Annotated in this window: 48 protein-coding genes and 21 pseudogenes; 36 read left to right on the plus strand and 33 right to left on the minus strand. The window is 71.4% G+C overall.

Annotated elements, in window-relative coordinates; all coding sequences use genetic code 11:
* The 3 genes from ACSU6Z_RS00005 to ACSU6Z_RS00015 form a co-directional block, all read left to right on the plus strand.
* Positions 1-299 (plus strand): hypothetical protein (locus tag ACSU6Z_RS00005; protein WP_437041610.1); only part of this gene is annotated, 299 nt, incomplete at its 5' end.
* 320 nt (positions 300-619) lie between these two features.
* Positions 620-940: a hypothetical protein gene (locus ACSU6Z_RS00010; RefSeq protein ID WP_437041612.1), complete on the plus strand. Its 321-nt coding sequence runs from the start codon at positions 620-622 to the stop codon at positions 938-940.
* Positions 941-1093: 153 nt separating this feature from the next.
* Complete coding sequence (locus tag ACSU6Z_RS00015) at positions 1094-1318, plus strand: hypothetical protein (RefSeq protein ID WP_437041615.1); 225 nt, start codon at positions 1094-1096, stop codon at positions 1316-1318.
* Here the strand turns inward: ACSU6Z_RS00015 and ACSU6Z_RS00020 are convergent.
* Positions 1290-1595: a hypothetical protein gene (locus tag ACSU6Z_RS00020; protein ID WP_437041617.1), complete on the minus strand. Its 306-nt coding sequence runs from the start codon at positions 1593-1595 to the stop codon at positions 1290-1292. The two genes, ACSU6Z_RS00015 and ACSU6Z_RS00020, sit on opposite strands and share 29 nt — an antisense overlap.
* On the opposite strand from ACSU6Z_RS00020, the gene ACSU6Z_RS00025 reads away from it, so the two are divergent.
* The gene (locus ACSU6Z_RS00025) at positions 1482-1850 is read left to right on the plus strand and encodes a hypothetical protein (RefSeq protein ID WP_437050528.1); all 369 of its coding nucleotides are present in this window, start codon (positions 1482-1484) and stop codon (positions 1848-1850) included. The genes ACSU6Z_RS00020 and ACSU6Z_RS00025 overlap by 114 nt on opposite strands.
* On the opposite strand, the gene ACSU6Z_RS00030 is transcribed toward ACSU6Z_RS00025, so the two are convergent.
* Positions 1785-2555: a class I SAM-dependent methyltransferase gene (locus tag ACSU6Z_RS00030; protein ID WP_437041619.1), complete on the minus strand. Its 771-nt coding sequence runs from the start codon at positions 2553-2555 to the stop codon at positions 1785-1787. The genes ACSU6Z_RS00025 and ACSU6Z_RS00030 overlap by 66 nt on opposite strands.
* A gap of 246 nt (positions 2556-2801) precedes the next feature.
* Here ACSU6Z_RS00030 and ACSU6Z_RS00035 point away from each other — a divergent pair.
* Positions 2802-3194: pseudogene (locus ACSU6Z_RS00035) on the plus strand (DDE-type integrase/transposase/recombinase); the annotation flags it as partial.
* A gap of 135 nt (positions 3195-3329) precedes the next feature.
* Here ACSU6Z_RS00035 and ACSU6Z_RS00040 read toward each other — a convergent pair.
* From ACSU6Z_RS00040 to ACSU6Z_RS00055, 4 genes and pseudogenes are all read right to left on the minus strand, one after another.
* The gene (locus ACSU6Z_RS00040; RefSeq protein WP_437050114.1) at positions 3330-4448 is read right to left on the minus strand and encodes an LLM class flavin-dependent oxidoreductase; all 1119 of its coding nucleotides are present in this window, start codon (positions 4446-4448) and stop codon (positions 3330-3332) included.
* A 48-nt stretch (positions 4449-4496) separates the two neighbouring features.
* A pseudogene (locus ACSU6Z_RS00045) lies at positions 4497-5038 on the minus strand (acyl-CoA dehydrogenase family protein); the annotation flags it as partial.
* A 429-nt stretch (positions 5039-5467) separates the two neighbouring features.
* Positions 5468-5683, minus strand: a complete 216-nt coding sequence (locus ACSU6Z_RS00050) for a hypothetical protein (protein ID WP_437041621.1) — start codon at positions 5681-5683, stop codon at positions 5468-5470.
* Positions 5684-5825: 142 nt separating this feature from the next.
* Positions 5826-6230: a winged helix-turn-helix transcriptional regulator gene (locus ACSU6Z_RS00055; RefSeq protein WP_437013236.1), complete on the minus strand. Its 405-nt coding sequence runs from the start codon at positions 6228-6230 to the stop codon at positions 5826-5828.
* A 139-nt stretch (positions 6231-6369) separates the two neighbouring features.
* Here ACSU6Z_RS00055 and ACSU6Z_RS00060 point away from each other — a divergent pair, with 139 nt between their 5' ends.
* Entirely contained in the window at positions 6370-7230 is an 861-nt protein-coding gene (locus ACSU6Z_RS00060; protein WP_437041623.1) for an SDR family oxidoreductase, read from the plus strand.
* A 7-nt stretch (positions 7231-7237) separates the two neighbouring features.
* On the opposite strand, the pseudogene ACSU6Z_RS00065 reads toward ACSU6Z_RS00060, so the two are convergent.
* Positions 7238-8065: pseudogene (locus tag ACSU6Z_RS00065) on the minus strand (acyl-CoA dehydrogenase family protein); the annotation flags it as partial.
* Between the two features lie 29 nt (positions 8066-8094).
* Positions 8095-9203, minus strand: a pseudogene (gene sfnG, locus ACSU6Z_RS00070) (dimethylsulfone monooxygenase SfnG).
* Positions 9204-9682: 479 nt separating this feature from the next.
* Here sfnG and ACSU6Z_RS00075 point away from each other — a divergent pair.
* Together ACSU6Z_RS00075 and ACSU6Z_RS00080 are read left to right on the plus strand one after the other, a co-directional pair.
* Positions 9683-9730 (plus strand): annotated as a pseudogene (locus ACSU6Z_RS00075) (hypothetical protein); the annotation flags it as partial.
* A 238-nt stretch (positions 9731-9968) separates the two neighbouring features.
* Positions 9969-10492 (plus strand): annotated as a pseudogene (locus ACSU6Z_RS00080) (LysR family transcriptional regulator substrate-binding protein).
* A gap of 327 nt (positions 10493-10819) precedes the next feature.
* Here the strand turns inward: ACSU6Z_RS00080 and ACSU6Z_RS00085 are convergent.
* Together ACSU6Z_RS00085 and ACSU6Z_RS00090 are read right to left on the minus strand one after the other, a co-directional pair.
* Positions 10820-13213: an Orn/Lys/Arg decarboxylase N-terminal domain-containing protein gene (locus ACSU6Z_RS00085; protein ID WP_437041626.1), complete on the minus strand. Its 2394-nt coding sequence runs from the start codon at positions 13211-13213 to the stop codon at positions 10820-10822.
* 291 nt (positions 13214-13504) lie between these two features.
* A pseudogene (locus ACSU6Z_RS00090) lies at positions 13505-13942 on the minus strand (transposase); the annotation flags it as partial.
* A 4-nt stretch (positions 13943-13946) separates the two neighbouring features.
* Between ACSU6Z_RS00090 and ACSU6Z_RS00095 the strand changes: the two are divergent.
* Positions 13947-14171, plus strand: a pseudogene (locus ACSU6Z_RS00095) (transposase); the annotation flags it as partial.
* Positions 14172-14203: 32 nt separating this feature from the next.
* Positions 14204-14785, plus strand: coding sequence for a hypothetical protein (locus ACSU6Z_RS00100; RefSeq protein WP_437041629.1), 582 nt, complete (start codon positions 14204-14206; stop codon positions 14783-14785).
* A gap of 396 nt (positions 14786-15181) precedes the next feature.
* Here ACSU6Z_RS00100 and ACSU6Z_RS00105 read toward each other — a convergent pair.
* Positions 15182-16135, minus strand: a pseudogene (locus tag ACSU6Z_RS00105) (CNNM domain-containing protein).
* 433 nt (positions 16136-16568) lie between these two features.
* Between ACSU6Z_RS00105 and ACSU6Z_RS00110 the strand changes: the two are divergent.
* From ACSU6Z_RS00110 to ACSU6Z_RS00125, 4 genes and pseudogenes are all read left to right on the plus strand, one after another.
* The gene (locus ACSU6Z_RS00110) at positions 16569-16787 is read left to right on the plus strand and encodes a hypothetical protein (RefSeq protein WP_437041631.1); all 219 of its coding nucleotides are present in this window, start codon (positions 16569-16571) and stop codon (positions 16785-16787) included.
* A 107-nt stretch (positions 16788-16894) separates the two neighbouring features.
* Positions 16895-17878, plus strand: a complete 984-nt coding sequence (locus tag ACSU6Z_RS00115) for a sporulation protein (protein ID WP_437041632.1) — start codon at positions 16895-16897, stop codon at positions 17876-17878.
* Between the two features lie 76 nt (positions 17879-17954).
* Positions 17955-18311 (plus strand): annotated as a pseudogene (locus ACSU6Z_RS00120) (TerB family tellurite resistance protein); the annotation flags it as partial.
* Positions 18306-18611 (plus strand): annotated as a pseudogene (locus tag ACSU6Z_RS00125) (IS6 family transposase); the annotation flags it as partial. The pseudogenes ACSU6Z_RS00120 and ACSU6Z_RS00125, both read left to right, overlap by 6 nt.
* An 83-nt stretch (positions 18612-18694) precedes the next feature.
* On the opposite strand, the gene ACSU6Z_RS00130 reads toward ACSU6Z_RS00125, so the two are convergent.
* Complete coding sequence (locus ACSU6Z_RS00130) at positions 18695-19030, minus strand: ArsR/SmtB family transcription factor (protein WP_437041634.1); 336 nt, start codon at positions 19028-19030, stop codon at positions 18695-18697.
* A gap of 170 nt (positions 19031-19200) precedes the next feature.
* On the opposite strand from ACSU6Z_RS00130, the gene ACSU6Z_RS00135 reads away from it, so the two are divergent.
* Positions 19201-20343 (plus strand): FAD-dependent monooxygenase, encoded by a 1143-nt coding sequence (locus ACSU6Z_RS00135; RefSeq protein ID WP_437041636.1) that lies wholly within the window; start codon positions 19201-19203, stop codon positions 20341-20343.
* 52 nt (positions 20344-20395) lie between these two features.
* On the opposite strand, the gene ACSU6Z_RS00140 is transcribed toward ACSU6Z_RS00135, so the two are convergent.
* Positions 20396-20626, minus strand: coding sequence for a hypothetical protein (locus ACSU6Z_RS00140; RefSeq protein WP_437041637.1), 231 nt, complete (start codon positions 20624-20626; stop codon positions 20396-20398).
* A gap of 597 nt (positions 20627-21223) precedes the next feature.
* On the opposite strand from ACSU6Z_RS00140, the gene ACSU6Z_RS00145 reads away from it, so the two are divergent.
* Positions 21224-21958, plus strand: coding sequence for a dienelactone hydrolase family protein (locus ACSU6Z_RS00145; RefSeq protein ID WP_437041639.1), 735 nt, complete (start codon positions 21224-21226; stop codon positions 21956-21958).
* 106 nt (positions 21959-22064) lie between these two features.
* Here ACSU6Z_RS00145 and ACSU6Z_RS00150 read toward each other — a convergent pair.
* From ACSU6Z_RS00150 to ACSU6Z_RS00195, 10 genes and pseudogenes are all read right to left on the minus strand, one after another.
* Positions 22065-22699 (minus strand): annotated as a pseudogene (locus ACSU6Z_RS00150) (IS3 family transposase); the annotation flags it as partial.
* Entirely contained in the window at positions 22675-22803 is a 129-nt protein-coding gene (locus tag ACSU6Z_RS00155) for a transposase (RefSeq protein WP_437050529.1), read from the minus strand. The gene ACSU6Z_RS00155 and the pseudogene ACSU6Z_RS00150, both read right to left, overlap by 25 nt.
* A 182-nt stretch (positions 22804-22985) precedes the next feature.
* Complete coding sequence (locus ACSU6Z_RS00160; protein WP_437041642.1) at positions 22986-23111, minus strand: hypothetical protein; 126 nt, start codon at positions 23109-23111, stop codon at positions 22986-22988.
* 200 nt (positions 23112-23311) lie between these two features.
* Positions 23312-23677, minus strand: a pseudogene (locus tag ACSU6Z_RS00165) (IS701 family transposase); the annotation flags it as partial.
* A gap of 183 nt (positions 23678-23860) precedes the next feature.
* On the minus strand, positions 23861-24754 hold the full coding sequence (locus ACSU6Z_RS00170; RefSeq protein WP_437041644.1) for a phytoene/squalene synthase family protein: 894 nt from the start codon (positions 24752-24754) through the stop codon (positions 23861-23863).
* Positions 24755-25069: 315 nt separating this feature from the next.
* Positions 25070-25861 carry a hypothetical protein gene (locus ACSU6Z_RS00175; RefSeq protein ID WP_437041645.1) on the minus strand — a complete coding sequence of 264 codons (792 nt, stop codon included), beginning with the start codon at positions 25859-25861 and terminating at the stop codon, positions 25070-25072.
* Between the two features lie 199 nt (positions 25862-26060).
* Positions 26061-26795 carry a tRNA-dependent cyclodipeptide synthase gene (locus ACSU6Z_RS00180; RefSeq protein ID WP_437041647.1) on the minus strand — a complete coding sequence of 245 codons (735 nt, stop codon included), beginning with the start codon at positions 26793-26795 and terminating at the stop codon, positions 26061-26063.
* A gap of 135 nt (positions 26796-26930) precedes the next feature.
* The gene (locus ACSU6Z_RS00185) at positions 26931-27260 is read right to left on the minus strand and encodes a DUF6092 family protein (protein ID WP_437041649.1); all 330 of its coding nucleotides are present in this window, start codon (positions 27258-27260) and stop codon (positions 26931-26933) included.
* A complete protein-coding gene (locus tag ACSU6Z_RS00190) occupies positions 27223-27861 on the minus strand; it encodes a nitroreductase family protein (RefSeq protein ID WP_437041651.1) in 639 nt (212 codons plus the stop codon). The genes ACSU6Z_RS00185 and ACSU6Z_RS00190 overlap by 38 nt, the downstream gene beginning before the upstream one ends.
* Before the next feature lie 8 nt (positions 27862-27869).
* Positions 27870-28601, minus strand: a complete 732-nt coding sequence (locus ACSU6Z_RS00195) for a class I SAM-dependent methyltransferase (protein WP_437041652.1) — start codon at positions 28599-28601, stop codon at positions 27870-27872.
* Between the two features lie 358 nt (positions 28602-28959).
* On the opposite strand from ACSU6Z_RS00195, the gene ACSU6Z_RS00200 reads away from it, so the two are divergent.
* The gene (locus ACSU6Z_RS00200; RefSeq protein ID WP_437050116.1) at positions 28960-29334 is read left to right on the plus strand and encodes a transposase; all 375 of its coding nucleotides are present in this window, start codon (positions 28960-28962) and stop codon (positions 29332-29334) included.
* Positions 29335-29569: 235 nt separating this feature from the next.
* On the opposite strand, the gene ACSU6Z_RS00205 is transcribed toward ACSU6Z_RS00200, so the two are convergent.
* Positions 29570-29848, minus strand: coding sequence for a hypothetical protein (locus ACSU6Z_RS00205; RefSeq protein ID WP_437041654.1), 279 nt, complete (start codon positions 29846-29848; stop codon positions 29570-29572).
* 341 nt (positions 29849-30189) lie between these two features.
* A protein-coding gene (locus ACSU6Z_RS00210) for an IS5 family transposase (RefSeq protein WP_437050118.1) occupies positions 30190-30986 on the minus strand; the annotation gives its coding sequence in 2 pieces (ribosomal slippage) (positions 30190-30827 and positions 30827-30986; 798 coding nt in all).
* A gap of 260 nt (positions 30987-31246) precedes the next feature.
* Between ACSU6Z_RS00210 and ACSU6Z_RS00215 the strand changes: the two genes are divergently transcribed.
* Positions 31247-32134 carry an MBL fold metallo-hydrolase gene (locus ACSU6Z_RS00215; protein ID WP_437041656.1) on the plus strand — a complete coding sequence of 296 codons (888 nt, stop codon included), beginning with the start codon at positions 31247-31249 and terminating at the stop codon, positions 32132-32134.
* A gap of 64 nt (positions 32135-32198) precedes the next feature.
* Positions 32199-32504, plus strand: coding sequence for a DUF7677 family protein (locus ACSU6Z_RS00220; RefSeq protein ID WP_437041658.1), 306 nt, complete (start codon positions 32199-32201; stop codon positions 32502-32504).
* A 25-nt stretch (positions 32505-32529) separates the two neighbouring features.
* On the opposite strand, the pseudogene ACSU6Z_RS00225 reads toward ACSU6Z_RS00220, so the two are convergent.
* A pseudogene (locus ACSU6Z_RS00225) lies at positions 32530-33310 on the minus strand (IS5 family transposase).
* Positions 33311-33465: 155 nt separating this feature from the next.
* Here ACSU6Z_RS00225 and ACSU6Z_RS00230 point away from each other — a divergent pair.
* Positions 33466-33723 carry a hypothetical protein gene (locus ACSU6Z_RS00230; RefSeq protein ID WP_437041660.1) on the plus strand — a complete coding sequence of 86 codons (258 nt, stop codon included), beginning with the start codon at positions 33466-33468 and terminating at the stop codon, positions 33721-33723.
* Positions 33724-33902: 179 nt separating this feature from the next.
* Positions 33903-34178: pseudogene (locus ACSU6Z_RS00235) on the plus strand (transposase family protein); the annotation flags it as partial.
* Here the strand turns inward: ACSU6Z_RS00235 and ACSU6Z_RS00240 are convergent.
* Positions 34154-34279, minus strand: a pseudogene (locus ACSU6Z_RS00240) (IS5/IS1182 family transposase); the annotation flags it as partial. The pseudogenes ACSU6Z_RS00235 and ACSU6Z_RS00240 sit on opposite strands and share 25 nt — an antisense overlap.
* A gap of 347 nt (positions 34280-34626) precedes the next feature.
* On the opposite strand from ACSU6Z_RS00240, the gene ACSU6Z_RS00245 reads away from it, so the two are divergent.
* Positions 34627-35169 (plus strand): hypothetical protein, encoded by a 543-nt coding sequence (locus tag ACSU6Z_RS00245; RefSeq protein WP_437041662.1) that lies wholly within the window; start codon positions 34627-34629, stop codon positions 35167-35169.
* Between the two features lie 201 nt (positions 35170-35370).
* Here the strand turns inward: ACSU6Z_RS00245 and ACSU6Z_RS00250 are convergent, their stop codons facing one another.
* The gene (locus ACSU6Z_RS00250) at positions 35371-35886 is read right to left on the minus strand and encodes a hypothetical protein (RefSeq protein ID WP_437041664.1); all 516 of its coding nucleotides are present in this window, start codon (positions 35884-35886) and stop codon (positions 35371-35373) included.
* Between ACSU6Z_RS00250 and ACSU6Z_RS00255 the strand changes: the two are divergent.
* A pseudogene (locus ACSU6Z_RS00255) lies at positions 35881-36759 on the plus strand (transposase); the annotation flags it as partial. The gene ACSU6Z_RS00250 and the pseudogene ACSU6Z_RS00255 sit on opposite strands and share 6 nt — an antisense overlap.
* Before the next feature lie 6 nt (positions 36760-36765).
* On the opposite strand, the pseudogene ACSU6Z_RS00260 reads toward ACSU6Z_RS00255, so the two are convergent.
* Both ACSU6Z_RS00260 and ACSU6Z_RS00265 read right to left on the minus strand, forming a co-directional pair.
* Positions 36766-37235, minus strand: a pseudogene (locus ACSU6Z_RS00260) (GNAT family N-acetyltransferase).
* 353 nt (positions 37236-37588) lie between these two features.
* Positions 37589-38193 (minus strand): annotated as a pseudogene (locus tag ACSU6Z_RS00265) (ScbR family autoregulator-binding transcription factor).
* Positions 38194-38578: 385 nt separating this feature from the next.
* Here ACSU6Z_RS00265 and ACSU6Z_RS00270 point away from each other — a divergent pair.
* Complete coding sequence (locus ACSU6Z_RS00270) at positions 38579-39280, plus strand: HAD family hydrolase (RefSeq protein WP_437041666.1); 702 nt, start codon at positions 38579-38581, stop codon at positions 39278-39280.
* An 80-nt stretch (positions 39281-39360) separates the two neighbouring features.
* Positions 39361-39999: pseudogene (locus ACSU6Z_RS00275) on the plus strand (transposase family protein); the annotation flags it as partial.
* A 71-nt stretch (positions 40000-40070) separates the two neighbouring features.
* On the opposite strand, the gene ACSU6Z_RS00280 reads toward ACSU6Z_RS00275, so the two are convergent.
* Both ACSU6Z_RS00280 and ACSU6Z_RS00285 read right to left on the minus strand, forming a co-directional pair.
* Entirely contained in the window at positions 40071-40619 is a 549-nt protein-coding gene (locus ACSU6Z_RS00280) for a GNAT family N-acetyltransferase (protein WP_437041668.1), read from the minus strand.
* Positions 40620-40686: 67 nt separating this feature from the next.
* A complete protein-coding gene (locus ACSU6Z_RS00285) occupies positions 40687-41700 on the minus strand; it encodes an alpha/beta hydrolase (protein ID WP_437041670.1) in 1014 nt (337 codons plus the stop codon).
* A gap of 158 nt (positions 41701-41858) precedes the next feature.
* Between ACSU6Z_RS00285 and ACSU6Z_RS00290 the strand changes: the two genes are divergently transcribed.
* From ACSU6Z_RS00290 to ACSU6Z_RS00340, 11 genes are all read left to right on the plus strand, one after another.
* The gene (locus ACSU6Z_RS00290) at positions 41859-43115 is read left to right on the plus strand and encodes an ATP-grasp domain-containing protein (protein WP_437041672.1); all 1257 of its coding nucleotides are present in this window, start codon (positions 41859-41861) and stop codon (positions 43113-43115) included.
* Positions 43112-43960 carry a Rossmann-like domain-containing protein gene (locus tag ACSU6Z_RS00295; RefSeq protein ID WP_437041673.1) on the plus strand — a complete coding sequence of 283 codons (849 nt, stop codon included), beginning with the start codon at positions 43112-43114 and terminating at the stop codon, positions 43958-43960. Before ACSU6Z_RS00290 ends, ACSU6Z_RS00295 begins: the two co-directional genes overlap by 4 nt.
* On the plus strand, positions 43957-45072 hold the full coding sequence (locus tag ACSU6Z_RS00300) for a PLP-dependent cysteine synthase family protein (protein WP_437041674.1): 1116 nt from the start codon (positions 43957-43959) through the stop codon (positions 45070-45072). The genes ACSU6Z_RS00295 and ACSU6Z_RS00300 overlap by 4 nt, the downstream gene beginning before the upstream one ends.
* Positions 45069-46130 carry an enolase C-terminal domain-like protein gene (locus ACSU6Z_RS00305; protein ID WP_437041676.1) on the plus strand — a complete coding sequence of 354 codons (1062 nt, stop codon included), beginning with the start codon at positions 45069-45071 and terminating at the stop codon, positions 46128-46130. Before ACSU6Z_RS00300 ends, ACSU6Z_RS00305 begins: the two co-directional genes overlap by 4 nt.
* Positions 46114-47376 carry an MFS transporter gene (locus tag ACSU6Z_RS00310; protein ID WP_437041677.1) on the plus strand — a complete coding sequence of 421 codons (1263 nt, stop codon included), beginning with the start codon at positions 46114-46116 and terminating at the stop codon, positions 47374-47376. Before ACSU6Z_RS00305 ends, ACSU6Z_RS00310 begins: the two co-directional genes overlap by 17 nt.
* 14 nt (positions 47377-47390) lie before the next feature.
* On the plus strand, positions 47391-48203 hold the full coding sequence (locus tag ACSU6Z_RS00315) for a class I SAM-dependent methyltransferase (RefSeq protein WP_437041679.1): 813 nt from the start codon (positions 47391-47393) through the stop codon (positions 48201-48203).
* Positions 48204-48292: 89 nt separating this feature from the next.
* A complete protein-coding gene (locus tag ACSU6Z_RS00320) occupies positions 48293-49894 on the plus strand; it encodes an ABC transporter substrate-binding protein (RefSeq protein WP_437041680.1) in 1602 nt (533 codons plus the stop codon).
* Positions 49891-50844: an ABC transporter permease gene (locus ACSU6Z_RS00325; RefSeq protein ID WP_437041682.1), complete on the plus strand. Its 954-nt coding sequence runs from the start codon at positions 49891-49893 to the stop codon at positions 50842-50844. The genes ACSU6Z_RS00320 and ACSU6Z_RS00325 overlap by 4 nt, the downstream gene beginning before the upstream one ends.
* On the plus strand, positions 50841-51662 hold the full coding sequence (locus ACSU6Z_RS00330; protein ID WP_437041684.1) for an ABC transporter permease: 822 nt from the start codon (positions 50841-50843) through the stop codon (positions 51660-51662). The genes ACSU6Z_RS00325 and ACSU6Z_RS00330 overlap by 4 nt, the downstream gene beginning before the upstream one ends.
* Positions 51659-53293 (plus strand): ABC transporter ATP-binding protein, encoded by a 1635-nt coding sequence (locus tag ACSU6Z_RS00335; RefSeq protein ID WP_437041686.1) that lies wholly within the window; start codon positions 51659-51661, stop codon positions 53291-53293. Before ACSU6Z_RS00330 ends, ACSU6Z_RS00335 begins: the two co-directional genes overlap by 4 nt.
* 226 nt (positions 53294-53519) lie before the next feature.
* Positions 53520-53723, plus strand: a complete 204-nt coding sequence (locus ACSU6Z_RS00340; protein WP_437041688.1) for a cold-shock protein — start codon at positions 53520-53522, stop codon at positions 53721-53723.
* A gap of 50 nt (positions 53724-53773) precedes the next feature.
* Here the strand turns inward: ACSU6Z_RS00340 and ACSU6Z_RS00345 are convergent.
* Positions 53774-54299, minus strand: a pseudogene (locus ACSU6Z_RS00345) (transposase); the annotation flags it as partial.
* Between the last annotated feature and the right edge of the window lie 619 nt (positions 54300-54918).

The following is a 54918-nucleotide window of genomic DNA, read 5'->3' on the forward strand; positions in this document are numbered from 1 at the left end:
AAGGGCCCATGTCCATGACGGTACACAGCGAAGGACAGCCCCTGGCCGCCGCCGACAGTGCGTTGACACACACCGCGGGCGCCTCGGGTGCCGCGCAGCCGGCGCAGGCCACAACAGTCAAGATCCTTGCCGTGCTGCTGGCGGTGATGACGGGCGTCGCCGCCGCCCTGGCCGCCTACATCACCGGCGCCCGCCTGACCAACAACGCAGCCGAACCCATCATCTGGGCAGCCGTCACCTTCGCGACAACCGTCGGCCTGGTCATCCTCCTCGAAGAGAAGATCGGCCTCATCGGATAGCTACCCATCTGCATAGCATCCCGCCCCAGGGGCCGTTACGCCGCTGTACGGCGCTCTGACGCCCTCGCGGACCCGTCCGCGAGGGGAGAGAGGTCACCGGGGGGGACGAAAGCCTGTGAGAGCGCCGTACAGCGCTCTCACAGGCGAGACGGGAGTGTGGCTCTGTCCATGAAGAGGGACAGCACTTCGACGTTGATTCGGGAGGCACCTGACCGCCAGAGTCAGACTGGATTGTTCACTAGTTCCGGCAGCACTGGACCTTCGTGCCGACACCAAGACCGGCCTTGCTCGGCCCGGTCACAGCAGCGGATCATTCGCAGATGAGACCTGAAGTCCAAGCCTTCGTTGCTGGCGGCCCACTACCCGGCTGGGACGCCGATGAGGACGAGATCGACCGACGCGTCAAGCAACTCGAAGTCATTTCCAAGCCCGTCACGGCCGACGAAGCGCAGGCCTTGGCCAGCTGCTTCGGCCCGGACGACTGCTATGGCGTCGCCTGGACGCTGCTGCACCTCATCGAGACCGGCCCCGGCCCGGTCCCTGTAGTACAGCCGCCTGGTCCGGACGCCGACGAATGGAACCACACACTTTGGAATCGGTGGGGAAGCCCAGAGATCCCCGACGATGGTTCGACGAGGTGAAGCCCTGGCCTGCAGGTGCGGCGGGTGTGATGAGGTGCTGTCCGTTCTCGTGGTTCTCGGCCTCGCCCCGATCCAAGTGCCTCCCGGGGTGATGGACAACCGCTGCCGAAACTCGTGAACAAAGCCAGGGGCGCGGGCCACGGTGTCGCTGATGTGCTCGTCCTGGTCGGCGAGACAGATCAGGGCGCGGAGGATCTCGGACTTGTCGACCGCGCGGCCGGTGCGGCGGCGCAGGGTAAGGGCGAGCTGGTCGAGGGTGAGGGCATCGTCCTGGTCCAGGAGCAGCGTGTACTTGCTGGGCTTGGACAGGGGCCAGTGATTCGTTACGATCTCTCGCTTTTGCGTCAGCTCACCACCAGGGCGAACATCGCCCCCTGACAGCAGACTCGCACCGCGCCCTCGTATCCATGACAGTGGGCCCTGCATCGAGAACAGTCACCGACCAGCACAAACGCGCGAACCCGTCACTGTCTCTCACGCTACTGTCACAAAACCGAGAGATCGCAACGTAGAGGTCGACGGTGTCGTCCTTGTCCCGGGCGTGCAGGTCTTCGACGCTGGTGGCGGCGCCGGTGGTGCCCTTGACCTCGACGTGGCGTTCCTCGGTGCCGCGGGTGCAGCGCAGGTCGTAGGGCTTGCCGAGCTTCTCGACCATCCAGCCCTGCTGCTCGTAGTGGGCGGTGGCGAGCCGTTCGGCGTGCTGCTCGATGGCCTTGCGCTTCTTGAGGTCGGAGATGCAGCCGGCACCGCGGCGTCGGCACCGGGGCTTCTTCCTGCCCGCGGCCTGTGGCGCCTGACGTCATCTCACCTGGGCGACCTCGACGTCCCCAGCGGCCTCGATTCGCTACTCCGGATCAGCGGCCGATGGCAGCGCCTCGACGACGAAGAACAGGAAGCAGGGCTTGGTTGAAAGGTCGTCGAAGCCGTCGGGGAACAGTGCTCGGGCGGCTGGGTTAGGCTGCGGCTCGCTGATGACGGACAAGCCGAACCCCGCGGTGGTGAAAGCGTCGATCATTGCGTGCAACGGCTTTCGCCAGAGGCGCATCGGGGTGGACTGCCCGCCGAGCCACCAGTCGAAGGTGTAGCTCGTGGTCGCGAAGTAGTCGGGCCGAGGGTCTCGGAACGTGTACGCATTGACTGGGTGGTCCACGGACACGATCAGCCGGCCGCCGGGCCTGAGCACTCGCCGAAACTCGGTCAGCGTCGGCTCCCAGTTCTCCAGGTAGTGCAGGACCAGCGACGCGACCACGTCGTCGAACGCGCCGTCCTTGAACGGCAGGCGCTCGCCCAGGTCGGCCACGTGCAGGGCTACGTCATCACCGAGCCTCTGCCTGGCCAGTGCGAGCATCCTGACGCTGGCGTCGATCCCGGTGACGATCGCGCCGCGGTCGCGCAGTGCGGCGGTCAGTGGGCCCGAGCCGCAGCCGGCGTCCAGAACTCGGTGGCCAGCCACGTCTCCGGCGAGGGCTGACATCGCAGGTCGTTCGTAGTACGCGTTCACGAGGTTGTTCTCGTTCTCCGCCGTGTATGCCTCGGCGAAACTGTCGTAGTCGTTCACCCGGGCCGGTTCCGCAGCTTCGGCGAAGCTCTCGGGTACGTGGGTTGCGCGTTCCATCGTCGCAGCCTAGAGCCACGCGGGCCCGCCGCACTGAATAGTGCAAGGTCGGAACACTGCCTCCTCACCAGTAGGACGGCGGCGTGGAGGCGGCGAAGTACCGGGTGTGGGTCCGCGCGCCCGACCATGTGCGGCCGGGTCGACAGCGTCGACTACGACCAAGTCGCCACCGAGCGACTGGAGCCGTCGCCCCAGTCGCTCGGTGGCGAGGTGCTTGGGAGCGCCGGCCTTCGGGGTGAGTGCTGGCGAAGTCGGCGGGACACCGCTGCGGCCAGGCGCTTCCTCCGTGAACCACTCAAAAGGACTTGCTCGGTGCCCCGGGTGATCGTCACCGACAAGCTGCGCTCCTACGAAGCGGCCCACAGCGAGGTCATGCCCTCGGTCGAGCACCGCTCGCACAAGGGCCTGAACAACCGGGCCGAGAACAGCCACCAGCCCACCCGGCAACGCGAACGCGCCATGAAAGGCTTCCGCAGCGTCGGCGGAACCCAGCGGTCCCTGGCCGCGTTCAGCGGCATCCCACCCCACTTCCGACCCCACCGCCACCTGAGGACCCACGGCTACCGAGCCGAGATGACCATCCGCTTCGACATCTGGGACCAGATCACCCGCGCCGTCGGTCAGCCCGCCAATGCCTGAACACCAGCCCGGAACCCGGCCCCTCCCCCCACCCCGATACGCGGCCAGACACCCAGGCACCCAATAATGTGACAGCGCCGCCCGGAGCACCTCGGCGCACCGGCCAGTCGGCGGCGCCCAGCCGTCCCCGCTCCGCTAACTCGCGAACGGCACCTGGGCCGGAGGAGCGGGCTCCGTGGTGAACGGGTGCCGCCACAGCCCCTGCGTCGCCAGCCGCGGCAGCACGCCCTCGCCGAACCAGTACGCCTCCTCCAGGTGCGGGTAGCCAGAGAGGACGAGCTCCTCGACCCCGAGGGCGTGGTACTCCTTGATCCGCTCGGCGACCTCGTCGCGGCTGCCGACCAGCGCGGTGCCCGCGCCGCCGCGCACCAGGCCGATGCCGGCCCACAGGTTGGGGTGGATCTCCAGGCGTTCGCGGCTGCCGCCGTGCAGGGCCAGCATGCGCCGCTGCCCCTCGGACTCGCTGCGGGCGAGCTCGGCTTGCACGGACCGCACGGTCTGCGGGTCGAAGCCGTCCAAGAGGCGTTTCGCCTTGGTCCAGGCCTGCCCGGCGGTGTCGCGGGTGATGGCGTGCAGCCGGACGCCGAAGCGGAGCGTGCGACCCTGCTCCGCCGCCAGCGACCGGATCCAGGTGATCTTCTCGGCGCCCTGCGCGGGCGGCCCGCCCCAGGTGAGGTACACGTCGACGTGGCGGGCGGCGATCTCGCCCGCGATGGGCGAGGAGCCGCCGAAGTACACCTCGGGGACCGGGTCGGGCACCCGAGCCAGCGCGGTGTCCTCGACCCGCAGGTGCTTGCCGGCCAGGTCGACGGTCCCCCCCTCCCACAGGCCCCGCACGATCTCCAGGAACTCCCCGGTGCGGCGGTAGCGGGCGTCCTTGTCGAGGAAGTCGCCGTAGGCGCGCTGCTCGTGGCTCTCGCCGCCCGTGACGACGTTGAGCAGCAGCCGTCCGCCGGTCCGGCGCTGGAAGGTGGCGGCCATCTGCGCGGCGAGCGTGGGCGAGACGAAGCCGGGGCGGAAGGCGACCAGGAACTTCAGGCGTTCGGCGTGCCGGCTGACCATGGCGGTGGTCAGCCGGGCGTCCTCGCACCAGGCTCCGGTCGGTGCGAGCGCGCCGACGAAGCCCAGGCCCTCGGCGGCGCGGGCGATCTGGCCCAGGTAGGCGACCGTGGGTGGCCGGTCCCGTCCGGAGGCGGTGACCGCAGTGCCGTGGCCGGCGCCGACGACGTGGCGGCTGTCGCCGTTGGTGGGCAGGAACCAGTGGAAGGTGAGGGACGCGGGGACCTCCGATCGGTGCGTCCGTTACAGCAGGCCGTACCGGGGCGGCCGGGTGCCGTGCAGCACGTGGCGGCCGAGGTGCTGGATCTTCCAGCGGGCCGGATCGTGCAGGGTGTGGGTGCGGGCGTCGCGCCAGTGGCGGTGCAGGTTGAAGGAGCCGAGCGCCGAGCGGGTGCCGGAAACCCCGAAGAGGGCGCCGGCGACCTCGACGGCGGTCGCCGCGGCGTGCGCCTTCGCGGCGGCGACCGCGAGGGAGTCCTCGGCGGCCGAGTCGTCGGTCAGGCGGGCCGCGGAGGCGTCCACCGTGCGGGCGGCCTCTCGCAGCAGCGCCTCGGACGCGCGTACGCTCAGGTCCAGTTCGCCGAACCGCTGGATCAGCAGTGGGTCCTCCCCGGCCGTCTCGAACCCGCTCTCGAACCAGGGCCGGCTCCTGGTCCGGACGAACCCGGCGGCCTCGGCCAGCGCCCCCCCCGGGCGATCCCGGCGTCGATGGCGGCGTGCAGCAGCTGGGCGACCGCGCCGTGCAACTGCGGCCCTCCGAAGGTGAGGTGATGCGGATGTCCGCGCTCGGGGTGTACGGGTCGATCGGCGCGGGCACAGGGGTGGCGGGCCGCCAGGGCTGTCCGGGTCCGCGGTCGGCCGGGGTCGGCACGCGCAAGAGCTTGGCGAGGCGGGGTACCTTCGTGAAGCGGCTGGTGTGGTAGATGCCGGCGACCGCCCCGGAACGCGAGCGACAGGGTGAGCCTGGCTGTGCGTGACAGCGCGGGCAGGGGCGACGCTCGACGTCATCCGCGTCGCTCACCTGTGCGGTTTGAGGGTCCGTCGTGACCCCGGATCGTGTCACAAACCATTCCCAAAACGTGCCGTGTTTCACTTTTGAGTGAGAACGAGTTCTGACGGTGAATCGGCGGTCCGGGCCGCTTCCGGCGACCGTTGTTGATCTTGCTCCGGTAAGGGTTCGTTTGTGAGAGCGGGTAGGCCTGGTGATCAGCCCGTCACCACGCCCGCCGCGATGACAGTTCGACGACGCGGTCGAGGCCGGTCATGGCGCGGGTCAGGTCTTGGGCCCGTTCGGCGATGAGGTCCCGTTCGGTGGCGAGCCGATCCAACGTGGCGGGGGTGGTGACGCCGGCGCTCGCGCACGGCGGAAGGTCGGCGATGGTGCGGCCGGAGTGGCTGGCGGCGAAAATTCTCTCGCGCTCTCTGGCCACTGCCGACGCCGGCGCCGCCCTGCCCGCGTCCCGGGCCGGCCGCGCTCCCGGTCTCGGGCCGGGGCCGCGGTGGCCGCTTCCTGCGGCCAGGCGTCGCAGAACCAGGCTCCGGCGTGCGGGCGATCCGGCTATGAGGCGGGAGTCAGGCCGGGCCGAGGGCGGTGTGCTGCTCCTGGGAGGCGAGGACTGCGGGCATGTTGGCTTCGATGTGGCCGATGAAGGCCATGAGGTGGTCGGCGGTGCTCTCGCCCAGGGGGGTGAGGGAGTAGTTGACACTGGGGGGCATTGCGGTGAGGACCTCGCGGCTGACGAAGCCGTCGCGCTCCAGGGTCTGGAGGGTTTGGGCGAGCATCTTCTCGCTGACCCCGTCGATACGCCGGCGCAGGGCGTTGAACCGGGCGGGGCCCTTGCGCAGGCCCGCCAGGACCAGGACGCCCCAGCGGCCCGTGAGGTGGTCCAGGACCTGCCGGGAGGGGCAGTGCTTGGCGAAGACGTCGAACTCCAGCGCGGCCGCCTGGCGCTCGTCCTCGGTGGACATCTCGTTCATGAATGGCTCCTTCGTCTCCCTCACGTTACCCCCACCACAGTACTGCGTAAAAGTTGGCACTAACTTTTGGTTAGTGTACGGTCGGTGGAGCCGGCGGGACACCCCCCGGCTCCCCGCCCAGTACCCGAAGGAATCCGTCATGATCGTTGTCACCGGGGCCACCGGACAGTTCGGCCGCCAGGTCATCGAGCACCTCCTTGAGCGCGGTGTGCCCGCCGGGCAGATCGCCGCCGCGGTGCGCACCCCTGCCAAGGCGGCAGACCTGGCCGCCCGGGGCGTCGAGGTCCGCCTCGCCGACTACGAGCGGCCCGAGACCCTCCTGAGCGCCTTCGACGGGGCCGACAAGCTGCTGCTCGTCTCGTCGACCGGTCCGGACGACGCCCGTATCGTCCAGCACCGTGCGGCCATCGAGGCCGCGGCCAAGACGGGTGTGGGCCTGATCGCCTACACCTCGGTCACCGCAGCCCCCACCAGTCCGCTGGGTCTGGCGCGCGTGCATCGCGACACCGAGCAGGCCATCGCCGAGTCCGGCCTGCCCGCGGTGCTGCTGCGCAACGGCTGGTACACCGAGAACTACACCGCGACCCTCCCCGAGGCCGTCGCACGCGGTGCCATCGCGGGCAGCGCGGGCCAGGGCAGGATCGCCTCCGCCACCCGCGCCGACTTCGCCGAGGCCGCCGCCGTGGTCCTCACCCGCGACGAGCAGGCCGGCAAGGTCTACGAGCTCACCGGCGACACCGCCTGGTCGCTGCCGGAGCTGGCCGCCGAGACCGCCGCGCAGTCCGGCAAGCCCGTGACCTACACGGACCTGCCCGCGAAGCAATACCGGCAGATCCTCACCGATGCCGGTCTGCCCGGCTTCGTCATCGACCTGATCGTCGACGCCGACGTGCAGGTCTCCCGCGGCGCACTGGCCCACGTCACCACCGACCTGAGCGCCCTCCTGGGCCGGCCCACCACCCCGCTGTCCACCGCCGTCACCCAGGCCCTCACGGCCTGACCCCTCCCCCGCCGTGCAGCCAGGGCTGCGTCTTGGCGCGGGTGTAGGCGGCCGCCGTCTCCAGCGCGCCGGCGGCGATGCCGAGGTAGAGGTTGACGAAGACCAGCTGGATGGCGGGGACGTCGAAGGTGTTGTAGACGCGCGGCTGGAACTCCTTGTCGACGTAGCCGGCCGCCGAGGACCACGGGGTGCGGACGCCGTCGATGGTGACGCTGCCGCCCTCGGTGAGCCGCTGGCCGATGTTGTCCCAGTCGTCGTGGAAGGTCAGGCCCCCGCTGTCGGAGGGCACGATGGCGAAGACGTGCCGGTCGGTGCCCTCGAAGACGCCCTCCAGGACGGTGACGTCGGAGACCTTGCTACCGGTGGAGAAAGACTTGCGGCCGGTGAAGACCAGGTCGTCGCCGTCCTCGGTGACGGTCACGTCCTGGTCGCGCGGGTTGACCGCGCCACCGAAGAACCAGCGGTTGCGGGCGGCCTCGGCCTCGACGTGCTCCCACTGCTCGCGGGTGCCGACCAGGCGGGTGGCCCAGTTCCACAGGTAGTGGTAGCCGAGGAGCTGACCGATGGAGCCGTCGGCCTTGGCGACCTCGCGCACGATGCGGTAGGCGGTGGGCCAGTCCTGGCCCGCGCCGCCGTGCTCGACGGGGCCGAGCAGGGTGACGAGCCCGGAGTCCTTCAGCAGCCGCACCTCGGCGTACGAGGTGGCGCCGCCCCGGTCGCGCTCGGCAGCGTCGGTGGCGAGGACGGCGGCGACCTCGACGGCGCGGGCGATCCACTCCTCGGCGGTCCTCAGGGTGGGGCGGGTCCGCCAGTCGGCGGGCTTGGCGGTGCTCATGGACGTCGGCTTCTCTGTGTGCGGTGCGGTCAGGCGTGGGCGGGGACGGAATCGGCGGCGGGGGCGGCGGACGGGCCGGCCTCCAGCTCGCGGACGAGCGGCAGGACGCGGCGACCGAAGTACTCGACCTCTTCGTGATAGGGGAGGAAACCGAGGAGGAACAGGTCGACACCGAGCCTTTTGTAGGCGCCGATCCGCTCGGCGATCTGTTCCGGGGTGCCGACCAGGCCGGTGCGGAAACCGTCGTTGTACTGCACCAGATCCTGGAAGGCGGAGTCCTGCCACATGCCCTTGCCGTCGGCGGTGGACCGGCCTGCCTGCCGGACGGCCGCACCGAAGCTCTCACGGCCTCGGTGTCGGCCCGGGCGACGATCTTCCGCAGCGTCTCGCGGGCCTCGGCCTTGGTGTCGCGGGCGATGAGGAAGGCGTTGAGGCCGAATCTCGGGGGTGTGCGGCCGGCCCGGGCGGCGGAGGCGCGGATGTGGGCGAGTTGCTCGACGACGCCGTCGAAGTCCCTGCCGTTGGAGAAGTACCAGTCGGAGACGCGGCCGGCCATGGCGCGGGCGGCGGTGGAGTTGCCGCCCTGGAAGATCTCCGGGTGCGGCCGCCCGGGGGTGTTCAGGGGCTTGGGTTTGAGGGAGAAGTCCCGCAACCGGTAGAAGCCGCCGGCGAATTCGGCGTGATCCTCGGTCCAGATCCTGCGCAGAGCGCGGATGAACTCCTCGGACCGGCGGTAGCGTTCGTCGTGCTCCAGCCAGGGCTCACCGAGGGCGGTGAACTCGCCCTTGAACCAACCGCTGACGACGTTGACGGCGAAGCGGCCGTTCGACAGGTGGTCGGCGGTGGCACCGAACTCGGCGAGGAAGCCCGGGTGGACGGCGGCGATGACCTTCAGCCGCTGGGTGGCGAGCAGCAGCGCCAGTCGGAAGCCGGTCGACTCGTGCTGGTACTCGGCGCCGTAGCCGGCCATGTAGCGGACCTGGCTGAGCGCGTACTCGAAGCCGTTGTTCTCGGCGAGGACGGCGAGCTCGCGGTTGTACTCGTGCCCCCAGTCGGTACGTTGCTCGGTCCTGCTGGTGATCAGGCCGCCGCTGACGTTGGGAACCCAGTAGGCGAATTTCACGGGCTGCGCGGACATGCTGAACTCCTGTTGCATGCCTGCCGGAAAAAGACAGAAAGAAGGCAGGGAAAGAGCCCGTACGTCGAATTCACCGCGCGCGACGGCGCACGGAATTCAGGCGATGCGGTGGAAGAACGGCGCACGACTGCCCGGGGAAAGGCGGGTGCGACGGTGCGGGGAAGCGGCGGATCGGCGGGGATCAGGCCGCGTGGCAACAGGAGGCGCTGGAGACGCGCGCGAGGTCGACATGGCGTCGCCGCGTGGGGCCGAGTCACATCTTCATGCCGTCGCTCGTGACAACCGTCGGTGAGGACAGTCAAGGAAAACCCGGCCGGTCTCGTATCCCGGACCATTGATTTTCACGAACGCGTGACAGGAGACCCTTGCACGCGCCGGAAATCCGCCCGCATTCCGCTGCCGTGCGGACCGAGCAACCGGAATACATCGCTGCGGTGACCCGGCTGGGCTCCCTGCGCCGCGCGGCCGAGGAACTGCACGTGTCGCAGCCCGCATTGAGCGAGACGGTGCGGAGCCTGGAGCGGGAGCTGGGAGTCGACCTGCTGGAGAGCAAGCGTTCCGGGCTGACGATGAGCGCGGTGGGCCGGGAACTGCTGCCGCACATCGCCGACGTCCTGGACGCGGTGGACCGGCTGCGGGCGGCGGGGGGCGAACAGCACCGCGTCAGCCGCATGGTGCGCGTCGGCACGGTGAAGCGGCGACCGTGCCGCTGCTCGTCCCGACCGTGCGGGAGTTCGCAGCACGCATCCGCTCACCCAGGTCGAGGTGGTCGCCGCGCAGCAGGCGGTCATTCACCGGGCGCTGCTGGAGGGCGGTTTCGACCTCGGGCTGGTCAACCACCTGGAGGACGACGACATGCCCGCGGAGTTCGAGTCCACCGAACTGCTGCGCGGCCGGCCGGTGGTGTGCATGCGGCCGGACAGCCGCTCGCGGCCCGGGCCGCGGTGACGGTGGACAAGTTACTGGCCGAGCCGCTGGTCGCCACGAGGTCCGGTTATGTGATGCACCGCTATGTGCACCGCCTGCTGGACGGGCGCCTGCTGGACGGGCGCCTGCCGTCCTTCGCCTACTCGACGGACGGCGCCGAGATGGGCAAGCTGATGGTCGCCGCGGGACTGGGGGCGACGGTGCTGCCCGACTTCAGTGTCGCCAGCGACCCCTTGGAGCGGTGCGGGGCGATCACGTACCGGCCGCTCGCCGATGACTCGCCCCGGATCCTGCTGATGCTGCGGCGCCGCCGGGCGAGTCCGTACCGCGGGCGGCGCGCGACCTGCACGAGGTGTTCGTGAGCAGGGCTCGACTGCTGGGCGGCGCACCGCCCCGGTCGGCGTGACCCTGCCCGGGGGCCCGCTCCGCGGCTGCTTCTCGCCGTGGTCCGGAACCACCAGGAGGAAGGCGTCCGGCTTCGGGCACCCGGACCGGATCACCAGCGCCGCCGACCGGCCCACCACAGTCCGAACACACACCCGGACCCGGACCGCGCGACCACCGCGCTCTGGCACATCGTCAAGCAGTCACTCCCCCAACGACGTGACAACGCCCCTGCAGCTGCCGGTAGCCGTCGGGTGTACGGGGAGAGGGGCGCGAGGCGGCGCTACGCTCTCGCGCCCCGGTTGTCAGGGCTGCCGGGCGTCCGCCGACTGCGGGGCGTGGCGCTGAGCCGGGGGTGCGGCCCGGTGCCCGCCCCGGTCCGGGCGGAGGCACTCGATCTGGTAGTCGCCGGTGTCCGCGTCGATCGTCACTCCGTGCGTCTCGCTGCGGAAGCCGGGAAAGCGGCGGTCGAAGGATTCCAGCGCGGTGAGGTAGCGCAGGAGCGGTCCGTCGGGGGCGCCGACGCTCTCACCCGGCATCAGCACCGGGATGCCCGGTGGCGTGACGGTGACCATCGCCGCCGCGATCCGGTCGGCCGCCTCCGCGATGCGCACCTGCTCGGTACCGCCCCGCACCAGACGCTGGTAGCAGTGCTGCGGCGGGTGGACCGGTTCCGGCAGCTGCTGGAACGCGGTGTCCAGCAGCTCCACCAGCCGTACCGAGCGCAACTGGTCGTGCATCTGCCGGCACAGCTCGCGCAGGGTCAGCCCTCCGTACCGCTTCGGGTGGGCGGCGACGGCCTGCGGCAGCGCCCGCTCCAGTGGCGCGTCGCCGTCGTACAGGGCCTTGAAGTCCATCAGGGCGTCCAGCAGCGTGCCCCACTTGCCCTTGGTGATGCCCATGGAGAACAGGACCAGCGTGGTGTAGCTGTCGGTCTTCTCCACCACGATGTTCCGGGTCGCCAGGTATGCCGTCAGCACGCGCGCCGGGATGCCCTCCTGCGCCATCTCCCCGGTGGAGGTGATGCCGGGGCAGGTCAGAGTGACCTTCACCGGGTCCAGCATGCAGTGGCCGTCGGTCAGCCCCGGGAAGCCGTGCCAGTCGGCGCCGGGGTCGAGCGTCCAGCAGGACGGCTCGGTGCGCAGCAGTTCCGGCGGGGCCTCGTCGAAGGGGAACTCCGCGCCGGTCGTGGGGTCGGTGACCGTCTCCGGCTGCCACACGCCGAAGAACCAGGGTGAGCGGTCCCCCGCGGCCCCGATCCGGCGCTGCAGCCGGACCATCTCCTGACGGAACCGGACCGCCTCGGTCACCGCCTCGTCGACCAGCCACTCGCCCTGCGGCCCGTCCATCATCGCGGTCGCCACGTCCAGCGACGCGATCATCGGGTAGAGCGGCGAGGTGGTGCCGTGCATCATCAGCGCCTCGTTGAACCGCTCGTGCTCCACCGGCGCCCGCGGCGCGGGCCTCACATGCACCATCGCCGACTGCGACAGCGCCGCGAGCAGCTTGTGCGTCGACTGGGTCGCGAACACGGTCGGCCGGTCGGGCCCGGGGAACGACGACTCGTGCACCGCCATGCCGTAGCGGCCCGCGTACAGCGGGTGGAAGCGGGCGTAGGCGAACCACGCCTCGTCGAAGTGCACCCGCGGGGTGCTCGCCGAGAGCGCACGCGCCGTCGGGACCGCGTCATAACACAGGCCGTCGTAGGTGGAGTTGGTGAACACCGCGTACTGAGGATCCGCCGAGAGCGCCCCCGCGGCCAGCGGGTGCGCGGCGATCCGGGCCGCGATCGTCTCAGGCGCCAGCTCGGCCGGTGGCAGAGGTCCGGCCAGACCGTAGCCGTTGCGGGTGGGAACCAGGTAGACGGGACGGGCCCCGGACATCACCAGACCGTGCAGCACCGACTTGTGGCAGTTGCGGTCCACCAGCGCCAGCTCGTCCCGCGTGACGCTGAAGTGGCCCACCAGGCGGTTGCAGGTGGAGTCCCCGTGCAGCACGAAGTATGTCAGGGCGGCACCGAAGACGCGGGCCGCGTTGCGTTCCGCCGCTCCGATCGGACCGGTGTGCTCGAACAGCGAGCCCAGTTCCTCCACCGAGATGGACAGGTCGCTGCGCAGCAGCCGCTCGCCGAAGTACTCGTGGAAGGCGCGGCCCGCCGGTGTTTTCAGGAACGCCACGCCGCCCGCGTGCGCCGGGGTGTGCCAGGAGTACTCATGGGTGTCGTCGAAGCGGCGCAGTGCCCGGAAGAACGGCGGCAGCACCGCCTCCCGGTAGGCGCGGGCCGCCGTGGCGATCCGGCCGGCGATGAAGCCCGGAGTGTCCTCCAGCGGCCAGACATAGCCGACGACCGTCTCCGACACCCACAGCGGCAGGTCCCGCACGCCCTCGTCCGCCATCACCAGGAACACCGGAAGGTCCTGGAAGCGCCGGCCGATGTGCCGCAGCACCGAGGCCCCGCCGCTCCGGTCCCCGTCCGGCGGGTCCGCGGTCCCGTGGTCCGGCAGGTCCCAGGCGACCAGGGCCGCCGCCAGTCCGGCCTCGGTGCGCAGTACCGCTTGTGCGTCCTGGGCGGTCACGGCCCAGCGGACCTCGAGGCTCTCCGTCTCGAGCGCCGCACGGATCGCGCGCAGCTGTTCGGCCGCGGCCCCGTCCGTGCTGGGGTGCTCCCGCACCGCGATCAAAATCCTGCCGTCGGGCATGCGGCCCCCTTCCGGCGGCTCCGTGCCGCCCCGGCCAGTTTCCGAGGCGGTCCACGGCCGATACCGGTGCCGTGAACGGCAAACCACCTGGACGACGGAAACATAGGGTCACCGGGTTGACCGGCGGCCGCGGCGGCCTTCGCAGCCGGCAACCGATGCGGGGAGAACGGGGAGAAGTCGTATCCGGAGGTGGACTGGCCGACGGTGCCGCAGTGCCCGGCGGTGGCGAAGCCCTGGGTGGTGCCGCGGGTCACCGGGAAACGGGCCTTGACCCGGAATTTTGGACACGGGCTATGCGGCTTGGGCCAGGGTAGTTGATGTTGTGTCGAGTGCTGTCGCGTAGACGATGGGACTGCGTTGTCCGAGGTGGGACTGACGGCGTCGGGTGTTGTAGCGGTGCAGCCGGCGGAACGCGTCGAGGCGGGCCTCGCGCTCGCTGGACCAGCACTTTCGGCCATGGAGCGTCTCGCGTTTGAAGGTAGCGCTGAAGGACTCGGCGAGTGCGTTGTCCGCCGAGCTGCCGATCGCGCCCATGGACTGGCGGACGCCGGCCTGGCGGCAGGCGTCGGCGAAGGCCCGACTGGTGTACTGGGCCCCGTGATCGGTGTGCATGACCGCCCCGGCGAAGCTGCCGCGGGTCTGTTCGGCGGCAGACAGGGCGTCGGTGACGAGGTCGGTGCGCATGTGGCCCGCGATCGCCCAGCCGGCCAGGCGGCGTGAGGCGAGGTCGGGACTGCCGCAGTGGCTCGACGCTGTCCGTCAGGACGACTTGCCCAGCCTCCACACTCTCGCGGCCGGCATCGACCGAGACCGCGACGCGGTCATCGCCGGACTCACCCTGCCCTGGAACTCCGGAGTCGTCGAAGGCCACGTCAACCGGATCAAGATGCTCAAGCGCCAGATGTTCGGCCGGGCCGGATTCGCACTGCTCCGCAAGCGAGTCCTGTTGGCTCACTGATCGATGTCAGATGCGCGCGATAGCTTCCCGACATGGGTGTCTATCTGGTGAGCGTTGGCACGGAGGAATGGTTCGGTGACGAGGAGGACGGATGGGGTGAAGTTGCTTCGGCGCTCAATGCTGAACTCAGGCGGCGGGGCATGCCGCCCTACGAGGACGTCCCCGCAGAGACGGACTTCGCCCCTGGCTCGGGGCAAGCTTTCGAGGAAAAGCTGACCCCCGATATGACGGGGCTCCTCGCCTTGTGTCAGACGCATCTGGCACGGGAGGAATCGGAGATCCTCTGCGGCTGGACCGTGCTCGTGCCCTTCTCGCTCGATGAGGAGATCTGGTTGCCCATCGAGTCCGACGATCACGAGTCCATGGTGGCCGGCGCTCCCCAGGTACTATCGCTCGCCGAGAAGCTGGCGGCAGCCATCGATCTGCCAGCCGAAACCCCGGCGACATGCGACAACCTCGACCTGAGCACGTGGTTCAGGCACCAAGCAAAGGAACTGGCCACTACTCGCACAGGACCTTGGACCAAGGACCTGGACACAACCTTCTACGTCGCACTGTTCCTGCGCGCTGCACAGCACTCGATCCGACGCGGCTGCCCCATCGTCTGCACCTGAGGCCCGCCTTCGGTCCCACTGGTCTCCCAGCGAACATCACCCACCGTGCACGCGTCACGGAAAGCGAGCCAGAACCACAACTCGTGCACAAAGCCAGTACTGGTTTCGCACAGTGCAGTACACATCGCCTTGCGTGTGGGGGTCTCGCTACCACTCGCAGCGGTGAGGCAGTCGGCGCGCGGCCAGGGTGCCGGCTTCGCGTACCCGCTCGGCGACATGGGGAACAGAACCGCCTGTTACTGCAGGCCCGGAAGCCTGGCCGGATGTGGGCCGTCACCCTCCCCACCCGGCGTCCGGAACGGATGGCGTGAGGGCTTGGCCGTGGAATCCCCCGGACGGCAACGCTCGCCGTTCACTGTGCTGGGACGCCGGGCCGGGCTGTCGCCGTTTGGTGTTTCAGGCGGCGGGGCCGACGAGTTCTGACAAGACGTCTTCCATAGTGACGAAATCGATCACGGTGCCCTTGTCGCCGGTGACGGCCGCGAGGTGGGTGCCGCCAACCCGCATCGCGGTAAGGGCGTCGTCGAGCGGAGTGTCGATCTGCACACGGATCACCGTGCAGGGCGGTGCGGGGGAAGTGCTTATGCCGCTCAGGCACGCCGATGGCGTCCTTGATGCGCAGGTAGCCCATGACCGTGCCGCCGGGGCCCACCACGGGCATCCGGGAGTAGCCAGCGCTTGTCGTGGCCCTCTCCATCTGGGCGGGATGACGCGGTGGTCGACCATGCTCATCTTCGCCAGCAGCACCAAGACCTCGCCGACCGGGCGGGTGCCGAGTTCCAGGGCGTCGCGCAGCCGCTCACCGTCGGCGGGGGCGAGCAGGCCGGCCTGGCTGGAGTCGGTGACGAGGCGGGCGAGTTCGTCGTCGGTGAGGACGGCGGAGACCTCGTCCTTGGACTCGACCTTCAGCAGGCGCAACAGGGTGTTGGCAAGGGCATTGACGGAGAAGACGACGGGGCGCAGGGCGCGGGTGAGCGCGATCAGCGGCGGTTTGAGGAACAGCGCGGTGGGCACCGGAGCGGCCAGAGCGATGCTCTTGGGGATCATCTCGCCGAAGAGCATGTGCAGGTACGTCGCCACCGTCAGGGCGATGACAAGGGCGATCGGGTGGATGAGCCCCTCGGGCACGCCGATGGCCTGGAAGGGCGGCTCCAGCAGGTGGGCAATGGCCGGCTCGGCCACAGCACCGAGCACGAGGGAGGAAACGGTGATGCCGAGCTGGGCGCCGACAGCCTCGGCGGCACGCTCGAGATCGGCGCGCTCGACGGTGGTGAGGGAGAACTCGGCCGCGACGAACACCGCGCACGCGAGAGTCAGCGCCAAGGCGAGCAGGAGCAGCAACTCGGTCACCGTGCCACCCCGATTCGCCACTCACTGTCGGGAGGGGTATGGCACGGCTCGTATTGGGAGGTTCACCCATTGCGGGTCTGCTGCTGCTTCATCACTCCACCACCCCCGCCGGTACCGGGGGCGGAACGTCTTCGTCGGGGAGAGGAAGTCTCCCTCACCCTACGGCTAGGGTAAAGGACTGGTAAAGCCACCTTGTGGGGGACGACATCAGGGTGCGTTTTCGGACTTTTGACGCCTCCATGGCCCTGCAGTGTCTCGCGATCCGCCGACCCGACCTACGCTTCTACAGTAGTGTAGAAAACGCGAGGGACGGCTGGTTATTCCCGGCCACCCCCTGGGCGCACACACGCAACCGTCGCTTTCGGGCAGCGATTGCGTGGCCGTGCGGCCGCGCACCGCTGGTTTGACTCGCTGTTGGCCTGGGAGGGCATACGTGGCTTCGATCGATCTGGACAAGGTGCTGGACAAGGCATGGGCGGACAAGCCGCTGACCGAAATCCTCGCCGCCCCGGTCTCGGCGCTGAAGGGGGTGTCCGACCGTGACGGTGAGCTGCTGAAGGAAGCGTTCGGTGTCACCACCGTCGCCGACCTGGCCGAGCTGAAGTACGTCCGCTGGGCCCAGGCGCTGGCCGCGCTGGATGCGGTGAAGTAGTCATCATCCTCTGGCCGCGCGGTGCCATGGGTCGAGTTGAGGTCCCGTGGCGCCGCGTCGGCAGATCTAGCGCATAAAGGAGTGAACGCCGCGATGGTGTTCAGAAGTTGCTCGGCGCGCTCGGCGTGGGCGGCCCCACCGTGGACACGGTCCTGGACCCGGGCCCGGTCCGGCCCGGCGGCAGTCTGACGGGGCAGGTGCACCTGAAGGGCGGCAGCGCCGACTTCGACATCGAGCAGATCACCCTGGAGCTGGTGGCCCGGGTGGAGGCCGAGCACAACGGCGGCGAGACCGAGGGTGTGGCGGTCTTCGGCCGGTTCACCGTCGCCGGCGGCTTCCGTCTGATGGAGGGTGAGCAGCGCAGTGTGCCGTTCGCGGTGGCGCTGCCGTGGGAGACGCCGATCACGGAGTTGTACGGGCAGGCGCTGGGCATCGTGCTCGGGGTGCGCACCGAGCTGGCGGTGGCCGGTGCGAAGGACAAGGGCGACCTCGACCCGCTCGCCGTTGCCCCGCTGCCGGTGCAGGAGGCGGTCCTCGAAGCCCTCGGCCGGCTCGGCTTCGGCCTCAGGACGGCCGACCTCGAATACGGGCATATCCGCGGCACCGGGCAGCAGCTGCCGTTCTACCAGGAGATCGAACTCGCCCCCGCCCCGCAGTACGCCCACGTCATGCGGGAACTGGAGGTGACCTTCCTGACCAACCCCGGCGGCATGGAAGTCGTCCTGGAGGCCGACAAGCCCGGCGGGTTCTTCTCCTCCGGCCACGACGTCGTCAACCGGCACGTCGTCAGCCACGAAGGCGCCGCCCAGCGCGACTGGACCACCGTCGTCGACGCCTGGATCCGCCAGATGCTGGCCAGCCACGGCCACCACAGCGCCCCCGCCCCCTACGGGCACGCAGAGCCGCACGACGGCCACTACTCCCACGGCCATCACGACGACCACCGCTCCGGTCCTGGGATGGGCACCGCCGTCGCCGCGGGCGCGGCCGGCCTGGCGGTCGGTGTGGCAGGCGGTCTCGTCGCAGCCGAGGTCGTCGACGAGGTCGGCGACTTTTTCGAAGGCGGCGACGAGGGCAATGACGATGCCTGACCCCCCTGCCCCTGGCCCAGGTGCCCAGGTCGGGCAGCCGCTCGGCCCGGGCTGCCGCAAACGAAGGAGCTGACCCATGGCCCTGTGGGACCGCATCCGGGAATCGGCATCGACGATGCAGACCCAGCTGATGGCGAAGAAGAACGGCCTGAAGTCCGGCGCGTTCCGGGACGCCTCCATGGCGATGTGCGCGCTGGTGGCAGCCGCCGACGGCACCAGCGACCCCGCCGAGCGCCAGCGCGTGGCGCAGCTGATCGCCACCAGCGAGGTGCTGCACAACTTCGACGCCGCCGACCTGCGGCGCCGCTTCGAGGACAACCTGGCCAAGTTGACGGCCGACTTCGCCTTCGGCAAGGTCAGCGTGCTGCAGGAGATCGCCAAGGCCAAGAAGAAGCCCGCCGAGGCCCGCGCCGTCATCCAGATCGGCATCGTCACCGACAGGCTCCGTTCCCACCGAACGGCCCACCGCGAGGTCATCCCCGCCGTCGAGCACCGGCGGTCGAAGCACCTCAACAAGTGGGCGGGGAACGGCCACCAGCCCGCCCGGCAGCGGGAACACACGATGAAGGGCCTCCGCTCGACCGGCGGGGAGCGACGGTTCCTGTCCGCGTTCAGCGGCATCTCACCGCACGTCCGGCCTTGCCGTCACCTGATGACAGCCTCTGTCCACCGCGCCGAGACGACCCTCCGCTTCACCATCTGGGACCAGGTCACCGGCGCCGGCCGACCCACCACGGTTGAACGCAGGTCCACCACCCTCCGACGCACCGTCAGACAGTCACGCACCCAACAACGTGACAACGCCCTCACCTGTGCTCATCGAGGAGCGGTATCGCCCTGGGACTCTGCCTCCAGGAGCGCGAGCAGCCCGGGGAATCTTTTCTCGATGTCCGCGCGTCGCAGTCGGATGCCCTTGCGGTTGCCGTAGTCGATCTCGTCGATGAGACCTGCCTCGCGCAGGACGCGGAAGTGGTGGGTCTGGGTCTGCTTCGAGATCGGAAGATCGAACGAGTTGCAGCCCCGCTCGTTGTCGCCGCGGTCGGCGGCCAGCTGTGTCACCACCGAACGACGGTGCTCGTCGGCGAGGGCGCGGAACACCGCCCCCAGATCGAGCGCGTCGGCCTCCGGGCCGACCAGGTTCTTCCCGGCCACGCGGCACCCCCTTCAGGTACGACTTGAATCGTACCTGAAGGATGTGCTCCACTGAGGTACGAAACTCCTCGTACCTTTGTTCCGGTTGCGCTGCCCCGTGCCACCGCTCCCCGGGACCCGGCCCGGTGCCTGCCGGGACCTGGCCATCGACACTCCGAGAGGTCATCGCCATGAAGAAGCCCGAGGTGCTGATAGTCGGTGCCGGAATCGCAGGGCCCGCACTCGCGTACTGGCTCTCCCGGAACGGATACCGGCCGACGGTCGTCGAACACGCCCGGCAGCTGCGCTCCGGTGGCAGTGCGATCGTTGTGAAGGGGCCCGCGATCCCGGTCGCCGACCGCATGGGCATCCTCCCGCAGCTCCGCGGGCTCGCCACCCGCAATCGGTCGCTGACCCTGCTCGACCCCGGAGGCAGGCGCATCCTGCAACTCCCGCTCGCCTCTGACGAGGCGCCGGTGGTCGAGGTGACCCGAGCCGACCTGTCCGAGGTGCTCCACCGGTCGGCGCAGGCCGGGGCCGAGTTCTTGTTCGACGACACGGTCACCGCTCTCGACCAGGACGGAGGTGGGGTCGACGTCACCTTCCGGCGGTCCGCGCCACGGCGCTTCGACTTGGTGGTCGGTGCCGACGGGATGCACTCCACCGTACGGCGCCTGGTATTCGGACCCGAGCGGCAGTTCGCGAGCGACCTGGGCCTGTACGGCGCGACCGTGCCGCTGGAACCCGACGCCATCGAGGACCCGAGTGAGATGACGATGCTGACCGTGCCGAACCGGATGCTGGTCGTCCACCCCTCGCGGACCACTCCGCTCGCGATCTTCACCTTCCGGGCCGAACAGCCGGCGCCCCACGACCGCAAGAACATCGCCCTTCACAAGCAGATCGTGGCCGACGCCTACGCCGACGTTCCGTGGCGGGCACCGGAACTCGTGGCGGCGTTCCTCGACCATCCGGCTCCGTTCTTCGACCCCCTGACCACCGTCCGGGTGCCCTCGTGGTCCCGCGGACGGGTCGTACTGCTCGGGGACGCGGCGGCGGCGACAGCCCTGCTGGGCGACGGGTCCAGCATGGCGATGGCGGGCGCGTACGCCCTCGCGGAAGAGCTCGCCGCCCATCCCGGTGATCACGTCCGCGCCTTCGCCGCCTACGAGTCGCGGATCCGCCGTGAGGTGGGTCCGCGGCAGCGACGCGTCGGTCTGCTCTCCAGGCTCATGGTGCCCCGAACCCGGCAGGGCCTCGCGGTGCGCAACGCGGTGGGCCGCGCGGTCGGTCGCACGTACCGGATCGCCTCTCGCGAAACCGCGAACCGGTAAACCGGATCCGCACCGACCGGTCACCGGTCGGTGCGCAGCTCCGGGATAGTTCTCAGCCGGGTCGGCGCCGCCAGCCGCGGTCGGTGTAGCCGAGCCGGCGGCCGTGAAGGTAGGCCGCGGCGTGCGGGGTGTCGGGGGGAACCAGGGCCACGGCGATCATCTCGGGGCCGTGGTCGTCGCCGGGGCGGGGGTGAGCGCGTTCCAGGAGGGGCCCGATCCGTACGGCGACGTCCTGTGCATGGCCGAGTGTCCAGGGCTGCGGGTCGCGTACGGCAGCAAGCATCGTGCGACACCGGTCGACGACGGCCTGGCCGCCGGGACTGAGAGTGCCGAGGACTTGGCCGCAGCGGCGGAAAAGACGGATCATCGGGCGGTCTGCTGCTCGAAAACGGGGCAGGTACTCGCCGGGCGCAGGGAGCGGGCGGCGGCGTTCACGAAGTCCGGTCTGCTGGCTGGCGTGCAGCAGCAGCCAGCCGGGGTCATCCAGAGTTGCAAAGGATCCTGGCAGGTCAAGGCGCTATGCCGACGGTAGGCACGTAAGTCACGTAGCGCTGTGGTACGCCGATGTGGCGGGGTACGAGATCGCGTGGACGACGGCCGATAGGGAGGGAAGACGCCGGCTCCTGGCCGGGGCCAGGGATGTCGCGCCGCACTGTGACTGGGGTGCTGGCGTCGCCTTCTGCCCGGTGGGCTACGCTGTCTGGCCATGACTACCGGGACGGCATTGCGCCACACACGGATCGGTGACCCGGCGCTCCTCTGAGCGCCGTGCGGGCCGGTGCGGGCCCGCTGTTCGATCGAGGATCTTGCGCTGCTGCGCGTGCTCCGCCTCCGTCGTGTTGATCAGAGCCTCGGCACATCAACCACGACAGGAGAATTCATGCCCACCAAGACGTTGCAGATTCCCACCACGGACGGCCGGGCCGATGCCTTCGCCGCCTTCCCCGACCGCGGCGAGCGGCACCCAGGGGTGCTGATGTACGCGGACGGCTTCGGCATCCGGCCCGTGCTACGGGAGATGGCCCGCGAACTGGCCGGGCGCGGGTACTACGTACTCGTCCCCAACCTCTTCTACCGGCACGGCCCGGCACCGGTGATCGAACTTCCCGAGCACATTGGAGAAGAGGTCAGGCCCGCGCTCATGGCCCAGATGATGCCCTTGATCGAGGCGCACACCGCCGAACGTGCCCTGAGCGACGCCAACGCCTACCTCGGGTTCCTCACCACCCAGCCCGAGGTCGACGCCGGGCCCGTCGCGGTGACCGGCTACTGCATCGGCGGCCTCCTGGCGACGCGCACCGCCGCAGCTCACCCCGGCCAGGTGGCCGCCCTCGCCGCATTCCACAGCCCCGTGGGCGCAGACGGGCCCGACGCCCTCGCCGGGATCACCGCCCAGGTCCACTTCGGCCACGCCGAAAGCGACCTGACGCCCCGAGCCCTCGGCGAGCTCAATCGGACCCTGGACGCCGCGAAGGTCGACTACACCTCCGAGATCTACCCCGGCACCGTCCACGGGTTCACCATGTCCGACACCGACGCCTTCGACCCCGCCGGACTACAGCGCCACTGGGACCGCCTGCTCCCCCTCCTCGACCACACACTGGCCGACAGTTAACTGACCGAGTAGGGGCTTGACCAGCGTAGAAGGCTGCTGGTCAAGCCCCGGCATACATCTGGAGGTCTCGCTCGCAGGCCCAGCCCATGGGCCACGGGCATGTGAGTCACGTTGGTGACGCTTCTCCTTTGCTCTGGGCGGGACTGCTGCGTTGTCCGAGGCGGGAGTGTCGGCGTCGGGTCTTGTATCGGTTGAGCCAGCGGAACGCGTCGAGGCGGGCGTCGCGTTCGCTGGACCAGGTCTTGCGGCCCTGGAGCGTCTCGCGTTTGAACGTCGCGTTGAAGGACTCGGCGAGCGCGTTGTCCGCCGAACTGCCGATCGCTCCCACGTACTGGTGGACGCCGGCCTGGCGGCAGGCGTCGGCGAAGGCCCGACTGGTGTACTGGGCCCCGTGATCGGTGTGTAGGACCGCCCCGGAGAGGCTGCCGCGGGTCTGTTCGGCGGCGGCCAGGGCGTCGGTGACGAGGTCGGCGCGCATGTGGTCCGCGATCGCCCAGCCGGCCAGGCGGCGTGAGGCGAGGTCGATGACGGTGGCCGGGTACAGGGACTTCCTGCCGTCCACCGGGAGATGGGTGATGTCGCCGATGTATTTCGTGCTCGGCTCGCTTGCCGTGAAGCCGCGGCTGACGAGGCCGGGGCCTTCGCCACGGCCGGGTCCGCGGCAGTGGCGCGGTGCCTGCGACGCAACCGCACGCCTGCCGGGCCGATACTGCGCATCACCCGTGCGATCCGCTTGTGGTTGCCCCGCGATCGGCGGCGACCTCTCTGATCGTCGCTCCGGGCCGCGACTGGTACAACGCGACCGCGTCCGCCTTGAACTCCGGCGGATAGTTCTTCATGGCCACGGAACATCCGTTCCCCTTGGACTCAAGATCCAAGTTTCTCGAGTGTCCAGGATCCGGGGTCAAGGCCCGTCAGCAACAGCGGCGCCCCGTCCTCCGGCACGCTCTGCGGGCAGGGTTCCGCCCGGCCGGTATGGAACCGGCCGGGCGGTACGCCACACACCCTCCGTGTCTCGCGGGTGGTGCTACCGCTTGCGTGCCTTGCTCACCAAGAACGCCACCCCGACGATGGCGACCAGGGCGACGACGATGATCCAAAAGGACGGGGTGCCTTCCCCGGCACCCTTGGCCAGGGATTGACCGTATGACATGTTTCCTCCTGTCCGCTGATTACTGCTTGTCGATGCTTAGTACTGCGACGGTGTTTGTGCTGACTGATGGCCGGGTCAGGGGCTGTGTCCGCGTCGTTTGTAGTGGCTGGTGCGGGCCTGGTGTTGTCGCCGTCGGCGCCAGGCTGACCAGTGCAGGATGTGCTCGACGGGTGCGGGTCGTCGATCGGTGAGTCGGGTGATCAGGTGTCTGGTCTCGGCGAGGCTGCAGTGGACGAGCTGGGAGGATCCGTTCCTTCTTTCTCTGTATCCAGCTGGCGGGCCCGCAGGACGGTCAGGCAGGCGTGGGCGGCCATGGCCAGGGTCATGTGGCGGTGCCAGCCGGGATAGCGGCGGACCTGGCAGTCGTCCGGGCCGCACTCCTGCTTCGCGCTCTGGAAGCACTCCTCGATCGCCCACCGGCTGCCGGCGACGCGGATCAGTTCGTCCAGGGTGGTGTCGGCGGGGCAGCAGGCGATGTAGTAGGAGATCTCCTCGGGGCGGCTGAGGCTGCGGCGGGCCAGCACCCAGTGCCGGTCGGGCCGGTGCCAGGGCCGGACCTGGCGGCGGGGCTGCTGCTCATGGCGTGAGCCGGTGCCGCAGGTGACGGGTCATGACGACGGCCGGCACCGGCAGGGATCCGTGCCGGAGCCCGGAAGACGGTTCCCGGCACGGGGACGCACCTGCCGAAGCCGCTCCCTCTCGGTGGCGGTGGCGCCCGGCGGGGATCCGGAACCGGAGCCGGCCCGCTCTCACGAGCCGGGGCCGGCGAGCGCGAACAGGTCGTTGCCGGTACGCGTGATGCCCTCGATCATCGTCCTTCCCTGGGCGAGCGAGCGGCGGACGAGCTCCCGGCCGCGGGGGCGGACGAGGAGCTCCCACTCCTCGGCCGCGGCGAGATAGCGCCGGGCACGGTCGGTCTGCAGACCCACGAGTTTGCGCAGCGGCTCGCTCATGCGCCGGGCGGCCACGGCCTCTTCGACGTCCTCGCGGACCAGGCCGCACTGCCGGAGGTCCTCCAGGGGCAGATAGAGCTTGTCCAGCCGCAGGTCCTCCTCCACGTCGAGCAGGAAGTCCAGCGTCTGCATGCCGTAGCTCCAGGCGATCGCAGCGTCCCGGGCCCGCTCGTCGACCGGTTCGAGCAGCGCGCCGAGCCAGATCGCGGGTTGCCCGCTCACGCCGTACATGTGGCGTTCGAGGCTCGCCACGGTGTCGTAGCCGCGGACGGTCATGTCGGCCCGCAACGCCCGGCTCGCCTCCCAGATGCTGTCCTCGGGGATGTGCCACTCCCTGACGAAGTGGGCGAACGCCCGGCAGACGAGGGCTTGGGAGCGCCGGCCGGGTGTCGCCCGCCGGGCCCGGGAGGGGTGTCCGTCCAGGCTCCGCCGGAGCTCTTGTTCGAAGGAGTCGAGCCGTCGCAGTCTCTCCCCCGGCCCGACACCGGGGTCGTCCGCCAGGTCGTCAGCGCATCTGCAGAAGGCGATCATGGCGTCCCAGTGGGGGCGCTTGGCCGGAGGGAGCGAGGACCTCCACGGCGGGGGCGCGTGGCCGCTGCGGCGCAGCAGCCACGCGCAGTGCGTGTAGGCCTGCCGCAGCAGCGGATCGCGGATCCGCGCGGCGTCCAGCTCCCGGCCGTTCACCGGCATGTCCGGCCGCCCGCGCCGCCGGGCCCGGTCACGGCGGACGCCCGGTGCTCCGGCGCGCGGGACGGGGTCTGCCGGGAGGAGGGCCGGGGAGTCCGGCGGGGTGGTGCCCCGGCGGCCGGATGCCGTGCGGTCCGCCCGGTCCGCGGCGATGCGGGGAAGCCTCCGTCGGAGGGTGGACTCGGGGGTTTGCGGGTGGTGTTCAACGGCTCTCCCAGGTCTCCGGGGCGTGTGGGACACCCCCGGCACACCGCGCCGGGGGTGCCGGTGCGCTGCCGCCGTACACCACCGATGAGTGCCACACCGCGACGGTCCGGCTCATGGGAGGACGGCGATGCGTACCTGCGGGGGTGAGGGGCGCGTGCGCCGAGGGACGCCGTCCTGTGCGGGTCCCGGGCGCCGCCCGTCAGTGGCCGGCCGGCTGCCCGTCGGCGGCCCGCCGGCCCCGTCCCGCCGCCGGCCGGTCCGGACGGCCGTCCGGGACGACCGCGCCGCTCGGCCGACGGCGTACAGGGCGGCCAGGTAGGTCAGGTCGAGGATGAGGATCGCCACGAACATGTAGGGCAGCAGCGGCCCCGGGGTCACGGTGCCGTCGGAGAGCCAGAGGTATGCCGCGACCGAGGCGAAGGCGGTGCCCAGGAGCTTTCCGGCGGCGATGGCCATCGACTGCCCGGCGGTGGTGCCCCGCCCTATCAGCATGTTCAGGAAGAGACAGGACATCACGAGGTTCTGCACGAACCCCGCGTAGGTGCCGCCGCTCTCGACGCCGCCGAACTGTCGGATCAGCGCGTCCATGCCGAGCCAGCACACCACCCCGGTGGCCGCCAGGCCCAGCAGGAATCCCCATCGCGGCAGCCAGGGGAACTCACGCGCGCCGAAGCGCACCGCCGTGTAGAGGATGACGCAGTCCAGGAGGAGCCACACGATGTTGGAGAGGCGCGCCGCACCCGTGTGCGGGTACATGAACACATAGATGCCCTCCCAGGCGAGGTTGCCGCACAGGGCCACCAGCGGCATCCCGTAGGTGCGGTCCCGCAGCCCGGCCCGGATGATCAGCACATAGGTGACCGTCCACCACGCGGCGGAGACACCCATCAGCGTCATCACCATGCGGTGCTCCCGGCCGGGTCGGCGGGCCCCCCGCGCGGGGCCGGGTTCCTCGCGGGCGCCCCGCCGGAGCGGCCGCGGTACCGGGAAGGGCGGGGAGGCTCCTGCCCCGCGGCCCGGCGGGCGGCCCTGCGGCAGCGGTGGTCGGCGCCCGGGCCGGCCGCCTCCGGGGGGCGCTCCCCGGAGGCGCCGTCGGGGCGTCTCACCCTCCACCGCCGGGGCCGTCGGCTCCCGTGGCGGGTCTGACGACCATGAACGCCTGGTTCGGGGCCGCGGCCAGGCCGTGGCCCCGCTGGTACAGCTTCCGCACCAGGGGCGCCGACCTGTGGTAACAGGAGACCGAGGAGGGAACTTTGAGGATGCTGGGGGTGTCGACGAAGAAGGGGAGTTCGGCTCTGAGGTAGCTCAGTCCGGCGTCCATCTTGCGGGCGTCGATGCCCTCGCCGGAGCCGCCCTGGTAGGAGGCCAGGTACCTGCGCACCATGTCCTCGCAGACGCCGGAGAACTCCCGGTCGGTCTCCAGGGCCTGATCGGTCCGGGCGCGGACGGCCTGGTACTCCGGCTGTGCGGTGAACTCGGACAGGGCGCGGACACGCAAACGCGTCGTGGAGCCGCCCGCCGACTCCACGGCCTGGCGGATTCTGCGCCGCACGTCCGTGACCCGTTTCCTTCCGCGCCTGCCGGCCTGATCCTCGGGACAGCCGAAGGCGGCGAGCGTGGTGTCGATGTGCAGGTCGGCGTAGATGACGTCCACCGCGGTGAAGTGCCGCCGGGCCCAGTTCAGCAGCCCTGTCAGGCGCTCCCGGCTGAAGTAGCTGTTGCCGGAGCTCACTCCGATCAGTGCGTGTTCCCCTCGCTGCCAGATCAGCCGGCAGCGTTGCGTGAGCGGCTCCGCCACAAACTCCTCGGCGTGTTCCGGCGCCGGGGTGACGCTCATCCTGACAAGCCTCCTGAATGTTCCGGCGCGCCTCCGCTTTCCGGGGTGCGCCCCTGGTGAGGAATACCAAGCTGCGGACGGCGGTAACAGCGGTTCACCCGGTCGGGGAACCGGGGAGGAGGGGCGGAGCGGAGGTCAGGTCGCGACGTCCCCCTCGGGCGGGCCGTGCCCTTCGAGCGCTCCGGCCAGTTGCCGGCACAGGTCGTCCAGCAGTTCGGTGAGGTCCGTGTCGACCATCGGCCCGCACATGAATTCCTCCAGGCGTGTACGCACCGACACCAGCCGGGGGTCGTGCACACCGGACTCCTCCAGCGCCGCCAGCGCCCGGCGGGCGCCGTCCATGCACCGGGCGGGGCCGTACCCCGGCGGCTCCTCCAGGAGGCCCCTGCCACTGCTCAGCAGGAAGGCCGCCAGCAGCACGGTCTCCTCAGCGAGCCGCGCCGGGGGCTGCCGTCCATCCGTCATAGCTGATCACCTCACTCCGGTCGCGGCGGTCACAGGGGGGGAACTCCCGCGCGGGATGGCCGACCGGCACCAGCAGCAGCGGGTGGAGGTGGGGCGGGAGACCCAGCAGCATGCCGACGGGCTCGCGGCGGAAACTGCCGACGGGGCACGCGCCCAGTCCCAGCGCGTGCGCGGCCAGCAGTAGGTTCTCCACCGCCATCGCCACGCACAGCAGGCCGATGTCCTGCCCGTTGCCGAGGCCCTGGACCGCCCTCGTGCGGTCGAAGCAGGCGACGACGACGAGCGGAGGCAGTCCGATCATCCCCGGCGAGAAGGCTCTGATGCGTCGCACGAGCCGCCGGTCCCGTACCACCACGAACGCCCATGCCTGCTTGTTGGCCGCCGTGGGGGCCGCCAGCATCGCCTGCAGCATCTCCTCCACGAGGGCGTTGTCGACCGGTTCGCCGGTGTATTGGCGCACCGCGCTGCGGGAGCGCAGCACCCGCAGCGTTTCCAGGGTGCCGAGGGGGGACACCGCTCCGCCCCGGTCCCCGCCGTCCGTGCCCGTGTTTCCGTCCCCGCCCCCGTCTTCGTCTCCGGCCACGTGTGTCCGGTCGGTCATCCGCACGGTCACCTCCGGTGGGCGCGCAGGAGGAGATTGACCGGGGAGCCGAGGCAGCGGCGGACGCGCGCCCCGTCGTCCTCGGCCGCCGGTGGTGAGCTCACCATGGGCTCCCACGCGATGTCGGTGAACCCCGAGGACCGCAGTGCCCGCACGAGGGCCTCGCGGGGCCAGTGGTGCACCCGCAGGACGGTGGGCGGGGTGGTGAGGACCGAGACCGTGAAGGCTTCGCCCTCGCGCGGGTGGGCGGGGCGCCCCAGGCGGAATCCGGCGGCGGCCGCGGAGGCCTCGTCGCAGTCCGGGTTGCCGACGAAGGCGAGAAGCCGTCCGCCCGGGGCGACGTTGGCGTACATGCGCTCGCCCATGGCGCCGAGGGTTTCCCGGTCGGCCGCGTAGTGGAGGAGATGGGTGGCGATGACGACGTCGAACGAGCCCAGCACCGGCAGGGTGGCGGCGTCGTGGACGTGGTACTCCGCACCGGTAGGCCGCCGCGCTTCAAGGGCCCGGGCCGCCCCGATCATTCCCTCCGACACGTCCACCCCGACCGCCCGCGCCGCGCCCTGCCGTCTGACCAGGCGTGTGTAGACCCCGTCGCCACAGCCCACGTCGAGCACGTGTCGTCCCCGCACCGGGCCCAGAGCGCGGAGGAACGAGGGGAACTCGATGTGTTCCCGGTAGAAGCGGACGACGTCGACGGCCTGGGCGTACGTGTCCACGAGTGCGTCGTACTGCTGGGGCATGGCGCTTCTCCATCGGGTCGCCGTCACCGGTGCTGCATTCCCGGGTTCCTGAGCATCTGCACACAGATAGTCACTTTCCAGGGCAAACGTACCCGATGGGGCATATCCATCGGTTCGATGTTCCCCTCCCCACGCCGGTGTCGCGGCGAATACGCGGCCGGGAGGGCAGCCGGAGGCGTACCGCCACCGGGCGATACTGGACGCAATCCGCCGCCTCGCCGACAACGGCATCAAGTGACGGGCGAGGCCGGCGGCCTTCCCGCCGTGGGACCGTGTGCACCCCTTCTCCCTCCGGTGACGCGACCGCGGCCTGGTCAAGGAGTCCCACGACCGGCTGCGCGGACCCGTCCGCGAGACGCTGGGCCGGGATGCCGAGCCGAGTGCGGGTGTGATCGACTCGCGGCCCGTCACAGCGGACGCCGTCGTCGGCGCCGACAGCCGCGGCCTCGACGGCGGCACGCTGGTCAACGGGCGCAAGCGGCACGTCGTGGTCGACACGCTCGGCCTGCCGCTCGCGATGGTGGTCACCGCAGCGGACACCGGCGGCCGCACCGCCGCCCAGGCCCTGCTGACGCGGATCACCGCCGGCACACACCACCGGCTGAACCTCGTCCGGGCCGACGGCGGCTGCACCGGCAGCCTCGTCGAGCACTGCCTGGCCGCGCTCGCTCCGGTCCTTGCGATCGCCAAACCCACCGACGACATGCGCGGCTTCGTGGTGCTGCCCAAGTGATGGACCGTCGAACGGTTCCTCGCCCACCCGATGCGAAGCCACCGCCTGGTCCGTGACTTCGAGCGACGCACCACCAGCGCCGAAACGACGATCTCCGGTCCATGGTCCCGCTCATGACCCGCCGCCCGGCACGACCACACTCGCGGCGAGGTCCTCGCCCGGGTGCGTGGTGCACCGCGCGGCCAGCTCCCCGCCGGCCTTCGGAACGGGGCGCTGCTCCTCGATGCCTTCCGCCTCATCGGGGGGTGATCGGATCGGTGAACCACCCCGCGGTTGGCATCCGCCCGCGGTTGACGACCGCGAAGAGGATGACCACGACCGGCGGAGGGATGGGGGCCGCGTCGGGCAAGCCGAGGACCGCCGCGCCAGCCATCACCAGGACGGCTGCGAGCCCCACCACGGTCCCCGGCAGACGCTCCCCCGGTACAGCCGGAGTCACGCCTGTGAGGTGGTCTGCATCGAGAAGGTTGTCCATACGGCCCTCGGCGTAGCGTTCGGCGATGGTCAGGAGCATCACGGTGAGGCCCTCCAGAGCGGGCCCGGCTCGGAATCCTGTCGCGCTTCGGCTTGTCACGGCGTGCCCGCCGGGGCGGCATGGGCTGAACTGCCGTTCGTTGTGTCGTCTAGCTCTGGCGCGGCGGGTGCGGTGAGCTCTCCAGATGGCGCTCGACCGGCTGCACGGAGACACGCGGGATCCGGCAGTCCGGCCGGGTTCCCTCCCAGCGCCGCAAGACCACGGCGCCCTGGGCAGCGACCGTCGGCAGGGCCACGATCGGCCGGCAGCGTCGGTCCTCCATGCCCGGAACAAAACTGCCGACACTCGGCCGGCTGCGGAGGAACCCCCAGTAAGAATTCCTAGCAGGATGTGGCTCGCAGGCGGCGCCAGCAGATCAATGAGCAGGCCAGCTTGAGGAATGCCTCGTGGATGTCATCGCGGATCTCCCAGCGGATGCGTGGGCGGCCGAACCAGTGCAGCAGCGCAATCGTCTGCTCGACGACCCACCGCTTGGTGCCCAGGCCGGAGCCGTGCTCGGTGCCACGACGGGCGATCACGGGCTTGATGCCCTTCGCCCAGACCTGGCGGCGGTAACAGTCATGGTCATAGCCACGGTCCGCGTAGAGCTCCCGCGGTCGCTGGCGCGGTCGCCCCCGCTTGCCGCGAATCGGTGGGACCGCCTTCGGAAGCGGCATGAGCTGGGTGATGTCGTTGCGGTTGCCGCCGGTCAAGGTGACGGCGAGCGGGATGCCGGTGGCATCGCAGATCAGGTGGTGCTTGGAACCCGGCCGGAGCCCGGTCGACCGGGCTCCGGCCGGTTTCGGGCCACCCTTGAGCACCCGGACGTGGGAGCTGTCGATCACCGCCCCCGACATGTCCAGCCGATCGGCGGCCCGCGGCTCGGCCAGCAGCACCTCATGCAGGCGCTGCCAGACCCCGGCGTTGTTCCAGTCCCGCAGCCTGCGCCAGCAGGTCATGCCCGAGCCGAAGCCAGCTCCGCCGGCAGCCACTCCCCTCGGATGCCCGTGCAGAGAACGAAGAGGCTGCCGCACAGCACCTTGCGGTCATCCAGCGCCTTCCTGCCCGGGTGCCGATGCCGGCGCTGCCTGACAGGCAGCAAGGACTCGATCCGCACCCACAACTCATCGCCGACCAGCCACGGTTGGGGTCACGCTTCCTCACACCCAACCAACCGAGTCACCCAGCGGGAAGACACGCCCCAACCGCATTCCGTTAGGAGCTCTGGGGCTCCCGGTGTTCCGTGCTGCCGCCGGTCCGTCCGAGCCGGGGCGGACTCTCAGAGCAGCGCGATGCCGTAAGTACAAGATCCAGACTCTCTTCCTTTATCCGCCCAGCGCGAGATATCCCTGATGGTGAGCGGCCGGTCGGCGGGCGCCGTGCGGAGGGAAGCGGGCCATGGGCGATGGACGAATCGAGGGCGACTGGCATGTGGACGGGCGTTGCATGAACTGCGACGTGGCCCGGCAGCTTGCCCCCGGCCTGGTCGGCGAGGTCGGCGGCCGCTCGGTCGTGCTGCGCCAGCCGCACGACCGATCCGAGCTCCGGCAGCTCCATGCCGCTGCGCATGCCTGCCCCACCCGGTCGGTCCGTCCCCCGGCCGGGCGGCTGGATGCAGCATGGGACCCCTTTCCGATGGCCCTGGACGACACCGTGTACTTGTGCGGGCACAACTCCGCGCACACCGCGGGAGCCAACTCCTACCTATTACGCCGCCCCGACGGAACTGCGATGATGGTGGACACGCCGCGCTGGAGCACTTCGCTGGCCGCGCGCTACGAGACGCTGGGCCCCGTCACCGATGTCTTGCTCACCCACCGCGACCACGCCGCGCACGGCCGTCGCTACGCCGACCGCTTCGGTGCCCGGCTGTGGATCCACGAGGGTGACCTCGATGCCGCCCCGGACGCCGATCGTGTGCTCCGTGGCACCGACCCGACAGAGATTGCCGACGGGGTGATCGCCTTCCCGCTTCCCGGACACACGCGGGGCAGTGTGCTGTACCTCGCGGACCAGCGATACTGCTTCAGCGGCGACAGCTTCTACTGGTCGCGCACGACAGCGGACATCGAGGTGACCGATACTGTCACCTGGTACTCCATCGGAGAGCTGGCCGTCTCCCTGGCCCGGACCGCCGACCGGCTGCGCTTTGAATGGCTGCTGCCGGGTCATGGCGACCGCCAACGCCTCCCCGGCGACGACATGGCCCGGCGGCTGCAACGGCTGACCGTGCGTACCCGAGAACTACGGCCCTGCCCCGTCGACTTCACCGCAGTGCGCTGGTAACGGCCTAGGCGGTGTCTTCAAATGATCTTGCCAAGATGGCGCGGAAGCTGCGCATGATGCCTTGGTGGGACATCTTTCTGTCGACGTGCGCGCTTCGCTCCGGCTCTTCGCTTTCTACTTGGCGAACGGGACCCTAGACCTGGACCTGCTCGACGGGGTCGACTATCGCTCGACCGTTTTTCACTCCGGCTCTTCCTTGGAGCAGGTCTTCGCGATCTATGGCAATGTGCTGCAAATCGACGCCGACGGCATGGTGCTGAATGACGGGGATGCGCAGTACCGGGTCGCGCAGTGGGTTCGAGCGTGCTGCGACCCGAGCTATCGGGTCGAGCCGCCCTTCGAGGACTGGGAGACGGAGCTCCATCTCTGATGACCCGCCGCTCACCGTCGGAACATCACGCCCACATCAGGAGCGACGCGAGAGTGACGGCTGCCTGAAAGGACTCCGCGGTCTTGTCGTAGCGAGTAGCGATGCCGCGCCACTGCTTCAGTCGATTGAAGCAGCGTTCCACCACGTTGCGCTGCCTGTAGCGCTGCTTGTCGAAGGCCGGTGGGCGCCCGCCGCGACTGCCGCGCCGGAGCCGGTTCCGGACCTGGTCGGTCCGCTCGGGGATGGTGTGACCGATGCTGCGTCGTCGCAGCCAGGTGCGGATGGCCCGGGAACTGTAGCCTTTGTCGCCCAGCACGTGGGAGGGCCGCACTCGGGGCCGTCCCGGGCCGACACGGGGCACCCGTATCGCTTCCATCACCGCAGTGAACTGGGTGCAGTCATTGGTGTTGCCGCCCGTGAGCGTGAAAGCGAGCGGACGGCCGACACCGTCGCAGGCCAGATGGATTTTGCTGGTCAGGCCACCTCGGGAACGCCCGAGTGCGAGGCTGCGGAGCCCCCTTTTCGCGCCCCGGCGGCGTGCTGGTGGGCGCGGACGACGGTGGAGTCAACCGAAACGAGCCAGTCGATGTCCCCGGCCGAGTCCGCCCTGGCCTGGGCGGCCTGCAGCATCCGCTCGAACGTGCCGTCCAGAGCCCACCGCCGGAATCGGGTGTGCAGTGTGGCCCACGGACCGTACCGTTCGGGCACATCCCGCCAGGCCACCCCGTCCGGAACTTCCACACGATCCCGTTGAGCACCATGCGATCGTCCAGCCGCTTCCTGCCCCGCAACGACTTGGGCAGCAGCGGCCGGACGAACTACCACTCGGCATCCGACAGTTCATGGCGACGTATCACCCGACCATGATCCATCATTCAAGATCATTTGAAGACACCGCCTAGCCCGCATGATCGGTCGACGTCGACCGTGACATGACGTTGGCCGTGCGGGTTCTTGCGGTGTGAACACCAAGCAGGCCCGCGCGGCCATGGCTCATCGCGCCTTCTGCGGTCTCCCGCAGCGACATCTCGGTGAGTTGATCGAAGAACTCGCGCCATGCTGGCAGGCGCGTTGCGAGTCCGGGCGCCATGTGCGGCGACGGGGTGCTCGCCAACGGCAGGCCGGGGCCGGCCCGAAGTACGAACTGGTCCTCGTCGACCGTCTGCCGGTGACTTTGGTCCAGCTTCGCACCGGGCTGAGCATGACGCGCTGGCCGTGATCTACGAGGTGGGGTCTTCCACCATCGGCCGCGCGATCGCCGAGGTCCGGCCCCTACTCGCCGACCGCGGGTTCACCGTGCCTGACCGGCCCGGCCTGCGGCTGCGCACCCTGGAGGACGTGTTCGCCTACGCGGCCGCCGAGGACGTCTGCCTGCGCATCGACGGCACCGAGACCCAGGTGCGTCGCCCCCAAGCTCATCGTCCCGGGCGCCGGGCCTTCGTCTCCGGCAAGCGTAGGCAGAACACGATGAAGACGACCACGATCAGCGACCACCGGGGCCGCCTCCTGTGGTCCGGTGCACTGCGGCCGGGCCGCATGCGCGACCGGACAGCGATGCGCACCGAGGGAGTCGCCGAGCAGTCGCGCCAGCACCCGACGGTGAAAGCCGAGGTGGACGAGGGCTACCGGGGCTTGGCCAATGAGCCTTTTCAGCGTTGCCTCTCCAGGGTGAGGACCGCGGCGGCGATGTCCGTCATGCGGTTCGGGCTGCAGCGGCTTCTGCGGAGGATCCGCCAGGACTTCAGGCGTGCGACGCCTCGTTCGACAGCAGCGCGGACCTGGAGGATGCCGTCCGGTGTGGATGCGGTGGACGCGAGCCCGGCGCCTCCTCCCCCGTCGGCACCGGGCCGTTCAGGACTGGGGAACAGGCGCATGAACGGCTCCGCGCCCGGCGGGTGGGCACGGCCCTCCCCACGAGCAGGGCGTCCTTTTGGCCGACCACCGCGCTTGCCGGCACAAGCTCCACCATCCTGCGAGAAATCCGGCGCCTTGTGGTCAGAGACATCACCCATCGCGGTGAATCGCCATGGATCGTCCCGACTTGGGCCGTCGGCACCTGTATCTGTTGTCCCGGACCGGCACCCACCCTCCACGGTCCACGTTTCCGAAGGGATAACTCGGCATGCCGACACACCATTTCGCCCGCGTGATCACGGTGGCAGTCGCCGCAGCAGCCCTGAGCGGCTCCGCGGTCCACGCCACCGCGGCCGCGGACACCCGGGCCACCACTGCCCGGCAGATCCTGCGCACCAGCGGCATCACCCTGGCCACCGTTCACCCGGGAGGTACTCACGCGGGCTCCACCGCCAAGGCGAACATCACCGACACCGCCAACGGCAAGGGCGCCCTGACGAGCCCGTGGGGGCACCACCCGAACCGCCGTGTGGCCCTGGACCCCCGCATGCTCAACGGGCTGCTGAAGCTGAACACCCAGTACAAGTACCGGGTCACCGTGTCGGAGATCGTCGGAGGAAAACACAGCGCCAACTCCCGCCACTACGCGGGCAAGGCGATCGACATCAACTACATCAACGGGAAGCATGTCGGGTCGGGTGCCCCGCACAAGGCGCTGATGGCCGCCTGCCGCAAGCTGGGCGCTACGGAAGTACTCGGCCCGGGCAACGCCGGGCACAGCAGGCATGTGCACTGCGCCTGGCCTCGCTGAGCATTCGCCGTACGCGCCTGACGGGCGCGTCCTGACAGCCGCCGGGCACCAGCAGTCCGCTCGCTGGTGCCCGGCGGCCCCTCACGTCCGGCGGACAGTCGGCCATGGCATGCGTGCGAAGGGCCACGTTCTGTACGGCGTTGGCCATCCCACCGCAGAGGTAGGCGGCCAGCATCAGCGGTACGACGGGATGGGCGCCGGTCACCAGATAATCGTGGCGAGCGTGGTCCGTCGCCGTGTTCCCGCCCAGAGCAGGGCCAGCCCGATCCGCAGGCCTCCCGCGGTCTTCCCGAGGGATTGCGCTCCGTCCGTGACCGCTTCGGCCGCTCCGACGGCAGGGGCCTCGGCCGGGCCGGCTGTCCCCGTACGTTCCTGGGCCGCCATGACCAGCCATCGGCTGATGCCCGGCACGGCCGGCAGAGCGAAGGCGAAGGTCCCCGCGCCAACCGCCAAGGCCGGCCCGGTACCGCCATGCGCCGTCAGCAGGCCGACCAGCAGCGGGCCGATGATGTAACCCGCGTTCCTCACCGACTCCGTGAGGCTGTTCACCCGCAGCTGGGCGTCCGACTCCGGGAACAGGTGCGGCACGAGTGCCATCACGCAGGTCTGGGCGACAGCTCCCAGGGCACCCAGCAGCATCGTGGCGATGAGCAGTACCGCGCCGTCCGCGACCGCGGCGGTGGCCGTTGCGATCAGGTGCTCAAGGGCCAGGGTCACCGTCCCCGCCTGCTCGGTGATGACGACGAGGACCTCGTCATCCAGACGGCCGCCACTCGCCCGGCCAAGCTCGGCGAACCCTTTACCCGCTGGTCGATCCGCAAGCTCGCCGATCATCTGCGGCGCAACGTCGCCCGTCCGATACGTATGGGCCGCGAAGCCCTGCGCTGTCCGCTGGCCCGCCGCGGGATCACCTTCCAGCACACCAAGTCGTGAAAGGAGTCCCCCGACCCGGGCTTCGACGCCAAGCTGGACCGGATCGAGTACGCGCTGACCGAGCGGCCGGACCGCACCTTCGCCTTCGACGAGTTCGGGCCGCTCGGCATCCGCCCGACCGGCAGGTCCCGCCGGGCGAAGGAGGGCAGGACCTGCCGGTTGCCGGCGATCTTCCTCCGCACCCACGGAGTGACCTACTTCCACGGCCGCTACCCGGCCGGTGACGACACCCTGTGGGGCGTCAACCGGCGCCGCAAGGACATCACTCCCAGCTGGGCCGCGCTCAAGTCGATCCGCGGAGCCCGCCCGGACCGCGCCCCGATCTACGTGATCCTGGACAGCCTCTCCGCTCACAGGAACGTGCGCATCCTGCGCTGGGCGGCTCAGAACAAGGTCGAACCGTGCTTCACGCCGACGAACGCGTCCTGGGCGAACCCGATCGAGGCGCGCCTCGGGCCGCTGCGGCAATTCACCCTCGCCAACTTGAATCACCCCAACCACACGGTCGAGACCTGCCAGTTGCACCGATACCCGCGCCGGCGCAACCACAACGCCCGCCACCCGGACGTCCTGGCCGCCCAACGACGTGAACGCGCCCGCGTCCGCAGCGAGAAAGGCATCCGCCGGGGAGGACGCCCACTCACCCCGACGGCTTGAGCGTCCTCAGGGCTTTTGCTTCCCGGGTCGCCACGCATACCGGACGTCCGGCTCGCGTTCCTCGTTGCGGTGCCCGTCGGTGCACTCGGCAGCTACGAAGCCGTGCCGCTCATAGAAGCGTCGTGCCGGCTCGTTGACCTGGAACGTCCACAGCGTCAGCCCGGCTGGACGACGCTGCTTCGCCAGGTCCGCGAGGCGGCTGCCGATACCCCTCCCCTGCCAGGCCGGATCGAGATAGAGCTGGTCCGGTTCTTCCCCGTCCAACACCATCACCCCGACCGCCGAGCCTCCACCGTCGCCACCCACGCCTCCCGGCCAGGCACGACCACCTCCCGGGACCAGGACCGGATCTGGTCGTCCGTATGCACCCGGCGCACGCCCGGAAGCGCCGCCGCGAAGGAACGCAGCCAGACCTCGGCCACCGCAGCGGCGTCGGAGTCGACCGCACGGCGCACGACAAAGCCGTCGATCTCCACAGCGACGCATGCTCGTAGACCCACGATGCGGTCGCACCCGACTTCTGCGCGATGCACCCGGTGATCATTTTCGGTCAGAACACCGGAGCATGCACATCCTTCCCGCGCGCCTGTTTGATCCATACCAGTGATCACTGAACATGACTCCTGGCCAACCAAGATGACAAGGCCTGATCGCCACCGCCTGCCACCTGGAAGAGCCCGGATCGGACCACACACCAATGCTGCGACGAGGCGAGGATGCGCGGTCGCCGTGTGAGGCCGATGGGCGACTCGCCGGGCGGTGTGCGCGGTGGAGGCACGGGCCGGTGGGCGGTGCCGCCGGACGACCGGGGGTGACGTGCACGGGTGCGTCACCGGCCTGCCGGGAAGTTCCCCCGGGACGGTTGCGGCCGGAGGGAGGGCAGGGTCAGGTGCCACCAGCCGGTCAGGCGGCCGTCGAGAACGGTCGTGCCCTCGAGGGCCTCGGTGAGGATGCACAGGCCGAGGAACGCGCACACCAGAGCCGGGCCGTGCGGGCGGGGCGGACACGCTCGTTGACATGCCCTGCCGACCGGGCCTGCGCGAGCAGCCGCGCGGCGGCGGTCCACAGCGCGAAGGGGTCGGGAACGGGAGCCTTGATGACGGCGCGCTCGGCCCACAGACGGCCACCGGCACGCGTCACGGGATCCCGGGTGAGGGCATGGGCGATTTCATAGCCGAGGGCGACGAGCCGTTCGAGCGGGGGCCGTCTCGTCTCCGTAGCGTGCAGCGAGCTGGGCCCAGGTGGCGGACCGGTCCTCGACGACGGCGACGGCGATTCCCTCCTTACCGGTGTAATGGAAGTAGACCGCGCCGCTGGTCCGGCCCGACCTTGCGCTTATGTCGTTGACGCTGGTGGCCGCGTATCCCTGTTCAGCGAATATTGGGCAGCCGCTTCCAGCAGTGACCTGCGGGTTGCCTTCGCCCATTCCTGCAACGTTCCGTCCGCCCTCGCTCCGTTCTCACGCCGGCCGCGAATTCAGTGCGCCAGCGTACGCCCGGAGCCCAAACAGGCACTTTCATGAGGCAATTACACAGTTCTTTCGAACGCGAACGCTTGCGAGTGGCGACGGACGCAAGACGCTCCGGGTCCGCGCGGCCGAGCACGCGTAACAACTGACGCGCGAGCAAACGGCTTTGACGGTCTCAGTGGTCGCGTCACGACTGTCGCCGGGATGCACGTTTCCGGCGCCCGCCGAGTCACCGAAAAGGGTTATTGCCCGATTTACCGGGATGGAAATAACGTAACGGAAACCATCTTTCCGTTTCCTGTGGATACGGAAATGCCGCATGCGTACACGCAAAGGCGTGGGAGGCCCCCGATGACCACCTCGGACCACGATCTGCTCGCCTGGTCGCCCGAAGCCGTCGTCTTCGACTGCGACGGCACCCTGATGGACAGCGAACGCCACTGGCAGGAGGCTCGCAGCCGGGCCTTCCGGGAGCACGGACTCCAGCCACCGCCCGGGTTCGCGGAGCAGGCCCTTGGCCTGCACTACGAGGACTGCGGCCGGCTCATGGCACAGTCCGTGCACAAACCCGAACTGACCGAGGACCTGACAGCCGCACTTCTCGACCACTTCCTGGCACTCGTCACCGACGAACCGGTGACGATGCCGGGTGCGGTCCGGCTCGTACGGCTGCTCTCCGGCCGGTTACCGCTGGCGGTGGCCAGCAACTGCCCGAGGGTCGTGGTCGAGGGCAGTCTGGAACGGGCCGGGCTGCTCGCGCACTTCCAGCACCTCGTCGTCCCCGACGCCGGGGACCGCGTGCGCCCCAAGCCGCACCCCGACGTGTACGCCGTGGCGGCCCGGCTCTGCGGTGTCCCCCCGCACCGGGCGCTGGCGGTGGAGGACTCCCCGACCGGTGTGGAAGCGGCCCGCCGGGCCGGCCTGCGGGTCCTGGGCGTCGGCCCCCGGCCGCAGGGCGGCGGCGCCACCCGGGCCGACGAGTGGCTACCGACGCTAGACGCCCCCGAACTGCTGGCCTGGGCCCACGCGCTTGGCGGCCCGCGGGGGACGTGAGGGCCTTGACAGCCCTCCGAGGTCCGGCAACACCTAGAGGTTGTCCTGTAACTGCTGGTCAGAGGCGAGATGATCTCGCCGTGGCTGACGTGATCACGGCGTCAGAGCCTTCGTGGATACGCCCGTTCACCGGGCTGGGTCCTCGGCAGTGCAACAAGCTGATCACCGCGCTGCGGCGCGAGGGGGCCGATCCGGTCCGCAGGGGCCGACCGTGGTCGCTGCCACTAAAAGGAGCGAGTGCTGCCGATGGCCGCGTACCGGCGCACCAACCTCACCCTACGCCGGCTCGCCCGGCTGTTCGGCGTCTCGAAGTCGGCGGCCGACCGGATCGTCGACCACCTCGGGCCGGCTCTCGTCCCTCAGCCCCGGGGGCGGTTCCGCAAGGACACCGTGCTCGTCGTCGACGGCACGCCGGTCCCCACCCGTGACCGGGCCGTGGCCGCCTCCGGCGAGAACTGTCGTCACCCCACCAATCACCGGGTCGTCATCGACGCCGACGCCCTCCCCGGATTCCGTCCGGGGGTCCCCACGGTCATTGCCGTCGGCAAGCCGGTGCTGCCCGGCAACCGCAACGACTGCCGGGCCTGGGAGGAGTCCGGCGCGAAGGCTGCCGCCGGTACCACCCCGCGGTGATCGCCGACGGTGGCTACCGGGGCACCGGCCCGGCCATCCCGCACCACCGCCGGCACGAGGACGAGGACCTGCCGGCCTGGCGGGACACCGTCTAGCGGTCCGTAGAGCCTCTCGAACGACATCGGAATGAGAATTGGCTACGGCACAGAAGCGGGAGTCAGCACAGCGGGATCTCGAAGTGCACCGTGGCGACCCCCGGTCCGTGTTCGCCGGTGGCGCGGGCGTCGAAGACCTCCTTGGCGAGGCCGCGCCAGAAGGCCTCCACGCCGGGGACCTTGGTGTTGGTGTGCAGGTAGAGGCACGCGTAGCCCGGGGTCTCGGCGACGAAGTCGCGGGCGGTGGTGACCAGCGTACGGGCCAGGCCCCGGCGCCGATGTCCCGGTCGGACGTAGACGCGGACGAGCTGGGCGGTGGTCCCGGACGGGTAGCGGTCGGCCAGCCATCGCGGGTGCGGCGGGTGCGCGGGGCCCTCGGAACGGACACCAGTGGTGGCGACGACCTCACCGTCGTGGACGGCGACGAGCAGCAGGTGCCGGGGATCGTCGAGGTAGGTGCCCTCGATGTCCACGACGTCGTGGTGCCAGGCGGGTACGTAGCCGTATCCGAACTCGCGGTAGAAGGTGTCGAGCATGACGCGGCGGGCGTCGTCGACGTCCGCCGGCGTCGCGGGGCGCACGGTGTAGCCGCCGGGCACGGTCTGGCTCATCGAAGTCCTTCCTGGTCGGGGGCCCCACGCTAGCCAATTGAAAACGGCTTTCAAAAACAACGGCGTGTCACGGCGCCGGGGGCAGCCCCGGTCCCGCGCAGCGCACGTCCGCCGCGGGCACCGTGCCGTCGAGGAGGCACGCGGCGACCGTGCCGTCGACGCAGGTGTCGCTCCGGCCGGCGAACACGCCGTGGGAGTGGTCGTCGTCCAGGACGACCGGACGGGAGCCGGGCAGGGTGCGGCGGGGCCGGTGGGCGCCCTCGACGGGGGTGACCGGGTCGTGCGCGGAGGCCACCAGCAGGACGGGTGGCGCGTCGGGGCTGCCGAGCGGGGTGCGGCGGGTGGGCCGGTGGTGCCAGTAGGCGCAGGCGGAGGCCTCCATGCCGATCAGGACCGACTGGGGGCCGAGGCGGCTGGTGCGGCGGATGTCCGCCACGATCCGCCGGGGCGCGGGGCCGGGGCCGTCGGCGCACTTGACGATGCGGTTGGCCGCCTCGTACGTGCGCGAGGCGGGGCCGTCGAACGGATCGGCGGGCCTCAGTCCGTCGACGCCGCCGTCGCGGAGGCGGGCGGCGAGGCCGTCGGCGAGGCCCGCCCAGCGCTCGGTGCGGCCGAGGGCGCGGTAGACGGCGCGGTCGAACTCCGCCGGACCGAGGCCGCCGCGGGCCGTTCGGCGAGTCCCGCGCGCACCCGCAGGTAGGTGCGGCGGACGGCCGCGGGGGTGTCGCCGAGGCCGAAGCGGGCCGGGTGGGCCGCCGTCCAGGCGAAGAACGTGTCGCGCCGGCGCGGCAGGCCCGGCTCTGCAGGACGCCGCGCCGCTCGGCCGGGTGCCGGAGGCGCGAACCCGGGAGACGGCCAGTTCGATGCGCGGCCCCCGCGGGGCGTCCCAGTCCGGCGGCACGCTCATCCGCGCGCACTCGACGCGGTCCGGGGCGGGCGGGGCGGGCACCGGGGCGGGGCAGGCCCCGAAGCTCAGGGCGGGCGGCGGGGCCGCGGCCCGGGCGGGGGCGGCGGGCAGGACGGTCGCGGCGGTCGCCGCCAGGACGCACAGCAGGGCCGGGCGCCGGACGCGCGGGATCACGAAGTCTCCGAATGGGTGGCCCGAACGAGAGAGACCGAAAGGGTGACAAATGAAAATGATTACCGTTAACGTGTTCGTCGGCAAACCCGGCCGCCGCCCGACGGCGGTACCGCCGGGCTGCCCTGACGCATGCGCCGCATGGCACGAGAAGGGGAGCTGTGGCTCATCTGTTGATGGTCGAGAGCTGGGTCGGATCGATGAGCAGGCTGCTGCCGCGGGCGATCCGGGAGAACGGGCACGAGTTCACGTTCCTCACCCGCGATCTCCACCACTACCTGCGCTCGGCACCCGAGGGCGCGGCGCATCCGCTGCTCGGGGCGCGCCACGTGATCACCGCCGACACCAACGACACGGAGGCTCTGCTGTCCCAGGTGGAGCGGCTGCACGCGGTATTCGGGTTCGACGGCGTGCTCACGTCCTGCGACTACTACCTGCCGACGGTGGCGGCGGTGGCCGAGCGGCTCGGCCTGCCCGGGCCGGGCGCGCGGGGGGTGCGCGACGCCTGCCGCAAGGACGCCACCCGCCGGGTCCTGGCCGACGCCGGGGTGCCCGGGCCGCGCTTCGCGGTGCACGAGGAGTGGGCCGATCTCGCGCGCGCCGCGCGGGAGATCGGCTATCCGCTGGTGGTCAAGCCCGTCGACCTGTGCGCGGGCATGTACGTGCGGCGGGTGGACGACGAGGGGCAACTCGCCGACGCCGTACGGGCGCTGGCCGGCTTCCCGGTCAACGCGCGCGGACAACGGCGGGCGCCCGCGGTGCTGCTGGAGGAACTCCTCGACGGCCCGGAGGTGAGCGTCGAGACCGTCTCGCACGCGGGCGCCGTCCAGGTGGTCGGCGTGACCGACAAGAGCGTCGGCGGGGCGCCCGCGTTCATCGAGACCGGCCACATGTTCCCCGCCGACCTGCCGGCCGCGCGGGCCGAGGCGGCGGAACAGACCGCGCTCGCCGCGCTCAAGGCGCTCGGCCTGACCGAGGGCGTCGTCGCGCACACCGAGATCAAGCTGACCTCCGCCGGCCCGCGCGTGGTCGAGGTCAACCCCCGGCCCGCCGGCAACCGCATCACCGAGCTGATACGCCACGTCACCGGCATCGACCTCGCCGCGGCCTTCGTCGACGTCTCCCTGGGCCGCGCCCCCGACCTCAGGCGCAGCGACACCGGGCTGCGCAGCGCGGCCGTCGGTTTCCTCGTACCGGACCGCGCGGGCACCCTGGAGGCCCTGGACGGCAGCCGGCTGCGCTCCCTGCCGGACGTGCTGGAGGTGCAGCTCGCCGAGCCCGGACGGCAGGTGAAGGCGGCCGGCAGCAACAACGAGTACCTCGGGCACGTCATGGCCGGCGACGCCGGCGGACCCGGCGCCCGCGCCCGGGTCGAGGCCCTGCTCGACGAGGTGCGCTCCGGGCTGGTGATCCGATGACCTCCGCCACCACCGCGCCCGCCGGCGTGATGTCGTGCGACGCCCTCGTGGCACGGGCCCGCGCCGGTGCGCTGGGGCCGGACCCGGCCGCTCTGCGGATCGCCGTGGCCTTCACCACGCGGCAGGCCGTACGGCACGACGGGCGCGGCACCGGTTACCGCAACGAGGTGCTCAGTCTGCGTCTGGCCGAGGCCGTCGGCAGTTGCGCGGTCGAGCCCGGGACGCTGCCGGACAGCGCGGTCGAGGAGTGCGTCGGCGCGGACGTGGCCCTGCTGCTGGGGCATCCGCTGCCGCCGGTGCGCGTGGCGGCGCTGGACGCCTATCTGATGCACGTCACCCCGCACACCCCGGAGCACGGGGCGCGGGCCGTGGCGCTGCCCGCCGGGACGTCGCTGGAGAAGTCCCGGGCCCGGGCCCGGGCGGTGGCCGAGCTGCTGGACCTGCGGCCGGGGGCGAGGGTGCTCGTGGTGGGGGTGGTCAACTCCCTGCTGGAGGCGCTGCGGGCACGCGGTCTGGAGTATGTGCCGTGCGACCTCAAGGGCGGGGTCACCGAGTGGGGGGAGCCGGTCGTCACCGGCGCGCTCGCCGAGGCCGGCCGGTGCGACGCGCTGCTGGTGTCCGGGATGACACTGGGCAACGGGACCTTCGAGCCCTTGCGGGAGCACGCGCTGCGGCACGGCAAGCAGCTGGTGATGTTCGCCCAGACCGGCAGTGCCGTGCTGCCCCGCTTCCTCGGGCACGGGGTGAGCGCGGTGTGCGCGGAGCCGTACCCCTTCTTCTGGCTGGACGGCGGTCCCGGCACGCTCCACCGCTACCGCGCCGGCTGTCCGGGGGGCACCCGGTGACCCCGCCCGCCACCGCCGCCGCGACCGCCGTCCGCCCGGTCGCCCGTCCGGAGCTGCTCGACCTGCTCGGCCGTACGCCCGTCGTGCGGGTCACGGCCGGGCTGCCCGGACCGCACCCCGGTTTCTGGGCCAAGCTCGAAGGGCTCTGCGCGGGCGGGATGAAGGCCCGGGCCGCGGTGTCCATGCTGATGGGGGCCCGCGAGCGCGGCGAACTGCGGCCCGGCGCGCCGGTGGTGGAGTCCACCTCCGGCACCCTCGGCATCGGGCTGGCCTTCGCTGGGCAGGCCCTCGGCCACCCGGTCGTGCTGGTCGGTGACAGCGAACTGGAACCGTCGATGCGGCAGTTGCTGCGCTCCCACGGGGTGCGGCTGGAGATCGTGGACCGGCCCACGCCGCAGGGCGGCTGGCAGGCGGCCCGCCTGGCCCGGCTGCGGGAGCTGCTGGCCGTGCTGCCCGGCGCGTACTGGCCCGACCAGTACAACAACCCGGACAACACCGCCGGTTACGCCTCCCTGGCCGCCGAACTCGCCGTGCAGCTCGACCATCTGGACATCCTGGTGTGCAGCGTCGGCACCGGCGGGCACAGTGCCGGCGTCATCGGCCCGCTGCGGCGGCACTGGCCCGCGCTGCGGCTGATCGGTGTCGACTCCACCGGCTCCACCATCTTCGGCCAGCCCGCCCGGCCGCGGCTGATGCGGGGGCTGGGCAGCAGCATCCACCCGCGCAACGTCGCCTACGACGCGTTCGACGAGGTGCACTGGGTCGGTCCGGCGGAGGCCGTGGACGCCTGCCGCCGGCTGGCCCGCGAAAGCTTCGTCAGCGGCGGCTGGAGCACGGGCGCCGCCGCCCGCGTCGCCGCCTGGGCGGCCCGTGTCCACCCCGGCGCGGTCGTCGCCACCGTCTTCCCCGACGGCCCGCACCGCTACCTCGGCACCGTCTACGACGACGACTTCACCGCCGCCCACGGCCTCGACCCCGCCACGGCGGCCACCCGTCCCGTGGAGATCCCGCACCCGTACGCGGCCGAGGCCACCGGCTGGACGCGCTGCACGCGCGTCACCGATCCGCTGGCGGACGCCCCCTGCCCGGCCCCCTCGGAAAGGAACCCATGAAGGCCGGCCTGCGCACCGTACGGCTCGAACTGACCGAACCGCTGCGCATCTCCCGCTCCACGATGTCCGCCCGCGAGGCCGTGTGGCTGAACATCGCGCATGAGGGCGCCACCGGGCACGGTGAGGCCGTCACCAGCGTCTACTACGGCCTGGACGCGGCGCGGCTGGAACGGCTCCTCGCCGCCGCCGGCGCGGACCTCGCCCGCTTGCCCGGGCCCGAGAGCGCGCTGGGAGCTCTGCGCGCGGGCGAGTGGCCCGGCGACGGCACTCCCCCGGCCGTCACCGCCGCCGTCGAGGCCGCCCTCCTCGACCTCGTCGGCAAACGCGCCGGCCGTCCCGTCCACCGGCTGCTCGGCACGCCCGAGGTGCCGGTCGCCGCCACCGCGCGCACGATCGGCATCACCTCCCCCGCGCACGCGGCGGCGCAGGCCCGTTCCCTCGCGGCGGGCGGCTTCGAGGTGCTCAAGGTCAAGGCGGGCTCGCCCGACCCGGAGGACGACGTCGAGCGGGTGCGCGCCGTCCGGGCCGCCGCGCCCCGGGCCCGGCTGCTGCTGGACCCCAACGGCGCGTGGAGCCCGGCGGTGGCGGGGGCGCTGCTGCCCCGGTTCGCCGACCTCGGCGTCGAGGCCGTCGAGCAGCCGATCGCGCCGGGCGACCCGGAGGCGCTGGCGGCGCTGGCCGCCCGCTCGCCGCTGCCGGTCGTCGCCGACGAGGACGCCGTGTCGCTGGAGGACGTACGGCGATTGGCCGGCCGGGTCCACGGCGTCAACGTCAAACTCGCCAAGTGCGGCGGGGTGCACGCGGCGCTGCGCATCGCCGAGGCGGTCGAGGGCAGCGGCACCGAGCTGATGCTCGGGTGCCTCACCGCGAGCAGTCTCGGTCTCGCGCCCGCCGTGCACCTCGCGGGGCGGGCCCGCTGGGCCGATCTCGACGGGCATCTGCTGCTCGCGCACGACCCGTGGACCGGCATCGGCGGCGAGGACGGCCGCGTACGGACCAGCGGGCTGCCCGGGCTGGGCGTACGGCCGCGGGGGGTGAGCCGTGAGGACGTGGCGTGAGATGCGCCGCTTCCCGCTCGCGGTGCAACTGCTGCTGGTGAACCAGTTCGGCGTCAACACCGGCTTCTACCTGCTCATCCCCTACCTCGCCACCCACCTCACCGAGAACCTCGGCCTGTCGGCGGCGGTCGTCGGGGTCGTCCTCGGCGTCCGCAACCTCAGCCAGCAGGGCCTGTTCATCGTCGGCGGCTCCGCCTCCGACCGGCTCGGCGCGCGCGGCGTCATCATCGCCGGCTGCGCGCTGCGCACCGTCGGGTTCGCGCTGTTCGCGCTCGGCGACGACCTGGCGGTGCTGCTCGCCGCGTCCGTGCTCAGCGGCTTCGCCGGGGCGCTGTTCAACCCCGCCGTGCGCGCCTACATCGCCCAGGAGGCCGACGAGCGCAAGGCGGAGGCGTTCGCCCTGTTCAACGTGTTCGCCACCACCGGAGCGCTGGTCGGGCCGCTGCTGGGCGGCGCGCTGCTGCTGGTGGACTTCCGCACCTCGGCCCTGACCGCCGCCGGGATCTTCGCCGTCCTCACCGCCGCGCAGGCCCTGGTCCTGCCGGCGCGGAGGACCGCGCCCAGTGGGGGCACGGTGCTCGGCGACTGGCGGGAGGTCCTCGGCAACCGGGCCTTCCTCGCCTTCGCGCTCGCCATGGTCGGCATGTTCACCCTGGAGAACCAGCTCTACCTGCTGCTGCCCGACGGCGCGCGCCGGGCCACCGGCTGGGAGGGCGCCGCCGGACTCGTCTTCCTCGTCGGCACCCTCGCCAACCTCACCCTGCAGCTGCGCCTGACCCGCGTCCTGAAGGAGCGCGGTGACCGGGCGCGCTGGATCGCGGCGGGACTGGGGCTGATGGCGCTGGCGTTCCTGCCGCCCGCCCTGGACTCCGCCGGCTCCGCAGGGCCGGACGGCACGGCGGACGCCGTGCTGCGGGCCCTGCCCGTGCTGGCCGGGGCGCTGCTGCTCCACCTCGGGGTGATGGTCGCCCAGCCGTTCGTGATGGAGCTGATCCCCGGCTTCGCCCGCCCCGAGCTGACCGGCACCTGCTTCGGCATCTTCTACGTCGTCTCCGGCCTCGCCGCCGCCGTGGGCAACGCCGTCGTCGGCTGGGCCATGGACGCCGGGGAGCGGGGCGGCGCCGGCTGGCTGCCATGGGTGTGCTGCGCCCTGTTCGGGCTCGCGTCCGCGCTGGGCGTGGCCTGGCTGCACCGGATCGGGTCGCTGCCCGCGCCGTCGAAGCCCGCCGTACCCGCGACGGCCTGAGGAAGGACACCTCCATGACGACGACCTTGAGCGCCCACAACCTGCTCACGGACAACCCCGAGCTGTACGAGACCCGCTTCCCCGACCCCGAGCGGCTGGCCGGGCGCTGGACGGAGGACTGCCTGCGCCGGCACGGGGCGGGGCCGCGCGTGCTGGACATGGGCTGCGGCACCGGCCGCGACGCCGCCCATCTGCACGGCGCCGGCCGGCGGGTGACCGGCGCCGACCTCTCCGAGGCGATGCTCGCCCACGCCCGCGTCCACCATCCGGGACCGGAGTACGTCCGGGCCGACCTGCACGGCTTCGACCTCGGCCGGGGGGTGTACGACGCCGTGGTGTGCCTGGACAGCGCGCTGCTGTACTGCCACACCAACGACCAGCTCGGCGGCTTCCTCGCCTCCTGCCGCCGCGCGCTGTCCCCGGGCGGCCTGCTCGTCGCCGAGATGCGCAACGGCGCGTACTTCCTCGGCCGCACCGACCTGCTCGACGCCCCCGTCGTCCACGCGTTCGACTGGCGGGGCGTGCGCTACCGCTCCACCACCACGCTCACCGTGGACCGCACGGCCCAGTTGCTGCGCCGCACCCGCGTATGGACCTCCGACGGCGCCCCGGAGCCCGTCGAGCAGCGGTCGGCGTGGCGGCTGCTGTTCCCGCAGGAACTGCGGCACCTGCTGGCCGCCCACGGCTTCGAGGTGCTGGAGCTGCACGACGGGCCCGGCCCGCGCACGGAGCCGCCCTGGCACGAGGGCCTGGGGCCCGGTCGCACCACCGACGCCGACCGGCTGCACGTGGTGGCCCGCCTGGCCGGTCCCGCACCCGCGCCCTGAGGCCCCGACCTCCGTGCTCGTGCCGCCCACCGGCCGCACCCGGCCACCGCCCCTCCCCCGCACCCACCCACACCCACGAGGAACCTCCCATGCGCGACATGACTGCCCGTCACCACCCGTCCCCCGACCGCTTGGCCGGCCTGCGCCGGCGTGGCTTCCTCGCGGCCACCGGGGCCGCCTCGCTCGGTGCGCTGGCCCTCACCGGGTGCGGCGGCTCCGGCGACGGCGGTGGCGCGGACGAGGGCGGCGGCGCCCCGAAGCGGGGCGGGCGGCTGCGGGCCGCGTTCGCGGGCGGCGGCGCCGGCGAGACCCTCGATCCGCACCTGTCCAACCTGTTCGTCGACGTGGCCCGCGCCAAGGCCCTCTTCGACAAGCTCGCCGACTACGGCGCCGATTTGTCCGCCCGGCCCCGCCTCGCCGAGGAGTGGGAGCCGAACAAGACCCTGGACCGCTGGCAGGTCACCCTGCGCGAGGCCACCTTCCACGACGGCGGACCGGTCACGGCCGAGGACGTGCTGTACAGCTACCGCCGCATCGCCGACCCGAAGCGGGCGTTCCGCGCCAAGGCGTCCCTGGAACCCATCGACCTCGACGCGAGCCGGGCCACGGGACAGCGGACGGTGGAGTTCGTCCTCAAGCGGCCCACCGCCGAGTTCCCCAACGTCATGGCCGCGTTCGGCGCGTACATCGTGCCCGAGGGCGCGGCGGACTTCGACCGGAAACCGATCGGCTCCGGGCCGTTCCGCTTCGTGTCGTTCGCGCCGGGCCGCTCCGCGGTGTTCCGCCGCAACGACGACCACTGGGAAGGCGCCCCGTACCTGGACGAAGTCGAGTTCGTCACCGCCAACGAGGAGTCGGCCCGCGTCAACGCCCTGCTCGGCGGGCAGGTCGAGTACGCCCACGAGCTGAACCCCACCACCGCCCGCGCCCACGAGGGCAAGGGGCAGATCGGGATCGTGCGGCTGCGCAACAGCGCCATGCAGGCGTTCTGCATGAAGACCGACCGGCCGCCCTTCGACGACGAGCGGGTGCGCCAGGCGTTCTTCCTCATCGCCGACCGCGCGGAACTGGTCGCCGGTGCCCTGTCCGGCGCCGGCGAGGTGGGCAACGACCTGTTCGGCAAGGGCTACGAGTACTACGCCGACGGCCTGCCCCAGCGCGAGCAGGACCTCGACAAGGCCCGCGCCCTGCTCAAGCGGGCCGGCGCCGAGGACCTCCGGGTCACCCTGGACACCTCCGCCGTGGCCGCCGGGTTCACCGAGGCCGCCAGCATCTTCCGCGACCAGGCGAGGAAGGCGGGCGTCACCGTCGAGGTGAAGACGGGCAGCAAGGACTCCTACTGGAGCGACATCCTCGACAGCGGCACCCTGTGCTGCTACCGCTCCGGTGCCATGCCCATCGAGGCGCACATCTCCCAGCGGCTGCTCACCGGCTCCACCACCAACGCCACCAAGTGGCGGCACAAGGACTTCGACGCCCTGTACCAGCAGGCCCAGTCCACTCGCGACAAGGCCGCGCGGGCCGCGGTGTACGAGCGGATGCAGCGCCGCCTGTACGCGGAGGGCGGCTTCCTCGTCTGGGGCTTCGCCGACTGGATCATCGGCACGGCGCGCACGGTGCGCGGAGTGAAGACGGACGCGCCCGCCAACACCCTGGACTGGGCCCGGTTCGGCACGGTGTGGCTGGCGTGAGCGGACTGCGCTCCTTCGTCGCCCGGAGGCTGATCGTCGGTGCCGCCCAGACCGTGGCCGTGGTCCTGCTGGTCTTCGCGCTCACCGAGGCACTGCCGGGCGACGCCGCCGTCGCCCTCGCCGGGGACCAGCCCGATCCGGCGCGCGTCGAGGCCATCCGGGAGGCGATGGAGCTGGACCGGCCGGCGTGGGAGCGGCTGGCGGACTGGACGGCGGGGCTGCTCCACGGCGACCTCGGCACCTCCCTGACCTCGGGGCGCCCCGTCGCCCGGTACATCGCCGACGGTTTCGGGCCGACCCTGGTGCTGGCCGCGCTCACCGTGGCGCTGCTGGTGCCGGCCGGCGTCGGGCTCGGGGTGCTGGCCGCCCGGCACGAGGGACGGTTCGCCGACCGGCTGATCAGTTCGGTGACGCTCGGCGTGTACGCCGTGCCCGAGTTCGCGCTCGGGGTGCTGCTGGTGACGGTGTTCGCGCTGCGGCTGGGCTGGCTGCCGCCGACCGCCGTCGGCTACGGCACCGACCTTCTCGGGCACCCGGCGGCGCTGGTGCTGCCCGTGCTGGTCCTGCTGTCGCGGCCGGTGTGCTCCCTGGCGCGGCTGGTGCGCGCCGGCATGATCGAGGCGCTCGCCTCCCCCTACGTCGCCCAGGCCCGCCGGTACGGCGTCCCCGGCGTCCGTGTCCGCTACGCCCACGCGCTGCCGAACGCGGCCGCCCCCGCCGCCCAGCAGCTCGCCCGCACCGTCGACTGGCTGCTGTGCGGGGTGATCGTCGTGGAGGCGCTGTTCGTGATCCCGGGTCTGGGCACGGTGCTGCTGGGGGCCGTCGCCGAGCGCGACGTGCCCGTGGTGCAGGGGCTCGCCGTGGTGTTCGGCGTTCTGACCGTCGTACTGAACCTGGGCGCCGATCTGGTGACGCACCGGCTGGCACCGCGGGCGGGGGTGGCCGCGTGAACGAGCCGCGTACGGGCCGTTTCGCCTTCGGTCTCGCCGTCGTCGCCGTGCCGCTGGCCCTCGCCCTCCTCGGTCCGCTGTTCGCGGGGGAACCGGGTCCGCGGGGCGCGTCGTTCACCGTCGGCGGCGGCCACTGGCTGGGCACCGACTTCGTCGGCCGTGACGTGTGGCGGCAGGTGCTGCACGGCGGGCGGCCGGTCGTGCTGACCGCGCTCGCCGCGACCGCCCTCGCCTACGCCGTGGCCCTTCCCCTGGGTCTGTTCGTCGCGCTCGGCCACCGCCGGTGGTTGGAGGAGCTGCTGATGCGGCCGCTGGACGTGGTGCTCGCCGTGCCGTCGCTGCTGCTGATCCTGCTGGCGGCGACCGTGTTCTCGCCCGGCCCGGTGGGTCTGGCGCTGCTGGTCGCGCTGGTGAACGTACCCGACGCGGCCCGCCTGGTGCGCGCCGCCGCCACCGAGGTCGCCGCGCGTCCCGCCGTGGAGGCGCTGCGGATGCAGGGCGAGACGTGGGGACGCATCGCCGTCGGCTACGTCGGCCGCTCCATGCTGCGGACGCTGGCCGCCGACGCCGGGACGCGGCTGACCGGGGTGCTCTACCTGGTCGCCACGGCGGCGTTCCTCGGCGTCGGGGTGGCGCCGGACGCCGCCGACTGGGCCGTGATGGTGGACCGCAACCGCACCGGCCTGTTCGTCCAGCCGTGGGCCGTGGTCGTCCCCGCCCTGCTGATCGTCGCCCTGACCATGGGCACCAACCTGCTCTTCGACGCCGCGCTGGACAGAGGCGGGAGCCGGACCCGGAAGAAGGAAGCACGTCCGTGAACGAGGCAGCCGACGTGGCAGACACCAGTGGCGACGGCGGCACCGCCGCGCGTCCCGTGGCGCGCATCCGTGATCTGCGCGTCGAGATCGACGGCCGGGCCATCGTGGACGGGGTGAGCCTCGACGTCCTGCCCGGCAGGGTCACGGCCCTGGTCGGCGCGTCCGGCAGCGGCAAGACCACCACCGGGCTCGCCCTCCTCGGCGAGTACCCGCCCGGCGCCCGGGTCACCGGCGAGGTGCGCCCGCCCGGCACCGGACCGGTCGGTTACGTCCCCCAGCATCCGGCGGCCGTGCTCAACCCCGCCCGCCGCATCCGCGCGCTGCTCACCGACATCGCCCGCGCCCAGGTGCGCGAGCTGCCGCGCGGCCGGCGCCGGGCGGCGGCCCGCCAACGCGTCCTGCGGGCCTTGGAGGAGGCCCAGTTGCCCGACGCGGAGGCGTTGCTGCGGCGCTACCCGCACCAGCTCTCCGGCGGCCAGCAGCAGCGTGTCGTGCTCGCGCAGGCGCTGCTGCTCGGTGCACGGGTCGTCGTCGCCGACGAACCGACCACCGGGCAGGACGCCCTGACCAAGAGCCGCATCGTCGAGCAGTTCGCGGCGGTCGCGGCCCGCGGCATCGGTGTCGTCCTGCTCAGTCACGACCTCGACGTCGTCCGCGCCCTCGCCGACGACGTGCTCGTCATGCGGGCGGGCCGGGTCGTCGAGTCGGGTCCGGCCGACCGGGTGTGGCGGGCGCCACGGCACGCGTGGACCCGCGAACTTCTTGCGGTCGGGCAGGAGTTGACCGCTGCCGCGGGCCCGGTGGACGACGGGCCGCCGGTGCTGCGGGTACGAGGGCTGACCGCCCGCCACCGCGACGGCGCGCGGGGTTCGGCCGTGGTGCTGCGCGTGCCCGAGCTGGACCTGCGCGCCGGCGAGTGCCTGGCCGTGGTCGGCCGGTCGGGCAGCGGCAAGACCACCCTGGCCCGCTGCCTGGCCGGACTGCACCGCGACCACGACGGAGAGGTCCTCCTCGACGGCACGCCGCTCCCCCGCAGTCTGCGCGACCGCGACCGTGCCCGGCTCGCGGCCGTGCAGTACGTCTTCCAGGACGCGCGCGCCGCCTTCGACGAGCACCGCCCGGTCCTGGCGCAGGTCGCCCGTACGGCGATCCGCCTGCGCGGCGCCGCCCCGGACGCCGCGACGCGGGAGGCGCTGGCCACGCTGGGCCGCCTGGGGCTCGCCGGGGAGCTGGTGCGCCGACGCCCGGGCGGGCTCTCCGGGGGCGAACTCCAGCGGGCGGCCCTGGCCCGCGCGCTGCTGGCCCGCCCCCGCGTCCTCGTCTGCGACGAGATCACCTCCGGGCTCGACGCGGTCACCCGCCGGGGCATCCTCGACACGCTGACCGCGCTGGTCCGCGACCGCGACGACCTGTCCCTGGTCCTGATCACCCACGACCTGGACACGGCCGCCCTGGCCCACCGTGTCGCCGTCCTGGACGCGGGCGCGCTCGTGGAGCAGGGTCCGGCGCGGCGGGTGCTGGCCGAGCCGCGGCACCCCTTCACCATCTCCCTGGTCCGGACCACGGAACACCTGGCCGCCGCCCGGGCCCTTCGGGTCACCGGTCCCGCGGCCGGCGGCGCGGGACCGTAGGACTCGAAGACGTGTGTTTCCGGGACGGCGGAGGGCGTGCCATGGGCCTCCCGGGCGTCGCCACCAACGGCATCGGCCATGTGGGTCCGGACTGCTGAATGTTCGGGCAAGCCGTGCGGTGACCAGCGTTTCTGCTTCCCTGCGCCTGGGCCTGCGACGATGATCCGTCGTACGGCGCGGCAGCACAAGCCGCCCGTGTGCCCGTTACTCAGCGAGGGAGGCGTCCATGGCCACCGGCACGGTGAAGTGGTTCAACGCGGACAAGGGATTCGGTTTCATCGAGCAGGACGGCGGCGGACCGGATGTGTTCGTCCACTACTCGGCCATCGCCGGCGGTGGCTACCGGGAACTGAGCGAGGGGCAGAAGGTCCGCTTCGACATCACCCAGGGTGACCGGGGCCTTCAAGCCGAGAACGTCACCCCGGCTTGAGGGGGACCGGCACACCCGCGGGCTGACGTCGTCTTACGTCGCCCGCGGTTCCGTCGCCTCGGTCGCCCCCGCTCGCCGCGGATCGGCGGGATCGCCGTCGGAAGCGGCATGAGCTGGGTGATGTCATCGCGGTTGCCGCCGCTCAGCGCCTCCGCGAGGGGGACGCCGGTGGCATCGCAGATCACGTGGTGCCTGGAGCCCGGCCGTCTCCGGTCGACCGGTTCCGGGCCGCCCCCTGAGCGCCCGGACGTGGGAGCTGCCGATCACCGCCCTCGACACGTCCAGCCGGCCGGCGGCCCGCAGCCCGGCCGGCAACACCTCGTGCAGGCGCTGCCGGACCCCGGTGTTGTTCCAGTCCCGAAGCCCGCGCCGGCGGGTCACGCCCGAGCCGAAGCCCGGCCCGGCCGGCGGCCACTCCCACCGGATGCCCGTGCAGAGGACGGACAGGACGCCGCACAGCACCTTGCGGTCATCCAGCGTCTTGCGGCCCGGGTGCCGCCGCCCAGGCGACAACGGCTGGATCCACGCCCACCACTCGTCGCCGACCAACCACGGTCGGGGATCACGCCTCCTCACACCCGACCAACCGGGTCGCCCAGCCGGAAGACACGCCCCGACCGCATTCCGCCAGGAGCTCCAAGAAACGGTGTGTCAGGGGGCGGGAGCAGACCGTCGAGGGCGCGTCAGGGTTCGCGGCCAGGACGGCCTCGACCGATCCCTCCGGTTCCGCACCGAGCCGGGCCTCTCGATCGCGGTGAGCGGTATCCGGCGTTGCAGTCCGTCCCGCATCAGCCGGACCGCCCTGCCCTCCAGCCCCACGCTCCCGTCCCGCCCCCGCACCGCGACGGACGCCACAGGTCTTCCCGATGCCTGATCCACGACCTCCCTCGATCACGCGTTCGCACTGTGCTGCACGGCGCCGGAGGCGGGGCACCGGAGCGAGCCGGGCCGGAACGCAACAAGCCCGGCACCGCGAGGGCGCAGGACCTTTTCGCTTGTCCCTCGTCTTCCGTCCCCGCCCTACGACACGGACGGAAGACAAAGAACGAGCCACGAGCCACGGTTCCGTGACAAGCTCACCCCCGATCGGCGTCATGCCTCGGCCGACGTCCCAAAGCGACGCCCGGCCCGTCCCTGCCGGGACGGCACCCGGCTGAACGGCACGACCGGCAATTGTCACCAGCCGTCACCGAAC

Origin of the sequence: Streptomyces sp. enrichment culture (assembly GCF_964273145.1) — a bacterium.
GTDB lineage: Bacteria > Actinomycetota > Actinomycetes > Streptomycetales > Streptomycetaceae > Streptomyces.

What these genes read in the sequence shown, in the direction of transcription:
- ACSU6Z_RS00085 (WP_437041626.1), bottom strand. Translation starts at nt 13,213, where the DNA reads ATGCCCGACGGCAGGATTTTGATCGCGGTGCGGGAGCACCCCAGCACG.
- ACSU6Z_RS00055 (WP_437013236.1), bottom strand. Translation starts at nt 6,230, where the DNA reads ATGAACGAGATGTCCACCGAGGACGAGCGCCAGGCGGCCGCGCTGGAG.
- ACSU6Z_RS00215 (WP_437041656.1), top strand. Translation starts at nt 31,247, where the DNA reads ATGGGCGATGGACGAATCGAGGGCGACTGGCATGTGGACGGGCGTTGC.
- ACSU6Z_RS00020 (WP_437041617.1), bottom strand. Translation starts at nt 1,595, where the DNA reads ATGGTCGAGAAGCTCGGCAAGCCCTACGACCTGCGCTGCACCCGCGGC.
- ACSU6Z_RS00175 (WP_437041645.1), bottom strand. Translation starts at nt 25,861, where the DNA reads ATGGTGATGACGCTGATGGGTGTCTCCGCCGCGTGGTGGACGGTCACC.
- ACSU6Z_RS00305 (WP_437041676.1), top strand. Translation starts at nt 45,069, where the DNA reads ATGAAGGCCGGCCTGCGCACCGTACGGCTCGAACTGACCGAACCGCTG.
- ACSU6Z_RS00100 (WP_437041629.1), top strand. Translation starts at nt 14,204, where the DNA reads ATGGGTGTCTATCTGGTGAGCGTTGGCACGGAGGAATGGTTCGGTGAC.
- ACSU6Z_RS00320 (WP_437041680.1), top strand. Translation starts at nt 48,293, where the DNA reads ATGCGCGACATGACTGCCCGTCACCACCCGTCCCCCGACCGCTTGGCC.
- ACSU6Z_RS00295 (WP_437041673.1), top strand. Translation starts at nt 43,112, where the DNA reads ATGACCTCCGCCACCACCGCGCCCGCCGGCGTGATGTCGTGCGACGCC.
- ACSU6Z_RS00205 (WP_437041654.1), bottom strand. Translation starts at nt 29,848, where the DNA reads ATGCTCCTGACCATCGCCGAACGCTACGCCGAGGGCCGTATGGACAAC.
- ACSU6Z_RS00160 (WP_437041642.1), bottom strand. Translation starts at nt 23,111, where the DNA reads ATGTCATACGGTCAATCCCTGGCCAAGGGTGCCGGGGAAGGCACCCCG.
- ACSU6Z_RS00180 (WP_437041647.1), bottom strand. Translation starts at nt 26,795, where the DNA reads ATGAGCGTCACCCCGGCGCCGGAACACGCCGAGGAGTTTGTGGCGGAG.
- ACSU6Z_RS00245 (WP_437041662.1), top strand. Translation starts at nt 34,627, where the DNA reads ATGCCGACACACCATTTCGCCCGCGTGATCACGGTGGCAGTCGCCGCA.
- ACSU6Z_RS00185 (WP_437041649.1), bottom strand. Translation starts at nt 27,260, where the DNA reads ATGACGGATGGACGGCAGCCCCCGGCGCGGCTCGCTGAGGAGACCGTG.
- ACSU6Z_RS00140 (WP_437041637.1), bottom strand. Translation starts at nt 20,626, where the DNA reads ATGCTTGCTGCCGTACGCGACCCGCAGCCCTGGACACTCGGCCATGCA.
- ACSU6Z_RS00010 (WP_437041612.1), top strand. Translation starts at nt 620, where the DNA reads ATGAGACCTGAAGTCCAAGCCTTCGTTGCTGGCGGCCCACTACCCGGC.
- ACSU6Z_RS00170 (WP_437041644.1), bottom strand. Translation starts at nt 24,754, where the DNA reads ATGCCGGTGAACGGCCGGGAGCTGGACGCCGCGCGGATCCGCGATCCG.
- ACSU6Z_RS00340 (WP_437041688.1), top strand. Translation starts at nt 53,520, where the DNA reads ATGGCCACCGGCACGGTGAAGTGGTTCAACGCGGACAAGGGATTCGGT.
- ACSU6Z_RS00145 (WP_437041639.1), top strand. Translation starts at nt 21,224, where the DNA reads ATGCCCACCAAGACGTTGCAGATTCCCACCACGGACGGCCGGGCCGAT.
- ACSU6Z_RS00190 (WP_437041651.1), bottom strand. Translation starts at nt 27,861, where the DNA reads ATGACCGACCGGACACACGTGGCCGGAGACGAAGACGGGGGCGGGGAC.
- ACSU6Z_RS00030 (WP_437041619.1), bottom strand. Translation starts at nt 2,555, where the DNA reads ATGGAACGCGCAACCCACGTACCCGAGAGCTTCGCCGAAGCTGCGGAA.
- ACSU6Z_RS00280 (WP_437041668.1), bottom strand. Translation starts at nt 40,619, where the DNA reads ATGAGCCAGACCGTGCCCGGCGGCTACACCGTGCGCCCCGCGACGCCG.
- ACSU6Z_RS00270 (WP_437041666.1), top strand. Translation starts at nt 38,579, where the DNA reads ATGACCACCTCGGACCACGATCTGCTCGCCTGGTCGCCCGAAGCCGTC.
- ACSU6Z_RS00315 (WP_437041679.1), top strand. Translation starts at nt 47,391, where the DNA reads ATGACGACGACCTTGAGCGCCCACAACCTGCTCACGGACAACCCCGAG.
- ACSU6Z_RS00195 (WP_437041652.1), bottom strand. Translation starts at nt 28,601, where the DNA reads ATGCCCCAGCAGTACGACGCACTCGTGGACACGTACGCCCAGGCCGTC.
- ACSU6Z_RS00060 (WP_437041623.1), top strand. Translation starts at nt 6,370, where the DNA reads ATGATCGTTGTCACCGGGGCCACCGGACAGTTCGGCCGCCAGGTCATC.
- ACSU6Z_RS00135 (WP_437041636.1), top strand. Translation starts at nt 19,201, where the DNA reads ATGAAGAAGCCCGAGGTGCTGATAGTCGGTGCCGGAATCGCAGGGCCC.